Here is a 57,671-nt window from a genome sequence, read left to right as displayed (position 1 = left end):
TAAAAGCATGGAGCTTTTGCATCGTCGGGGAGAGTGGCTTATCAGCCTCACGATGGAATGCAATGGTGTATTAAGAGAACCGACTAGCGGTAAGGCTTGCGGCCTTGACTGGGGAGTAAACAAGCTTCTCAGCGTTGCAACAGAATCCGACGGTTATCAGGTTGATAATCCCCGTTGGTTTCAGCAGGAAAGAGAAAAACTAAAGGCTCTGAAGCAAGCGGTCAGCAGAAAGAAAAAAGGCTCGAACCGATGGAAGAAAGCCTGCAAGAAGCTGTCCACTCATCACCGGAAAGCAGCTAACCGGCGCAACCATGAACATCATCAATTATCGGCTCAAGTAGCCTCGCAATACGCTCTTGTAGCGACTGAGAAATTGCAGGTCAAGAATATGACCGGCAGTGCAAAAGGTACATCAGAGAAGCCCGGGAAAAACGTAAAACAGAAAGCAGGTTTAAACCGTGAGATTTTAGACACTGCGCCAGCGACCTTGCTGGCTATGATCGCCTACAAAGTGAAGGAAACTGGTGGGCTATTCATAGAGACACCGACAAGGAAACTTAAACCCTCGCAGCGTTGCCCTGTATGCTGGTCAGTGAAGAAAAAGACACTGAAAGAACGGGTGCATCAATGCGAAGTCTGTGGTTGCAATGAAGATCGGGATATTGCTGCCGCACGGGTTAATTTAATCTGGGCGCTATATGAGTTGGGGTCGGAAACCGGCCTACACAGGGCTTGCTCTGTAAAACCACCACCAAGTCTTTAGACTTGGTGGTGGTAGTTTATTCCTGATTTGTCGCTGTTGGGTAAAATGAAGCCCGGCCAGTGAAGGTCTGGCGGGCTTTTGTGGGCGGATAAGATCAGCAGAGCCATTAAGTACCGTAGGTCTAAATCACAAAATTCTTTTGGCTCAATAAGAATGCCAGCCTGGCCTGTTTATCTTTCACATATCCAGAATTCTGTTCAGCGGTGTTGGCACTGAGATTTTCATGAAACTTCTCAGCCTGCTTTTCGGCGTTGTAGATTTCCTGATTATCCAGTTGACTGTCTGCGATCCAGTGGGTCTGTTGCGCGGTGGCTGTGTTGGTGGGCTTGATGGCTTCGCTCATGGTAAATCTCCCCAAATCATGTGTTGATAGGGGAAGATTAGGTCTGGATAGGGCAGGCGTCTGTAATACTATGGGCGAAAATAAAATTTAGTTATATAAAAATATATTTTTAATAACTTTTTAAAGACCCAGATATTCGTTTTTCAGCTTCACATAGTTGTTTGCACCGTAAGAGAAGAGCGCCCTCTCTTTATCACTGACTGGCCGGGCTTTCTGGGCTGGATTGCCTTTGTAAACAAATCCGCTTTCCAGTCGTTTGCCCGGAGGCACCAGACAGCCCGCAGCAACAATCACCTCCTCTTCGACCACGGCGCCATCCATCACCACGGAGCCAATGCCAATCAGGCAGCGATTATGGATCGTGCAGCCGTGCAGGGTGACCTTGTGACCGACCGTTACTTCATCACCAATAATCAACGGGTAACCCTCAGGGTTAAAAGTGCTGGCATGGGTGATATGCAATACCGAACCGTCCTGAATGCTGGTGCGCGAACCTATGCGGATACGATGCATATCGCCACGCACCACGGCCATGGGCCAGATGGAGCTGTCTTCACCAACTTCTACGTCACCCAGGACCAGGGCAGTTTCGTCAATAAATACCCGGTCACCCAGTGTTGGAGTATGACCTCGGAAGGTTCTGATGGAATGGCTGTTCATGGGGCTTGGCTTCTTTTGTTGGAAGTATTGCATTGTCCTTGAAAACCGATAATCCTGCACCCATAGACATAACAACAACGACCGGACAATAAATAGCGAGCATCCGAATTATGAGCAACCCACTGCTGGAAACCTGCGAACTGCCTCCCTTTGCCAAGATCAAACCGCAACATATAAAGTCGGCTGTTGAGTCGATCATCGCCGAGAATGAGCAGGCGGTGGACGCACTTCTGTCTGATAACACTCAAGCGTTCACCTGGCAGACGCTACAGGAACCCATGGACAACCTGGGGGACAGGCTCAGTCAGGCCTGGTCTCCGGTGGGTCATATGAATGCTGTGGTGAATACGGATGAGTTAAGAGACGCCTACAACGCCTGTCTTCCTTTGCTTTCTGAATATTCAACCCGGCTGGGACAGAACCAGAACCTCTATCAGGCCTATCTGACGCTGTCTGAATCAGCAGAGTTCGAAAAGCTGGATAAGGCCCAGCAAAAAGTTATTACCGATAACCTGCGTGATTTCAAACTGGCGGGCGTTGCCCTGCCCCAAGAGAAAAAAGCCCGTTACGGTGAGATTCAGAAACGCCTTTCTGAACTGACCAGCCAGTTCTCTGACAATGTTCTGGATGCCACTATGGCCTGGTCGAAACTGATTACCGATGAATCAGAGCTGGCCGGTCTGCCTGAGTCAGCACTGGCAGGCGCCAGACAGTTGGCTGAGTCCAAGGGCCACAGTGAAGGCTGGATGCTGAACCTGGATTTTCCAAGCTATTTCCCGGTGATCACCTACGCCGACAACCGTAAGCTGCGGGAAGAGGTTTATACGGCATTCTGTACGCGGGCATCGGATCAGGGCCCAAATGCCGGTGAATTTGATAATTCAGACAACATTAATGAAATCCTCAAGCTGCGTCAGGAGCTGGCCGAACTGCTGGGTTTCAACAACTATGCAGAATACTCGCTGGCCACCAAAATGGCTGACTCGACCGACAAGGTCGTGGCGTTTCTGGAAGACCTGGCCAGTAAGAGCAAGCCCCAGGCCGAACAAGAACTCAATGAACTGAGAGCCTTCGCCAAAACAGAGCATGGCGCTGAAGATTTACAGGCTTGGGACATTGGCTACTACGGCGAAAAACTCAGGCAGCAACGTTACGCCATCTCTCAGGAAGAATTGCGACCCTGGTTCCCATCAGAGAAAGCGGTGAACGGCATGTTCTCTGTCGTGGAGCGGTTATTTGGTATCACTTTTGAAAAGGTGACCGAGGTTGAAACCTGGCACAAAGATGTTGGCTTTTTCAATGTCATACGTGATGGCGAGGTGATTGGTCGCTTTTATCTCGACCTTTATGCCCGTGAACATAAGCGCGGCGGTGCCTGGATGGATGAGTGCCGGGTACGTCGCAAGATAGGCGACAAAACCCAGCTACCTGTGGCTTACCTGACTTGTAACTTCACGCCCCCCGTGGGTAACCAGCCCGCCCTGCTGACTCATGACGAAGTGGTGACCCTGTTCCATGAGTTTGGTCACGGTCTGCATCACATGCTGACTCAGGTGGATTATTCTGCAGTGTCCGGAATCAATGGCGTTGCCTGGGATGCGGTGGAGCTGCCCAGTCAGTTCTTGGAAAACTGGTGCTGGGAGGAAGAAGGCCTGGCTTTGATCTCCGGTCACTTTGAAACGGGTGAGCCGCTGCCAAAAGACAAGCTCGATAAACTGCTGGCTGCTAAAAACTTCCAGTCCGCCATGATGATGGTGCGTCAGCTGGAGTTCTCACTGTTTGACTTCAAACTGCATAAAGACTTTTTAAAGAGCAAGAGTGAAGGAAAAACGGTTCAGGCAGTATTAGAGGAGGTTCGCAGTCAGGTGTCTGTGGTGGTGCCTCCGGCTTTCAATCGTTTCCAGCATGGCTTCAGCCATATTTTTGCGGGAGGTTATGCAGCGGGCTACTACAGCTACAAATGGGCGGAGGTGTTGTCTGCGGATGCCTTCTCCCGATTTGAAGAAGAGGGTATATTCAACCGCCAGACGGGTGAGTCCTTCCTCCATGAAATTCTGGAAAAAGGCGGTTCCGCTGAGCCCATGGAGCTATTTGTGAATTTCCGGGGCCGTGAGCCGCAGGTGGATGCCCTGTTGCGTCATTCGGGAATCTCTGCCTGATAGGAGAATTATGAGTCAGAGGCTCTGGGATCATGAGGTTCCAGAGCTTTTTTTTCGCTATTGGCCTAAGAGTTATGACAACGAAACGATTTATTGCCGGAGTCGTCTGCCCCTCCTGTGGTCATCAGGATTCGGTGAGAATGTACACCGAGCATGGTGAGAACCATCGCGAGTGCGTGGATTGTGGTTTTTCGGATGTGATGGAAAAAGACCCTTCCCTTGCGGGGAAACCTCCAGTGACGAGGGTCTCCCCGAAAGACGGGAAATTGGATGACGACGCTAAAAAGGACAACGATGTTCAGATCGTACGAATACTCGATCCATAACCTTGAGTGGGTAATCTGAGTCAGCGTTCAGATTCAGGCGGCTGACGTAAACTTCAGCTCAACCCCCATACCATTGGACAGGCCATTCCATTTTGACCAGGTCGATACCCATTGCTCCGGATTGCGGTTATTGACGAAGTCCTTGAACATACGATCGTTATAACGCTCCTGCGAACGGATCATGTGTCGTACTGTCTGCTCAACGATGCTGTCCAGCTCATTGCCGAACTCTTCACCCAGAATGGCATGAATGATCAGGTTGGCCCAGGTCATGTTGATCGGGACCAGGGCGCAGCCGATTCGAGACAGGTAACTGTCGTTGACCTCCTCAATCAGGCGATGAGTAAAGTAGGCTTTATCCAGCAGGTCAAACAGCCCCACATTATTTTGCGATTGCAGAACCGGTGCCAGAAAATTCTCTTCGGCAATGCTCAGGAAAGGGGATATAAAACTCTCAATGTCCAGTTCCTTTGCCGCCTGGTCCAGCGCTTCAAGAAAGTCAGGTACGTGATTAATGTACTCAAGTGAAAACTTCAGCAGTGTTTCACTGGCCATGTCTTCGGGAAGTTCGATCGTGTGGTGTAATTGCTCCACCTGTTGATCAATGAATGATTGAAGATGGTTTGAGCCTTCTTCGTGCTTTCGGGCGCAGTCGATCAAGTTACTTATTGCCTGCACGTCCATGATTGTCTCCGTTGCGGTTGTTATTAGTTTGGCTACTGCAACGTCACCGTGAAGGTGTCTAAAAGACCATAGTACCAATCAGAAGACAAGCTTTTTTAAATACCTCTTTTTCATAAAATAATGATCTTTTATTCTTTAAAGTAGAAGTGGAAAAAGACTGTAAATCCCGATAAAAATGCAAAAGTGCAAGCCCTTGTGCAGTCAAAATAATGACACACTATATATGGTCAACATGTGCTCAACATATGCCCAAACAGATCTGAAAGGAGAGTTCTGAAAGGATCACTTTGGGGCGTCTTGAGGCGTCATTCATTTAAACGACAGTGGGCAAATTAATTCAAGATATTTTTTGACAAGGCTCTTTTCATTTTGTGCAATCCTGTTGTTTAATGAGGTTCTGGGACTATACTCTATGAGCGATTATTGTCAGACTGAACGTCTCACACAACGCCCTCATAGGGTATCGGTATTTGCAGGGTGTTCCTGTGTTTTAGGTTTTGCAGGTTGGGTCCGAAGTAGTATGACGTTGTCGGTTACTTAGCGATCTCTTGCGTTCGGTGACGACAGTCGATCAAGTCAGTCAGTATTGCTCTGGAATGTCCAGACCATTCGGTTACTACCCAACACCTCTGAAAGCAAGACTTGGGTCTGCTCAATAATAATAAGAAGTCTCCGCCTGGTTTGGCGGACAGTCAGGGGATGTAAGGGAATGATGCAGCACGCACTAACTCTCTTTCTTTTGATAGAAACTGCCGCGAGCCGGGCAAAGAGCATGAGCCGGGCAGAAAGCATGGGCGGTCAGCGTCGCCCACCCGGAATGGTACAGATGGCGAGATTCTTGTCTTTCGGAAAACGATTCTCTTTCGTGATGCCCAAAGGCGTTGGTCAGTCTTTCCTGTGGTTCCTGATCAGCCTGTCAGGTGTGTTGGTTCCCAGTCGTTTGCTGGCTGACTGGGAAGTCAATATGACTCAGGGCGTGACCGCCGTCAGCCGTTCGGTTTACGACTTGCACATGACCATATTCATAATCTGTGTGGTCATCGGCATTCTTGTATTCGGTGTCATGTTCTACTCCATTTTCATGCACCGTAAATCAAGAGGCGTAAAGCCTCACCCCTTCCACGAAAGCACGATCGTTGAAATATTATGGACCGCAGTGCCACTTTTAATTCTGGTAGGCATGGCGATTCCAGCCACAAAAACGCTGATTGATATCTACGATACCGATGAAGCTGAAATTGATATCAAAATTACCGGATATCAATGGAAGTGGCAGTATGAGTACCTGGGCGAAGGGGTCTCCTTCTTCAGCAATCTCAAAACGACCCCGGAACAGATCTACAACGTTCGCAATAAAGACCCCAATTATCTTCTGGAGGTCGACGAACCACTGGTACTGCCTACGGGTAAAAAGATCCGGTTTCTGGTGACCGCTGCCGACGTTATCCATTCCTGGTGGGTGCCAGCATTTGCTGTTAAGCGGGATGCTATTCCGGGCTTTATCAACGAAGCCTGGACCAAAATCGAGCGTCCCGGAATTTATCGTGGTCAGTGTGCAGAACTGTGTGGCAAGGATCATGGTTTTATGCCCATTGTCGTCGATGCCAGGTCGCCTGAAGATTACCAAAAGTGGTTGGCAGAGAAGCAAGTCATCGCCGCCAAAGAACGTGAGCTGACCAGCAAGAACTGGACTATGGCCGAGCTGATGGAGCGTGGCAAAAAGACTTACGAAAAAGTCTGCGCCGCCTGTCACCAGGTCAATGGTGAAGGTATGCCGCCGCTGTTCCCTGCCCTCAAAGGTTCAGCGATGGCCATCGAGAAAGATCAGGTCAAAGCACATATCGACATTGTCGTAAATGGCAAGAAGGGCACAGCCATGCAGGCTTTTGCTGCCCAGTTAAGCGAAGTTGATCTGGCGGCAGTGATCACCTACGAACGAAACGCCTGGGGTAATAACACCGGTGATCTGGTCACACCAAAGCAGATTCTGGAATACAAGAACACCGGCGAGTACAAAACGGCAGAGACTGAACCTTCAGGTGAGCCGAATACCAACACACATCAGGCTGGACTGTGAGGAATGCAATCATGACTGCTGTGACAGACACAGGTGCCAATGAACAAGCCGACGAGCATCATGACCATCACGGCCCTGCCAAAGGACTGATGCGCTGGGTGCTGACCACGAACCATAAAGATATAGGCAGTATGTATCTCTGGTTCAGTTTTATTATGTTCCTGACTGGCGGTGCAATGGCGATGGTCATCCGGGCGGAACTGTTCCAGCCCGGGATGCAGATCGTCGATCCCGGCTTCTTTAACCAGATGACCACCATGCACGGTCTCATCATGGTGTTTGGTGCGGTGATGCCGGCCTTTGTCGGTCTGGCTAACTGGATGATTCCAATAATGATTGGTGCGCCGGACATGGCGCTGCCAAGAATGAATAACTGGAGTTTCTGGATTCTGCCTTTTGCGGCACTGATGCTCATCAGCACCCTGTTTATGGAAGGTGGCGGTCCAAACTTTGGCTGGACATTCTACGCGCCCCTGTCAACCACCTATGGGCCACCGTCGACCACGTTCTTTATCTTTGCTATCCACATGCTGGGGATTTCGTCCATCATGGGAGCGATCAATATTATCGCCACCATTCTGAACCTGCGGGCGCCGGGCATGACCATGATGAAAATGCCTCTGTTCGTATGGACCTGGCTGATTACCGCTTACCTGCTGATTGCCGTTATGCCGGTACTGGCCGGTGCGGTGACCATGATGCTGATGGACATTCACTTTGGCACCAGCTTCTTTAATGCGGGCGGGGGTGGCGACCCAGTGCTGTTCCAGCATATTTTCTGGTTCTTCGGGCATCCGGAAGTGTACATCATGATCCTGCCCTCCTTCGGGATTGTCTCAGCCATTCTGCCGACCTTCGCCAGAAAACCCCTGTTTGGTTATACCTCGATGGTTTACGCCACCGCCAGTATTGCTTTCCTGTCGTTTATTGTCTGGGCACACCATATGTTTACCGTAGGTATTCCGCTGGTGGGGGAACTGTTTTTTATGTACGCCACCATGCTGATTGCTGTGCCTACCGGGGTGAAGGTCTTTAACTGGGTCACCACCATGTTCAGGGGCGCCATGACCTTTGAAACGCCTATGTTGTTCAGCATTGCTTTCGTGGTGCTGTTCACCATTGGTGGTTTCTCCGGGCTGATGCTGTCCATTGCCCCGGCTGACTTCCAGTATCACGACACCTATTTTGTTGTGGCTCACTTCCACTACGTGCTGGTACCCGGGGCGATTTTTGCCATCTTTGCTGCCGTTTATTACTGGCTGCCCAAGTGGACAGGTCATATGTACGACGAAACGCTGGGCAAGACCCACTTCTGGCTGTCGTTTATCGGAATGAACCTGACTTTCTTCCCGATGCACTTTATCGGGCTGGCAGGGATGCCTCGTCGTATTCCCGATTACGCTCTGCAGTTTGCCGACTTCAATATGATTGCCAGTATCGGCGGCTTTATGTTCGGAACCACGCAGCTGCTGTTCCTGTTTATTGTGATTAAGTGCATAAGAGGGGGCGAGAAGGCCAAAGCCCAGAGTTGGGAAGGTGCAGAAGGTCTGGAGTGGAGCCTGCCTTCACCGGCACCCTATCACACCTTTACTACTCCGCCGGACGTGAAGTAATGAGTGAGAAGGATGATACTCCGGTCGACCTGTCGAAAAGAACCGTCATCAAGACAGGTCTGGTGGCTGGCGGTATGTTTGGCTTCGGTTTTGCCATGGTTCCCCTGTACGACGTGTTCTGCAAGGTTACCGGACTCAATGGCAAAACCGACCCGAATCCGTACCGCTACAACGCCGAAACGGCTGAGGTGGATACCAGCCGGAAGGTGAAAGTGCAGTTTGTGGCCACCAACAATGCCCAAATGAGCTGGGATTTCAAGCCCAGCGTCACAGAAGTGGTGGTTCATCCCGGAGAAGTTGGAGAGCTGGAGTTCTTTGCCCACAACCCAACCGCCAGGCGGATGACGGGGCAGGCCATTCCCAGTGTTTCACCGTTTCAGGCCACCAACTATTTGCACAAAGTAGAATGCTTCTGCTTCACCACCCAGACGTTGGAAGCAGGCGAAGAAAAAATCATGCCGCTGAGAATTATTGTGGATCAGGCATTACCCCGGCATATCACCAAACTAACTTTGTCGTACACCTTGTTTGATGTGACGACAATGGCCGAGTGAGGAGATTCTGATGGCTCAAGAAGGTGAAGGTACCTATTATGTCCCGGCCCAGAGCAAGTGGCCGATCATTGCTTCGATAGGTCTTTTTACCATGATGTTGGGTGCAGGCATGATGATGAATGACATGTCTGCCGGGGTAAAAGATTCGTTTGCGCACTATGTGTTTTTCGCAGGCTCCCTGATCATGGCCTACATGATGTTTGGCTGGTTCGGCAATGTCATCGAAGAGTCCCGCAAAGGGCTCTATAGCGATCAGATGGATCGCAGCTTCCGCTGGGGTATGGGCTGGTTTATCTTTTCTGAAATCATGTTCTTCGCGGCTTTTTTCGGAACGCTCTTTTACATCCGTTACTTCGCCGTGCCCTGGCTGGCCGGTGAGGGAGACGGTGCCTCTACCCATGAGCACCTTTGGCCAGAGTTTGAAGCGGACTGGCCGCTGATGACCAATCCGGATAATGAAACATTCCCCGGAGCCCAGGGGATTATCGACCCATTCCACCTGCCTTTGCTGAACACCCTGTTACTGGTTGCTTCCAGTATTACCCTGACCATTGCTCACCATGCCCTTAGAAAGGCGGAAAGAACCAAGGTTAAGGTATGGATGATTCTCACCCTGATTCTGGGTTTTACCTTCCTTTACTTTCAGGCGGCAGAATACGCTGAAGCCTACAATGAGCTTGGGTTGACTTTGAGTGCAGGTATTTATGGCTCAACGTTCTTTATTTTGACGGGCTTTCACGGGGCGCACGTCACCTTGGGTGCCATCATGCTGTTGATCATGCTGATTCGTATCTACAAGGGACATTTCGAGCCGGATAACCATTTTGCTTTTGAGTCATCCTGCTGGTACTGGCACTTTGTCGATGTGGTCTGGATTGGGCTGTTTATCTTTGTTTATCTGATATGAGGGGAGCCCGCCACTGTTGGGAGGGAGTGGCGGTTAACGATTATGGTCGTTTAATGGTACAGCCAGGGAGCGTTGCTATGAATATCGCCAAACAGCCAGGCCACGACAATAATCAGCATAATCAGGGCGGTCAGGCTAACCCTTGCGGTGAGCGAATTGACCAGTTTGGCAGAACTGCCATCACCTTTGAGCAGAAAATACATACCTCTGCCCAGACAGAACAGTACGGCAAGAAAGAGAAGAACAATAATCACTTTTAACCACATATAACGCTCCCTGCTGATGCCTTGGTGTATGAAGAGTGTATGAAAAACAGTTTGCCAGGCTGGCTTTTAAATTAACCTGCGACGCAAATATTTTTCTTACGTTATAGGCATTCAGACCAGAATAACAGTGGAGTTTGGTAGAGCACCCGATGTCGAAGTATAGCTATCAAGTTAAGTTGTCGTTGTTGGTGGTGCTGCTTTTGCCCCTGCTGATTAACCTGGGGCTCTGGCAGCTGTCCCGGTACCAGGAGAAGCTTGAGCTTGAGCAGACCCTGGCAGAGCGACAGACCATGCCTGCACTCAGCCTGTCTGATGTCAGTGGTTATGCTGATGTCATGTATCTGCCAATAAGTGTCCATGGTCGTTTTCTTGCCGATCGTGCTTTTCTTCTTGATAACCAGATTCACGAAGGTCGCGTCGGCTACGACCTGATCATGCCTTTGCTAGCCAATGACGGTCAGTATCTGTTGGTCAACAGAGGCTGGATCCCTGCCCAGGCCAGAGACCTGTTGCCAGACATTGAGACACCTGCCGGAGAACTTGAGTTAACAGGCACACTGTATCGATTATTGGGAGAACCGTTCACCCTGGGTGAAGATATCTGGCAGGAAGAGTGGCCCAAACGTATCCAGGCTATCCATTTTCAGCGAATGGGAGAAGCACTGGGACAGCCTCTCCCCCTGTATATTCTCAAACTGGATCAGAATCAGCCCGGCGCTTATCGGGTTCGTTCCCTGACCATGAAAACCACCTCGCAGAAACATCTCGGCTACGCTATTCAATGGTTTTTAATGGCGTTGGTCCTGCTGGGCCTGTATCTCTGGCAGATGCAATCAACAGGCCTGGATCGAAGCCAAAAAAAGCACCATAGACAGGTGCCCGATACTGATAGAAAAGAGGATGGTTCACTGTGAATAGCCGAGTTTTTTATTTGTATGGCCTGCTGATTTTTGTATTTCTTATTCCGGAAAATGGATTTGCCGTGATTCGCCATGCCTGCTTTATCGTTAATTCTGCCAGTAATAATGGGAAAGGCGCCATTGCCTGGAAAAAAATTGAAGGCGCTGTCAGTCAGTACTACACAGCAGTTGGCTCACAAGACCAGGCTGCTGCCCTGCTTGGACAGGCGACATTTGAAGTGTCTTTTACCGAATACGCGGGTCATGCAACGGATCTGGCAGTGCAGGCTTATCAGGACTGGCAGCAGGGGCAACACGCTCAGGACGATCAGCTATTGATTGTTGCCGTGGGTGGTGATGGCACGGTTCATGAAGTGGTTCAGGATCTGGAAAGTCAACCGCAAGTCGTTTTTGGGGTTATACCTGTGGGTACGGGCAACGATATAGCAAGAACACAGGGTTTGGGCAACCCGATGCATGCCCTTCGGACCCTGGTTTATGGTGTCGCTATGCCCTTTGGTGCCTACAAAATTAAAGGCTGTCAAACAGGAACTTGCCATAAGAAAACGGTTTTGGCCGTGGACGAGTTTGACCTGGGTGTGACCACCCGGGCGACAAAAAAGAAAAACGAACACGACAGTGGTGAGCGACCCAGCCGATTGCTGAGATGCTCACCCAGAAGTATGGTCTATTCAATGTCAGCCCTCAGTTCAGCGATGGGATGGCAGACACCCAACGTCATGTGTCGTATTGATGGCGGTGACAGCTTCAATGTCCCTTTGAATATTCTGGCAGCAGGAACAGGGCCGACGATCGGAGGTGGCGTCAGGCTTTTTAATGGTATGCGTCCGGACAGTAATCAGGGGCAGCTGATTTACAGTCAGCAGAGAGCTCACCCGCTTTCGACACTGGTGCAGATGACTATGCAGAGATTACTCAATTGGTCAGGTCTGCAACAGGCTCTGTTCACTCAATTGAGTATTGAGCACGAGCACGAGAACGACACACCTCAGGATATTCAGGTTGACGGTGATATTTTACTGCAAACACCGGCACAAATAACCTGGTTGCCGAGAGTGTTCCAGTTTATGAGACCTCCCGAATATGGCGATGCCGGGTATGAAGCTATGGCTCGCGAAGAAGAGTGGGACGAGCTTGATTTTTTTTAAACGTGAGTATTGCAATAGGACCTATTTCCCAGAAATAGGTCGGCTGCTCGATTCCATAATTGTTGGGATTGACGGAAAAAAAGGTGGCTCAATGTGAATAGCAGAGTTTTTTATTTATATGGCCTGCTGCTTGTTGTGTTTTTTGTTCCACAAAACGGTTCAGCAGTGATTCGCCACGTCTGCTTTATCGTTAATCCTGCCAGTAATAATGGTCAGGGTGTGAGGGTTTGGGAAAGTATTCACAGAGCTGTCAATCGTTACTTCACAGCTGTCGGCTCGCAAGATCAGGCGGCTGCTCAGGTACAGACGACATTTGAAGTATTCTTTACGGAACACGCCGGTCATGCAACGGAGCTGGCAGCTCAGGCAAGTTTTAACTGGCAGCTGGAGCAGGAAAGTCATTTATTGATTGTTGCCGTTGGTGGCGATGGCACTGTCCATGAGGTGGTTCAGGGTCTTGAAAATCAACCACAAGTGGTGTTCGGTGTTATACCGGCGGGTGAGGGAAACGATATAGCAAGAACACTCCGATTGAGGAACCCGATGCATGCTCTTTTGACGCTGGTTTATGGAGTCGTTATGCCTTTTGGTGCCTACAAAATTACAGGTTGTGAAAGAGGCAGTTGCGAGCGGAAAACGGTTCTGGCAGTGAGTGAGTTTGGGCTGGGTGTGACGACCTGGATGACAAAAAAGAAAAACGATCACGACAGTGGTGAGCGGCCGAGCCGACTGCTGAGATACTTACCCCCAAGTGTGGCCCATTCAATGTTAGCTGTAAGCTCAGCAATGATATGGGATACACCCACGGTCAGGTGCAGTATTAATGGTGAGAGGTTCAGTGTCCCCCTGAATCTTCTGGTAGCGGGGACAGGGCCAACGATCGGAGGTGGCGTTGCCCTTTTTAACGGTATGACTCCATACAGTTGCCATGGACAGATGCTTTTTAGTCAGCAGAGGACCAATCCCCTTTGGACACTTATTCAGATGACTATGGAGAAATTTCTCAATTGGTCCGGTCTGCAACGGTTTTGCTTTACTCAATTGGATATTGAACACGGGGATGAGACACCTCTGTCTATTCAGGTCGATGGTGATGTTTTACTGCAAACACCAGCACAAATAACCTGGCTGGCGAGAGTGTTCCAGTTTATGAGACCTCCCGTATATGGAGAGTACGGTCGTACTTTAATGGACCGTGACGAAGCCAGAGATGATCCGGATTGGAAAGAGGGTGATTCACTGTGAATAGAAGAATGTTTTATTCCTATATCCTGCTGCTTTTTGTGTGTCTTGTTCCGGAAAACGGCTCAGCAGTGATTCGCCACGTCTGCTTTATCGTTAATCCTGTTAGCAATAACGGTCAGAGCGTAGCCGTTTGGAACAGTATTCACAGATTTGTCAGTCGTTACTTCACAGCAGTCGGCTCGCAAGATCAGGCTGCTGCTCAGGTACAGCCGACCTTTGAAGTATTTATTACGGAACACGCCGGTCATGGTACAGAACTGGCTCAGCAGGCCTATCAGAACTGGCAGCAGGGACAGCACGCTCAGGAAGATCAGATATTAATGGTTGCCGTGGGTGGGGATGGCACTGTCCATGAGGTGGTTCAGGGTTTAGGTCATCAACAGCAGGTTGTTTTTGGAGTTATACCGGCGGGTGCGAGAAACAATATCGCAAGAGAACTTGGATTAGGTAACAAGATACATGCCCTTCGAACGCTTGTTTATGGAACCCCTGCGCCCTTAGGTGCCTATAAAATTGAAGCCTGTGAAAGAGGAAGTTCTCAGAAGAAAATCGTTCTGGCGGTCAGAGAGTTTGATCTGGGTATGACGACTCAGGCGAAAAAAATGAGAAACGATCAGGATTATATTGAACGACTAAGCCGACGAATTAGGCATATGCCCAGAAGTGCGATCTATGGAATATCAGACATCTGTTCATTAATAGTGTGGAATACACCCACCCTAAGATGCTGTATTGATGGCGGCGACAGGTTCAATATCCCCTTGAATATTCTGGTAGGAGGGAGAACAGGGCTAACGTCTGGATCCGAAAACGGAGTGAGACCGAACCGTCAGCAGGGAGAGCTGCTTTATAGTGGGGAAAGGGCTAATTTTTTTTGGACGCTTGTCCATGTGTTGATGCAGAAATTATTCAATTGGTCAGGTCTGCAACACGTTCAATTTACTCAACTGGATATTGAGCACGAGAGTGAAACACCTCAGGATATTCAGGTTGATGGTGATATTTTGCTGCAAACACCTGCGCATATCACCTGGTTGCCTGAAGCGTTGCCGTTTATGAGACCTCCGTCGTTTGGAGATGACGGTTATTGCCTAATGGCTCTTGAAGATACCGAGTTTTTTTTCGGCAGCCTTTAAATTTTGACAGGACTATCATCGGGTATAAAAAATGAAAAGAGTAAAAAAAGCAAAAGGTCGCTGGCAACTGGCTCTGGTCATCCTTATGCCATCGCTGGCGATGGGGTTGGCCTGGTACTTCTATTTTTTTGGAACACAGTTTGTGCCGGATGGACGTACCAATAAAGGCGAACTCTTGTTACCACCCGCCAGCTTCGAAAGCATGACACTTCAGAAAGACAATGAAATATTTGATCTGCAGGCCTTGGCGGGGCACTGGGGAATTCTGGTGTTTGGTGACGAAAGCTGCTCCGATCAGGCCTGCCAGGAGACGCTCTATCAAACCCGCCAGGCCCATCTGGCGCTGGGCAGGGACAGTGAACGGGTCGTCCGGCTTTTTATTTCTTCCTCATCGAATCCTGAATTAAACCAGCGGGTACTCAGTGAACACCCTGATCTGATCTGGTTAGGCAGTCGTAAAGAATCGGTGTTGAACACCCTGGGTAAGCACCCGGGTGAAAAAACAGAGTGGCCCACCAATGGCTTTTACATCGTCGATCCCCTGGGGAATATCATGATGAAGTACCAGCCGGGGCAGTACGGCGGCGATTTGTTAAAAGACTTAAGGAAGTTGCTAAAAGCTTCAAACATCGGCTGATATTCAAAGGTGTTCTATGACAACAGCATCAATTACAAAAACAATAAGCCAGGAAAAACGACAGAGAACAGGTTTTTATCTCTCTCTGTTTGCAACCTTGCTGGCCGCTGTCGTTGTTGGGTTAGGCGCGTATACACGGCTCGTTCATGCAGGGCTCGGCTGTCCTGACTGGCCAGGCTGCTATGGTTTCCTGACAGTACCTGACACCGCCCGGGAAATTGCCATAGCGGAAACACTGTTTCCCCATGCGCCGGTTGAAATCGACAAGGGCTGGGCTGAAATGGTGCACCGATATGTCGCAGGTTCTTTACTGCTGCTGGTTCTGGTTATCGCTGTCCAGGCCTTTGGCAACCGAAAGGAGCCGGGGCAGCCCGTGAAACTGCCTTTATTTATCCTGGGGCTGATTACTCTGCAAGCGGCATTTGGCATGTGGACAGTGACATTGAAGCTTTGGCCCCAGGTGGTGACGGCTCATCTTCTGGGGGGCTTTGCGACCTTCAGTTTGCTGTTTTTGCTGACGCTTCGTTTATCGGGATTGCGTTGGACAAAACTCCCCGCCTCTGACCAGAAAAATCGATTGCGGGGGTTAGCCGCTGTCGGGTTATTGGTGGTGATTGTGCAGATCACACTGGGAGGCTGGACCAGCGCCAACTACGCTGCCCTGGCCTGTCCCGATTTTCCCATGTGTCACGGGCAATGGCTGCCCGCTGCTGATTTTGCCGAGGGTTTGAATATCAGCCAGTCCATTGGCCCGAATTATCTGGGTGGAAAAATGGATTCTGACGCCCGGACTGCTATACATCTTTTACACCGATTAGGGGCGCTGGTGGCTACGATATTGCTCTTGACTCTGTTTATGCAGGTGCTTCGATATAGCAATTCGCAGTCGTCTAATAACCGAAGCAGCCTGAGAATTCTGGCTACCTTTATGCTGCTGGCTCTGCTGGTACAGGTTACCTTGGGGATCAGTAACATTCTGGGCAGCCTGCCACTTTCAGTGGCGGTGGCCCATAACCTGGGAGGTGCTGTTTTGCTGTTGACACTGGTCGCTCTCAATTTCCGTCTGAACATTTCTGAAGGATTCAGTGGGGTTCAATCATGAGTAAGGTTATTCACAAGAACGGCAGTGCATCTCTACAGGAATCCGTTCACTGGCGTGATTATCTTGAACTGACCAAACCCAGGGTCGTCGCCCTGATGGTGTTGACGGTGGTGATTGGTATGTGTCTGGCAACGCCGGGCATGGTGCCTCTGAAGATTCTGTTCTTTGGTAACCTGGGCATTGCTCTTTCGGCTGCTTCCGCTGCGGTGATTAATCATGTGGTCGACCGACAGATTGATGCGGTGATGGCCCGAACCCACAAAAGACCGGTAGCCACAGGGCGCGTTGAGCCGCTTCAGGCGTTGTTGTTTGCCTTTACCCTGGGGGTGTTGGGCATCGGGATTCTGGTGTTTCTGGTCAACCCTCTGACTGCTTGGCTGACGCTGGCCTCACTGATGGGTTACGCCGTGATTTACACGCTGATTTTAAAGCGTGCCACCCCACAGAATATTGTTATTGGCGGGATTGCCGGTGCCTCCCCTCCCCTGCTGGGATGGACGGCAGTGACCGGACACTTTGAAGGACATGCCCTGCTGTTGGTTCTGATTATTTTTGCCTGGACACCGCCTCACTTCTGGGCTCTGGCCATCCATCGCAAAGCTGAATATGCCAGGGCAGACATTCCCATGTTGCCGGTAACTCACGGTGAGGCTTACACCAAGCTGCATATTTTGCTGTACACAGTGATCATGATCGTCGTCAGTGTATTGCCTTTCCTGACCGGCATGAGTGGCATTATTTATCTGGCGGGTGCATTGATGCTCGGAGGGCGGTTTCTTTACTGGGCGATTGCTCTGCTGCGGGAAAGCAGACCTCATGCAGCCATCAAGACCTTCAAGTATTCCATCACCTATTTGATGTTGCTCTTCGTGGTGCTGCTGGTGGATCATTACGCTTTCTACCTGTGGCTTTAACAGGCATTGGTTTGACAGGAGCTGATGCGCTGAAGGCTTTATGATGCGCTGAAGGTTTTATGATGCGCTAAAGGCTTTATGATGCGCTAAAGGCTTTATGATGCGCTGAAGGCTCCAAAGAATCTTTTTATGGTATCCGGGATGAAAAATAACGTGAATAAAACAGTATTGATTCTGGTGGCCATTGTTGCCGTCATTATGGGTCTGACATTCTACAAATACACCAATAAACCATCGCTGACGCTGGAGCAGTTACAGCAGAAGGGCGCTGTCGTGTTCGACAAACCACGAACCTTTACTATGAATGGAATAGTGGATAACAAAGGACAGTCGTTTACCAAGGCGAATCTCGAAGGGAAATGGTCTCTGGTGTTCTTTGGCTACACTTTCTGCCCGGACATCTGCCCTACTACGCTGGGTCAGTTGAATCAGGCGGATAAGCTGTTGAAACAAGATAACCCTGAAATAGCGAAAAAAATGCACTATGTTATGGTGACGGTCGATCCACGCAGGGACACTGTGGAGAAGCTTAACGGCTATGTCCCTCACTTCAACCCGGATTTTGTCGGCGTGACGGGTAACCAGAAAAATATCCATAACCTGACCGTACAAATGAATGTCCCCTACACACCGGTCATTGATCCGGAGGATGAGTATTACCTGGTGGATCACGGTGCAAACCTGATCATCATCAATCCAAGGGGGGATTATCATGGCTTTATCCGCCCACCCTTCGATTCAGACAAGCTGGCACAGGTGATGGTGGGGGTTGATGAGTTGTATCAGGATTAGTACGTCACTTCAATGAGTTTGATGTGAACAATCTACGTTCATCCTGAGCGGAGTCGAAGGATGTAGACTCCGAACCAACAACGAAGAACGTGCCAGGCACCCTTCGACTCCGCTCAGGGTGAACGGAGTTTGGGTGCCATTGATAGAGGGAGCACGTCAATTGCGTTGAAACCGTGTACTAGAGTTATTGGCAGCGTTCCACGCAGAGTTCTCTGATGAAGATAACAAATGCCCGCCCCAATGCATTAACCCTTGCGGTGGCCGTTGCCATCAGTTATTCCATCATTGCGACACAGGCACTGGCCGATCGCAGGCTGCAGACCAGATCCGTTGATTTCTCGGACCATGGACGTGAGGAGTTTATCCAGGAGGTCATGGTTCGGCCAACGTTAGGTCATGACCAGCAGCCAATCCCCAAATCCTTTACCACCAGCTACCCCGACCCGGCTGAAGTCCGGGCCGGTTATGAGGTTGCTTCTGAAGGCTTCACAGGCATTCTCTCTGGCATCAAGGGTGGCGTTGCCAGTGTTGACCTGTTTGAAACCGACCAGAATGATGTTGCCCAGAAGTACACCAAACTCCTGAAAGTCGGCAACGAAGGGGTCTTCAAGTTCAGCCATAACCTTATAGAAAACAAACTGGTCATTAAGGTCAGGGAGACAATGACCCATCAGGATTCAATTGCGGCGGTTCGTGCACAATTAGGCGACACCGAACCAATAGATGAGTTAACGAAAATTGCCAGCCCCGAATGTCTGGCCGGAGTGCTCAAAGGTGCCCACGAAAGAGCAGGAAACCTTGGCGAAGCTGATCACTATATTGACCTTGTCACCATTACAGTCGATCCGGTTGACGTAAAAGAGCGCACCTTCATGCGCCTTATCGCGGCAGGCGATCAGCCTCCCAAACCGCGGCGCCTGTGGCAATCGCTCTTTGTCAATGATGAGGTGCTTTTAGCAGCAGCCGCCTCGGCCTATGCCCAGGTTCATATTCTGGGGAAAAAATTACACCAGATAGCCCTGGATGATCTGTTGTCCTACCAAAAACCCGTCGGCTACGTTGTGCACATCGAGGATGACAGGCAGGCTCATCTTGTGCCTAAGGGTTATCCAAAGCTGGAAGTGGATCAGGTTTCGGGAGAGAGGATTGTCTTCCGTGGCCAGAAGCAAAATCCGGCTGATGTCGCTTTTGTGGAAACTCTCTATGATCTTTGGAGGCACGAATCAGAAATCGACGACCCCCCTCCTGAAACAAACACACAGGTTAAAAAAGCCAGGGTCAAGGGCTACCAGTACGTCATTCGAAGCAGACAGATGGCACTGCTGGAGGCGTTTGCGGCAGAGCACAATGCCGGATTAAACGAAAACGGACAAACGACGCTTTCATACAATTATAATCTGGAAACCCTTGCATACTATGAATACCTTCAGCAGGCATTGACCTCTACTACCTCAGACGGAGCAGATGAATTTGAATTGACAATACCTCTGGTCAGATTCGTTTCGTCGTTCATCACGCCAACCTGGTTGCATATTCAACTCTTACAACACTTCGGCTTCAAACCCGTCATTAGAAACCTTCTGAGTGACCCACATTTTGTTCAGAATATTCATGCAGTTATGCCCTCTGTCACCAAAATGCTTGACGGTACTTTTCACGATGATGAAAGCTTTGCTTCACAAGCCGTTGCTGACTTTACCGGGAAGCTGCTTGCCGTGGAAAACGTGCGGGAAAAACTGCAGGAAACACAAATCAGGCTGGCCGGGGAAATCGAAGCGTTTCAACGGTCAACGACAAGGGCCTGGTACCTTGTTGAGGAAAAACTAAAAAAAGAACCCATCAGTCAGCACGTTGTCGATCAGCTCAAAAAGACCAATCAAAAGTTAGAAGAAGAACTGGAGGACATCAACACACCAGGTCACCCCAAAGCGAGGCCTGAAGTACTTGCGACCCTGAATGCCATATATAAAGTTTTTAGGATTACGGTATCTAGTAAAGACAATGATCTGTATCTACTTCGCCAATACATTTCTGAAAATATACAGGCATACATCAAAGACGCCAGAGAGTGGGCAGAACAAGAGGCTCTGGAAATGCTGGCAGGGGTGGAAGACGCACTTGATGTACTGGCCATTGAAGAGGAGGACAAAACAGCAAGACTTGCCTGGATTTTAGAAATGCTGAGTTACCCACTCCCAAATTACAAGCTGGTTGATATACAGGATGAGGTAGACTACAGCCTCTGGCTTCATGAAAGCAGAGATCTGCAAAGGAGCGACCTCAAACGCATCAAGCTTCTTGCCTACCTTCACCATAACCTCGAAGAACCTGACCCGGATCAGCCAACCAGAGAACAGATCAAACTGCTGGAAGACGTAGAAGAAATACTCGACATCCCAGATGAAGACCGAGAATACGCAGGAAGAGTTGCCTGGGTTTTTAAAGTCATGGATCACGACGACAATGTTTCACAAGACACGCTGGATCAGATAAACCAATCCGTCTGGGAAGAAGACAGCATCGTCCTCAACGAGAAGCAGCTCGAACTCAAGAAGCTGCGTGTGCTGATTAGCCACAAAGTCGAAGATTCGCATCTGGACAGGCAAGCTAAAGAACAACAGACAAGAATGCTTAGAGCTCTGGAGAACATACTGGGTATTTTCAATAGGGGGCGTGATATTAATCAGCGCATTGCCGCCATTGAGAATAAGCTTGACAGGGAAATAGCTCGTCTGGGACCCAAACCTCGATACGCTTCTGATCGAGAGGTAAGCACTGGCAAACGAGCATTAGCAAAAGCTGAAAGTGAGCTGAAAGGCCTGTATCGCAAACTGAACAGGCTTCGCAAAGACGTCCTGTTTTCGGGTACCCGGGCTGACCTCCAACGTATCACGGATAAAGAAGACTCAATCCTCAATCTGATATTGAAGGATCTTCAGACCGAACTCGACCTGACTGCCGGTGACCAACAAACCACTGAAGAGCGACTGGAGAGTCTCATACCTTTCCTGCGGGGATACGATGCAGAAAAAGATAAAATCCTTGAGCAACTGAAAGCTAAAAATAGTCTGAACATCCAGATAATAGAAGGTGATCGCAGTTCACTAGAAGACAATAATTACTTTGTTTTCATTACTGGTTATAAAGATAATGATGGTCTGGACGAAGACCATAGCCTTGAAGATTCAATGGGTGAGTTGCCTTTAGCCAAACTGGGGTACGCTCAGGTCACAGAATTCCTGCATAGGCATGACAGGAAAACGATGGCCCAGGCACAGCCTGAAGAGGGGAATACACTACAAGACTCGGCGAATCATGAGGCGTTTCTTAAAAACACTGAACAAGCCATGGGTCTTGAACCGGGTGCTGATGACACTTATGAAGACCGGGTTAATGCCCTGAGAAGGGCACAGGTACAGCTGGGAGGTGATGATGGTCATGGCGGCAGGATCTGGCAACTGACTCAGAAATGGAATCGTCTGAACACTAAGATTGAAAGCAAGAAAGCAAACGTCGGGAGAATCAGGAAAGCTCTGAAGGCCGCAGAGACAGCCGTCAAAAATGACGACGGTCCCCACCAACTCACTCCGAAACAGGCAAAAGTTCGGGTCGCTATGGAGGCCTTTTCGCAGCAGCACTCTCTCAAGCAACAAGCTCTGGATGCCGCACTGGGTCTGGCAGAATTAGACGAAATCAACGGTAAGCCAATATTTGTACCAGTCCATCCCCTTAGAGGCTTCGATTTTGACGATGAATTTGCACCGATTCGCCTGCAGGCACTGGCCGTAGATGAGCTGACGTTTAACCAGGCCAGTCGTATGGTAGCTGTCTTCCAGGGCCTGAAGACGACCCCTTTCGAGCCGGTAGAAGGTCAGCCTCCTGATGCTCTGGGCGAAATCCTGTTGCTGGTTTATCAGGCCAGAAGTGAGATCGGAAAAGGGACTGAACACTACGACAACGAAATTCACGGCATGGGCCAAAGAGCCATTAACTTCGTCGAGCATGAACCAAAAAAACCGAAAAGCTTCCCGGAATCTTTCGCTGACCGTTCTGCCAGCGGTAACAAGATCATAACCCTGCTGCGTGAAGGCCTGATCAGCAAGATTGAACTTGAGCACTACATAAAGGCCATCAGAGGTATAAGCGGTTATCAGACAGTGGCTGAATTTGAGTACTTCCTTCACGGCAAACACGGTGTCGATCTGCCTGGCTTCAAGACCGCCGTCAAGATGCTGTCGGACAAAAGTGCCGAGGCATTAATGGAAAGTATCTTTACCTATGCGACCGTGACGGCAACGGGCCCGGCAGGTATGAAAGAGTCGGTTGTCGGCATGAAAGAGTACGCAACGGCGGTCATCGCCAACTACGTGCTTGACGATATTGCCTTTGATAATGGCCGCAGGACGGCAGCCCTCCTGAGCAATGCTCAGGATACCCTGACACCTTACGTCAATGCCGCTGGCCTGTCTGAAACAGCTCTGATTAAGGGTATTCATGTCACATTGATACAGGCCTATGTCGCAGTATATGGACGACAGTTGTTGTATTACTGGGTCAAACCTTCCGCCTTCCTGGTACAGGCTTTCACCTGGTACTACTCCAGCTACAAACCTCTGCTGGCGATCCATACCACCATGCAGGCTTCGGTGCGGTTCCTCGAAAATATGTCGCTCCTCTACCTGTTGGATCTGACCCACCGGGGTGATTACCTGCACCGGATGCTCATACCTTTCCAGCACTGGCTGGAACACTACCGTGTTGATCCTGAGCGAACCGAACAATATGCCTACCACAACAGAATTGAACAAATCGCCGAAGTGGGCGGGCTGGCCATGCCATTGGGCAAGGCCGCTTCCTCGGCGATTTTGCTGCAAACCGGCTCGGCGCTGTTTACCAGACAGTACAACGCCAACCCCCGGATGTATCGCAGCATTTCCCGTCTGGTGCCTGAAATGGTGAAATCCATGGGTTGTGCACAAGGCGTGCAAATACCGCTGCTGCACCGGGTGACACCACAAACAGTAAAAACGCTGGCCTCTGTCACAGCCGGTCTGGTACTGGGCCCGGTTGCCACTGTCGGAGCATACGCCCATGGTCTTATATTCGGGTTGACCTACCCGCAAACTCTGGGATTTGCCCTGGCATCAAGCCTCACTTTCGACTTCTTTATGAACGACAACAAGATGCTGACCCAATGGCTGGGTGGCCCCCTGGGCCGAAGTCTTGACGGAATCAATCGCTGGTGGGGCTTAGGTGAAACAAACTATGACTATGTCAAACGCACGGCTGTTGCCAGTCCTCAAGGCTTCAATGAAACCGATGAAGCCTATGCCGACCGGGTTAAAGTCAGCAACGTAATACCTGGCTGGACACGGCACGAAAATTACCTGCAATTCCGTGAACGCCGTGATCACATGATGAACCTGTTTGAAAATGGCTGGGAGAAATACTTTAAAGAAAATGTGCCTCAATTGTCGTTCTCCCATGCAGAAAGTATTCCTTACTTCTACACTCTTGGCATTTTCGACAAATGGCAATGGGGTGATGATCAAAAAGTTCACAGTGATGATGAGAAGAATGCGCCTCAGTCAAGCTTTTTACTCAGCTCTGAGGCCGTAAAGTGACAAATGTCCGCCGTTATCAGGCTTTTTGTGATTTTGGGGTTAAAAACAGTTTGCAGTAATCCATTATAATCTCAAATTATCTTATAAAATCTCAAGCATAGGTGAGAGATTAGTCAAGATAGGTGAGGCAGCTCGTTTACTTGGTACAGACCCAGTAACACTACGAAAATGGGAAAGCACAGGTGAGCTGCTTCCTGCTAGAAAGACCAAAGGCTGAACGTTACTACGACGTATCTGAATTGATGAGCTACAGTAATGAAGCTGCACCTACGCTTTGCTATTGTAGAGTATCAAGTCATGACCAAAAGCCAGACTTAGACGGGCGGCAAGAGTTACTGGAAGCCTACTGTTCTGCAAAAGGTTGGCGAAATCAGGTTACACGAAAAAATGCTTGAGACTTTACAAGATGTTGTTAGCTCACAAGATTGAACTCAGACCGACAAAACATCAAGCCGATTATCTTGATAGGGCGTGTGGTTCTCGTCGTCATGCGTTCAATCAACTGTTAGCCCATTTCAGTCAAGAAGGCGTTAAATGGTCAAAGAAGGCTGCGAATGAAAAATACAAAGCACTCAGGCTTGAGTTTCCTTGGTATGCCGAAGTCAGCCAACGTGTAACCAGGAACACAATCGACGATCTTGATGATGCCTTTACTCGCTTCTTTCGTGGGGTGGAGAAAGGAGAAAAAGCCGGTTATCCAAGATTCAAGAAGCGAGGACTACACGACAGGTTTTCTCTCAGAGAAAAGCCCAAGTTCGATATTGATGGCAGAACACTTCGCATTGAGAAACTGAAAACCCGCATCAATATGCGCCAAGAGCTGAGATTCACTGGCACACCCTGTCAGGTGACGATCAGTAAGCGAGCCGGAAAGTATTTCGCTTCTATTTTGGTAGACACTCAGGATTACGACCCAAAAGCACAAAGCAATGAGTCTGTAGGCGTTGATTTTGGCATCAAAGATTTAGCTATTTGTTCGAATGGCAAAACCTTTGCTGCTAATCAGAAACTGAAATGTTCTCTGAAACGCCTTAACAGGAAACAGAAGTCGTTAAGCCGCAAAACAAAGGGAAGCAACCGCTATGCGAAAGCCAAGCGAGCGGTTGCCAAACTGCATTACCGGATAAGTAACCAGAGATCAGCCGTACTGCATGAGGTAAGTGATTATCTGACTTCAAGATTCAAAATAATCACCATCGAAAATCTGAATGTAAAAGGCATGGTGAAAAACCACAAACTGGCAAGAGCAATCAGCGACGCAGGTTTTGGCATGCTGAGAGAACTTGTTGAATACAAGGCAGAGCTGAGAGGTTGCCAGGTTGTGATAGCAGACCGGTTCTTTCCCAGCTCGAAGAAGTGTGCGGTTCATACTTGCGACTACATAAACAACAATCTCACTCTGTCTGATCGTGAGTGGCGGTGTCCAAAATGTAAAACTCTGCATGACAGAGATTACAGTGCAAGTTTGAACCTTGATAATTATGGTCGAGACACGTTACAGCTCGACCCTAAACCCTACGCAAGAGTGGAGTTAGACACGATTCGTCGTGCATCCGTGGTGACGGCGTAGATAAGTCTAGATAATCACAGATTATGTTAGATTTTTAGTAGCGGTGATGGTAAAGCCCAAGGCCTTCATGACATTCAAGATGGTCTTCAGTGTTGGGTTTCCATCTTCGCTGAATGAGCGATACAGTTGCTCTCGGGAAAGTCCGGTTTGTCTGGCAATATTGCTCATCCCCTCAGCCCGGGCAACAACTCCCAGCGCCTTAGCAATATAAGAAGCGTCGCCAGTCTCAAAAGCATCAGCAATAAACACCTCCCGGGCTTCCGGGCTGTCCAGTGCCGCAGCGGGGTCATAAGTGTATACGGGTTCAGTCATCACTTTTCCTCCATTCTTGTGCCAGCTGTTTAGCAAGCTCTATATCTTTGCTCTGAGTACTCTTGTCCCCTCCACACAACAAAAGAATGATTTCGTTCCCTTGTTGGCGAAAGTACACCCGGTATCCAGGTCCGTAATGAACCCTAAGTTCGCTGATCCCTTGGCCAACCGGAGCAACATCACCAGGAAGGCCATTAGCCAAGCGAAATACTCGGGCCGCTATTATGGCTTTTGCCCGGGCATTCTTCAGCTTTCGCTCCCACTTACGGTAGGTCTCAGTTTCTTTAATGGTGATCATAAAACAGATTGTAGTCTATATATTACAAGAGTTTGCAGGCAGAGCCGATCTTGTTTGCAAGCAGCTACAGCTACCTGCAATTTCGTGAACGCCGTGATCACATGATGAACCTGTTTGAAAATGGCTGGGAGAAATACTTTAAAGAAAATGTGCCTAAATGGTCGTTCTCCCATGCAGAAAGTATTCCTTACTTCTACACTCTTGGCATTTTCGACAAATGGCAATGGGGCGATGATCAAACAGTTCACAATAAGAACAATACCCCCTCAATCAAGCTTTCTACTGAACTTTAAGGTAGTGGAATGACAAATGCTCGCCCCAAGGCATTAGACCTTGGGGATGTACTTTATTGATAAAGGGCGTTATTTTTTAATCCGTTTCTGAGCGTTGTAATCCCTGAAGCCCTTGCAAGGCGTTAGCCTTGCTGTGACAATCGCTTAGAAGTTTTAACAGACTTTTCTGAAGGCGGTGTTCTCTGGCTTTCAATATATTTTTTCACTGTCTCCATACTGGCACCACCTACTGATACACAGCAATAACTCGGGCTCCAGAAGTGCTTCCCCCATAACATCGGCTTTATGCGCTCCGAGTATTCACGCTTTAAAATATAGGACGACTTTCCCTTTAGCTTGCCTGCCAAGTTAGAGATTGCCAGTTTTGGATGCACCGTAATCATTGCGTGAATATGATCGTGCTCCCCGTCAAATTCCATTAGCTCACAATCCATCTGAAGACAGGTCTCTGAAAATATTTCACGTAGCCGGTCGATCATTTCTTTGGTGAACACGTTTCTACGGTATTTGGTCACAAATACTAGATGTACGTTATTCCTAAATACACATGATCTACCCGATCTCCATTCGTACATAAAAACCTCATATTTGACTGATATTTGTAACCAGACTAGCATGAAACCATTCAGTTCAACAGGTTATGTAATGCTTCAAGGTATCCGACTCAAAGCCAATCCAACAGATCAGCAAAAGTTGGTTCTGTCTCAATGGATGGGTTGCGCCCGGTTGTCATTGTCGGAGCATACGCCCACGGTCTTATATCCGGGTTTACCTATGCTCAAACCTTCGGTCAGGCTCCTAGTATTGAGTCTCACTTTCGACCTCTTTATGAACGACAACAAGATGCTGACCCAATGGCTGGGAGAAATACTTTAAAGAAAATGTGCCTAAATGGTCGTTCTCCCATGCAGAAAGTATTTCTTACTTCTACACTCTTGGCACTTTCTGCAAATGGCAATGGGGCGATAATCAGAAAGCTTGCTGTCACGACGGGAGAAATGCACTTCAATCTGGCTTTCTACCCGCAGGATCAGCAGACTAACTGAGCTAAAAACTGCTCCCTCGCCTGCTGTTGAATCACTTTTCCCGGCAATTTTTCCCGGCAGTAAAAGTACTCAGCTCTGAGGTAGTAGCATGTCAAATACTCGCCCCAATGCATTAAGTCTTGCAGTAGCCGTTGCGATCAGTTCTTCCATCTTTAGTACACAGGCACTGGCCAATCGCTGGCTGCTGACGAGATCGGTTGAGGCTCCGGGCTTGCAACTGGTGGATTTTATCAATGGTAAAGTCTTACTTCAGCCAACGTTAGGTGATGACCAGCAACCCATACCCGAAACTTTTACCACCACCTATCCTTACAGGGAAGGCTTTCGCACTCACTTTGAAGGCTTCACAGAAGCGCTTGTTGACGTCGAGGGTGACGTTTCCAGTGTTGACCGGTTTGAAATTGACGACCGTGGCGTTGCCCGGAAATACACCAAAGTCCTGAAGGTGGGCAAGGAAGGGATTTTCAGGTTCACCCATAACCTTGCAGAAAAGAAACTGGTCATTGAAGTCAGAAGCAGCATGACCGACCAGGATTCCATTGCGGCTGTTCGAATTCAATCAGGCAACAGCCAACCCTTGGAACCGTTAACAAAAGTAGCTAACCCCCAACAACTGACCGCGGTGCTCAAAGGCGCCAGTGGCAGAGCAGGAAACTTTGGCGAAGCGGATAGTTACGTCGACCTTGCCACCATCGAAGTAGAAGAAGTTGACGTGGGCGAGCGCACCTTCATGCGCCTTATCCTCGGGGATGATCAGCCTGTTGACTTGCAGCGACTGGGCCAATCGCTCTTTGTCAATGATGAAGTGCTTTTTGCAGCAGCCACCTCGGCCTATACCCAGGTTTATGTGCTGGAGGAAGGTTTACAACAGGAGGCCCTGAATAACCTGCTGTCATACCAGAAACCCGTCGGCTATGTTGTGCACGTTGAAGATAAGACACAGGTTTATCCTGTGCCTGCCGGTTATCCAAAACTGGAAGTGACTGATACTCCACACAGGGAGGTTCTCCTTTATGGTCAAAAGCAGAATCCGACCGATGTCGCTTTTGTGAAAAATCTCTATAGCCTCTGGGAAAAAGATTTCGCTAATAATCCTGCTACGCCAACAACAGAAATACCGATAAAGAAAGATAAAATCAACAGCTACCTATACGTCATTCGAAGCAGGCAAATGGAACTGCTCGAAGAGATGGCAGCAGAGCAAAATACCGGTCTCAACAAAGACAAACTGGTTACGTTTGCACATTATGATTCTATCGAGCGGGCACTGGAAGGCGCTTTTCCATATCTGGCAGATAATGATGAATTTGGACTCACAACGAGGCACATCAGGCTCGCTTCGAAAGCCGCCGAGCCAACGTTAATACATGATCAATTCTTAAAACGTTTCAGCTCCAAACCCGCACTTAAAAACCTTATGAGCCAGCCGAGTTTTCCTCAGTATATTGAGGAAGTGAAAAATGTTCTCAACGCCATCGAGCTGGCGCAGGACAACATTCGTGAAACCGGGAAAAAGCCTGTTTCCGAAGATGTGGGCGACACACCCAGACAGCTGGTTGATGTGGAATACAATCTGGAAAAGCAGAAGGTAAAAGAAAATGAACTCAACCACCTTAGAAACCTGTTGGCAGAGGTGTTAACGGAGAACGCCGCTATCAGTGAACAGGCCAGGGCACTTCAACTCAGGCAAGACGTTGAGGATGAGCTTGAGCAGACTCGTATACTGCTGGCAGGACTGAAATACCAGTGGCGTACACTTCAGCAGGAAGTCAAACGAATTCCGGGACAGCAACAACAAGTTGATGATGCCAGGGCAGATGTCACAAAAGCTTACAAAGCCCTACTGGCCAAAAAGCTTGGTATTGATAATTGGGATGAAACCCTGCCAGTTGAAGAACGGGTCAGCCTCATCGAAAAAAGATTTCATGAAAGCAAACAAGTGCAGCCCGAAAATGAAGCCGTAAAAGTCAATCTGGCAGCCCTTGAAAGCCAGCACGGTATTATCGACGATGAAAAGGATCTGAATGCCCGCTATCAGGCCAATGAGGAGAACGAGCAAAGAATGGCCGTTCTGGAAAGTCAGCTCGGCCTGAAACCGCACAAAAATGATGACCTTGACGCCCGTCACCAGGCCATTGTTAGGATCCTTGATCGCCAGAGAGCTCAGTTCGATGAACAATCTTCTCAGAATCAACAATATAAAGACAAGATAAAGAAACTTGAGCCCAAAATAGAGGAACTTGCTGCTGTCAGGAAGATTGCCAGACAATATCGCTACGCTTATATGGCAGAAAAGCTTGGTATTGATAACTGGAACCTGAAATTGCCATCGGAAGAACAAAGGGAACTCGTAGAAAAAAAAATCGATGAAATCTACAAATGGATGGGGATGGCCGCAACAGGACAACCTGATGAAGAAGCTGCAACTGCAAAACCGGCGGCCATAGGTGGACAGCGCGATGTTGCTTTGCTCAATAAAAACAAGCCCAATAAAAACAAGCTCAATAAAAAAAATCTGGGCCCTGTTCAGTTCGTTCAACATCTGCTGCAAGGAGAAAAGCCTAATGAGGAAGTCCGGAAAAAGCTGACTATCTTTGAAGGCTTTCTCGGTCTGGTTCCGCAGGACCAAGAGGATTTTGAAGCCCGTCACCAGGCTATTCAGCAGCAACTTGAGCAGCAGGCCACTGAGGTCTTTCAACGACCTGTTGACAATCAACAAGAGCTGGAACAACCACTTCGCGATGTCCGGATGGTTCCCGCAACAGAGCAGCCTGATGGAGAAGCGGCAAAATCAAAACCGGCAGTCATTGGTAGCAAACGCCGCTTTACTTCGGTCGAAAAAGACGACCTGGATACCCTTCGGCTTGTTCGAGAGCGACGACGGCTGGAACAAAAGGCAGGGCTGCCCGAGGATGAAGTCGAGAATAAACTGGCTTTCCTTGAAGGTGTGCTTGGCCTGGTTCCGGAACCGGAAGATGATGTTGAAATCCGCCGCGTGGGCATTCTGGACAAGATTCGGCAGCAGTCACAGGAGGCTTATCAACAACAGGTTGACATTCAACAATCGGTGGCAAAACAGAGAGACCGGCTACAGTATTTACAGGAGGAAGTCAATCAAATTCCACTGCTGCAAAAAGTGGCTCAAGAATCAGCAATGAGAAAAGAATACAACACTGAATTTGCAGAAGTACTGGGTATTAGTGACTGGGATGATAGCCAGCCACTGGGAAAACAAGCCAGAAGGATCGTAGAAGCAATTCGTGATATCAAGGAATCGGTTGCCCCGACATCCATTGCCCCGACATCCATTGCCCCAACATCCATTGCCCCGAGATCTATTGCCCCGACACCGGTTGCCACAAGGCCGGTTGCCACAATATCCATGGCCCCGACACCGGTTTCCAAAATAGATGATGCGCTAGCACAATCCAGGAAAGAGTCTTTAAAGAAAGCAATGGAAGCTATTGAAAGTAAGCATGGCATTACTCCAGACAGCGAAAGCGATCTGGGTGCCCGCTATGAGTTTATTCAACAGCACCTGGAACAAAAGGAAAAAGAAGCTGATCAGGTGCGCAGGAATACTCTGGTTATAAGAGAAACTCTGATGAAACTGGCACAGGATAATGATAAAAACCCCGGAGTTCGTCATCAGGCCTTTCAGCAACAGGACATCAGAACAGATGATCAAAAAGAAGCTGAAATAGTAACCCGCTTTAAAGCCTTTGCCAAAGCTTTAGAAATTGAAGATTTTAATAGCGATGAAGGTTTTGAAGCTCAACGAAAATGGCTGATCCAAGAGCTTGAGGCAATGCAAACAAAGCTGGTTCGGCTGACCTCTGAAAATTACGCACATGACGATCGACGCGCTCAGGAGTATCGTTACACCATCGCCAGGAGAACGGCTCTGGCAAAGGCTCTTGGTATTGACCTGACAGACCCCAGACTGGACGACCGCCAAGCCCTGGAGACAACAGTAAATGACAAGCTCTTCAGGCTTGCCGAGCTGGAACAAGAACTGGAAGACATCAGAACACCAGGCCACCCCAAAGCCAAGCCGGAAGTACTTGAGACAATTCGTGCCGTGGGGAGCGTTCTGAAAGGGAGACCCCTCAACGAGGAGCACGATGTGTATCTCCATCGTATGTCCATTTCTCGAGATCTGAGGGAGCGCATCAAAGAAGCCAGACAGAGGTCAGAGAGAGATGCCCTGCTCACACTGAAATACTTAGAAATGCTATTCAAAATCAAAGCCGATGAGGGTGATGACATAGCGGTAAGACTGGCAAGGCTTGATACAAGGATTGATCCCTACATCACAGATAAGCAGTTCGATCAATTGCGCATGATTCTCTGGGATGACGACCTCCCTCTAGCTTTAGAGGGCAAGCTAAATAGCGTTGATACTTCAGATTACGAGCCGGATCCAATGGACATGATCCTCTGGAGGGACATCGGTCAGGTTCGGGATGAGAAGGCGATGGAACCGAAACTCAAATTAATTCGTGAGCGCCTTGTCTTTAAAATCGAAGAATGGGATCAGCGAGCCAGAGAAAAACAGGCAGAATACCTTATAGCCATAGAAGACATACTCAACCTCTACCCTTGGGAAAACCCCGCTGTTATAGAAAAAGGTAAGGCTTTCACCGCTAAACTGGCCAGTGATCTGCAGTTACCGCTTGAACAGGATCAGAGCCTCTATAAGCAGAAGTATGCTCTAAGAGACAAAATTCAGGCATTAAGGGAAGAAGTAAATGAACCCTATGACGATCAAGCGGTTAAAAGAATCAGAAACAATGAAATGGCTCAACAACTCAACATTGAGGACTATCAGGATCATGCCCCGTTAGACGACCAGAAAAGTCTGATTGAGGCAAAACTGCAACAGTTGGATGAAGACGTTTTCAATGCCGGTCAACCTGATGTTAATGAACGTGTCGAAACCATTGAAAATAAACTTGACAGGGAAGTGGGTCGCCTGGGACCTAAACCCCGATACGCTCTTGAACGCGAGGCAGCCAGGGCCAGAAAGGCAATAAAAGTCGCTGAAATTGAGCAGGAAGGTAATTATCGCGAACTGAATAGTCTGCCGGGCAAAGACGACACACACCTGAGCGGTTCTGATGGTACTGACGACAAGACCCGGGCGCTGATTCAGAAACGGCGGGCTCATCTGGAACGCAAGGTTGAAGCCAGGAAAGCAGACATTGAGGAAAGGAAGGAAGTTCTGAGGGCGGCAGAGAAAGCCCTCGAAGATGATGGCGGCCCCTCCCAGTACACGCCGGAACAGGAAAAAATTCTGGAAGATATCGACGCATTCACACAGCATCCTCTCAAAAGACAAACTCTGGAAGCCGCCATGGGTCTGATAAAACCCGGAATGGAGAACGATGAGTTAATATTCTTTACGATTTTCGATGTTGACGATGAATTTGCCTCCATTCACTTGCGAGCAACGGCCGGAGACAAACTGACGTTTACACGGGCCAGCCAGATTGTAGAAGAGTTCAAAGATCTGAAGACGACCTACCCGGAATTATCTTCGGATTCTGCAAAAGGTCGACCCCTGAACGTACTGAAAGAACTCGAGAGTCTGGCGTTCTGGGCCAGATGGCAGATGGGACAAGGAGCAAAACAATACGACAAGAGAATTCTCAAGATGGGCTCAGCGGGCATTGACTACGTCGAGCATAAACCAAAAGACCTGAAAGACTTCTCGGAATACTTCGCTGCCCATTCTGCCAGTGGTAACAAGATCATAACATTGCTGCGTGAAGGCCTGATCAGTAAAGCTGAACTGGCAAACTACATGAAGGCCGTCAAAGGTGTCGACGGTGATCAGGCAGTCGCTGAATTTGAACACTTCCTTGGTTCTAAACACGGTGTCGAGGTGCGCAGGTTCAAGAGAGCAGTCAGGAGACTATCCGACAAAGACACTGAGGCATTCATGCAAAGTGCCTTTGAACCCGTGACCGTAACAGCCACTGGCCCGGCAGGTATGAAAGAGTCGGTTGCCGGCATGAAAGAGTACGCAGCGGCGGTCATCGCTAACTATGTTCTTGACGATATTGCCTTTGACAATGGCCGCAGGACGGCAGCCTTCCTGGGCAATGCTCAGGATACCCTGACACCTTATGCCAATGCTGCTGGCATCTCTGAATCGGAAATGATCATGGCGATCCATGACACATTGATGCAGGCCCATGCCACAGCCGTTGAGCACCAGCTGAATAATTACTGGCTCAAGCCATCAGCCTTCCTGGTACAGGCTGTCACCTGGTACTTCACCAGCTACAAACCTCTGCTGGCGACCCGAACCGCCCCGGCGGCTGCCGAGCAGTCCCTGGTTAATATGTCGTTCCTCTACCTTCTGGATCTGACCAACCGGGGTGATTACCTGCACCGGATGCTCATACCTTTCCAGCACTGGCTGGAACACTACGGTGTTGATCTTGACCGAACCAAACAATATGCCTACCACAGGGGAATTGAACAAATCGCCGAAGTGGGCGGGCTGGCCATGCCACTGGGCAAGGCCGCTTCTTCGGCGATTCTTCTGAAAACCGGTTCCGAGCTGTTTGCCAGACAGTACCAAGCCAACCCTCAGATGTATCGCAGCATTTCCCGCCTGGTGCCTGAAATGGTGAAATCCATGGGTTCCGCCCAAGGTGTTCAAGTACCGCTGTTGCACCGGGTGACACCGCAAACAGTAAAAACGCTGGCCTCTGCCACAGCCGGTCTCGTACTGGGCCCGATTACCACTGTCGGAGCATACGCCCACGGTCTTATATCAGGGTTTACCTATGCTCAAACCTTCGGACTGGCCCTGGCGTCGAGTCTCACTTTCGACTTCTTTATGAACGACAACAAGATGCTGACCCAGTGGTTGGGTGGCCCCCTGGGTCGTAGTCTTGACAGGATTAATCGCTGGCGAGGCCTGGGCGAAACCGACGATGACTATGTGAAACGCACCGCGGTTCTCGGTCCTCAACGCTTCAATGAAACCGATGAAGCCTATGCCAACTGTGTAAAAGCCAGCAACAGAATGTACGGCTGGACACGGCATGAAAATTACCTGCAGTTCCGTGAACGCCGTGATCGCACCATGAAACTGTTTGACAACGGCTGGGAGAAATACTTTAAAGAAAATGTGCCTAAATGGTCGTTCTCCCATGCAGAAAGTATTTCTTACTTCTACACTCTTGGCATTTTCGACAAATGGCAATGGGGCGATAATCAGAAAGCTTGCTGTCACGACGGGAGAAATGCCACTCAACCTGGCTTTCTACCCGCAGACTCAGCAGACTGACTGAACTAAAAACTGCTCCCCCGCCTGCTGTTGAATCACTTTTCCCGGCAATTTTTCTCGGCAATAAAAGTACTCAGCTCTGAGGTAGTAGCATGTCAAATACTCGCCCCAATGCATTAAGTCTTGCAGTGGCCGTTGCGATCAGTTCTTCCATCTTTAGTACACAGGCACTGGCCAATCGCTGGCTGCAGACGAGATCGAACGAGATGCCGGGCAATGAACTGACGGAGTTTATCAATACTAAAGTCTTGGTTCAGCCAACGTTAGGTGATGACCAGCAACCCGTCCCCCAATCCTTTACCACCACCTATGCTTTCAGGACAGGCTATCGCACTCCCTTTGAAGGTTTCACAGACGTTTTTGTTAACGCCCAGGGTGACGTTTCCAGTGTTGACCAGTTTGAAATCGACGAGCGTGGTGTTGCCCGGAAATACACCAAAGTCCTGAAGGTGGGCAAGGAAGGGATTTTCAAGTTCACCCATAACCTTGCAGAAAAGAAACTGGTCATTGAAGTCAGAAGCGGCATGACCGACCAGGATTCCATTGCGGCTGTTCAAACTCAATCAGGCAACAGCCAACCCTTGGAACCGTTAACAAAAGTCGCTAACCCCGAACAACTGACCGCGGTGTTGAAAGGCGCCAGTGGCAGAGCAGGAAACCTTGGCGAAGCGGATCATTACGTCGACCTTGCCACCATCGAAGTAGAAGAAGTTGACGTGGGCGGACGCACCTTCATGCGCCTTATCCTCGGAGCTGATGAGCCTGTTGACTTGCAGCGACTGGGTCAATCGCTCTTTGTCAATGATGAAGTGCTTTTAGCAGCAGCTACCTCGGCCTATACCCAGGTTCATGTGCTGGAGGAAGGTTTACAACAGGAGGCCCTGAATAACCTGCTGTCATACCAGAAACCCGTCGGCTATGTTGTGCACGTTGAAGATGACACACAGGTTTATCCTGTGCCTGCCGGTTATCCAAAGCTGGAAGTGACTGACACTCCACACAGGGAGGTTCTCCTCTATGGTCAAAAGCAGAATCCGACCGATGTCGCTTTTGTGAAAAATCTCTATAACCTCTGGGAAAAAGATTTCGCTAATAATCCTGCTACGCCAATAACAACACAAGTACAGATAAAGATAGATAAAGTCAAAAACTACCTATACGTCGTTCGAAACAGGCAAATGGAACTGCTGGAAGAGATGGCTGCAGAGCAAGATACCGGTCTCAACAAAGACAAACTGGTTACGTTTGTACATTATGATTCTATCGAGCGGGCACTGAGCGAAGCTTTTTTATCTCAGGTAGGTAAAGATGAATTTGAGCTCACAACGGGGCACATCAGGCTCGTTTCGAAAGCCGCCGAGCCAACGTTAATACATGATCAATTCTTAAAACGCTTCAGCTCCAAACCCGCACTTAAAAACCTTCTGAGCCACCCGAATTTTCCTCAGTACATTGGGGAAGTAAAAAATGTTCTCAACGTCGTCGAGCTGGCGCAGGACAACATTCGTGAAACCGGGAAAAAGCCTGTTTCCGAAGATGTGGGCGACACATCCGACGCACCCAACACCCCCGACACACCCAGACAGCTGGTTGATGTGGAATACAATCTGGAAAAGCAGCAGATAAAAGGAAGCGAACTCACCCAGCTTAGAGGCCTGTTGACAGAGGTGCTAACAGAGAAAGTCGCTATCAGTGAACAGAATAAACTCAAAGTACTTCAGCTCAGGCAAGACGTTGAGGATGAGCTTGCACGGACTCGTACACGAGTGGCGGGACTGAAATACCAGTGGCATACACTTGACCAGAAAGTCAAACGAGTTCCGGGACTGGAACAACAAGTTAATGATGCCAGGGCAGATGCCACAAAAGCTTACAAAGCCCTATTGGCCAAGAAGCTTGGTATTGATAAGTGGGATGAAACTCTGCCAGTTGAAGAACAGGTCAGGCTCATCGAAGAAAGATTTTATGAAAACAAACAAGTGCAGCCCGAAAATGAAGTCGCAAAAGCCAATCTGGTAGCCCTTGAAAGCCTGCACGGAATTATCCCGGACGATGAAAAGGATCTGAATGCCCGCTATCAGGCCAATAAGGAGAACGGGCAAAGACTGGCCATTCTGGAAAGTCGACTTGGCCTGAAACCGCACAAAAATGATGACCTTGACGCCCGTCAGCAGGCCATTGTGAGGGCCCTTGATCGCCAGAGAGCTCAGTTCAATGAACAATCTTCTCAGGATCAACAAAATAGAGACCAGATAAAGACACTTGAGTCCAAAATAGGGAAGCTTGAGTACGAAATAGAGATGCTTGAGGATAAGGTCGCCATTGAGGCTGTAGAGCATGGAAAGCAACTTATTCATGTCAGGGGGGTTGGCAGACAATATCGCTACGCTTTTATGGCAGAAAAGCTTGGTATTGATAACTGGAACAACAGATTGTCATCGGAAGTACAAGAGGAACTCATAGAAAAAAAAATCGATGAAATCTACAAATGGATGGAGATGGCCGCAACAGCAAAACCGGCGGCCATAGGTGGACAGCGCGTCAATAAAAACAATCTGCGCCCTGTTCAGTACGTTCAACAGCTGCTGCAAGAAAGAGAAAGGTTGGAAAAGCTATCCAACGAAGAAGTCCGGAAAAAGCTGACTATCTTTGAAGGTTTTCTCGGTCTGGTTCCACAGGACAATGATGATTTTGAAGCCCGTCACCAGGCTATTCAGCAGCAACTTGAGCAGCAGGCCGCTGAGATCGTTCAACGACCTGTTGAGAATCAACAAGAGCTGGAACAACCACTTCGCGATGTCCGGACGGTTCCCGCAACAGAGCAGCCTGATGGGGAAGCGGCAAAATCAGAACCGGCAGGCATTGGTAGCAAGCGCCGCTTTGCTTTGGTCGAAAAAGGCGACCTGGATACCCTTCGGCTCGTTCGAGAGCGACGACGGCTGGAACAAAAGGCAGGGCTGCCCGAGGATGATGAAGTCGAGAATAAACTGGCTCTCCTTGAAGGTAAGCTTGGTCTGATTCCGGAACCGGGAGATGATTTTGAAACCCGCCGCTGTGGCATTTTGGATAAGATTCGGCAGCACTCAAAGGAGGCTTATCAACAACAGGCTAAAAGTCAACAAGAGCTGGCAAAACAGAGAGACCTGTTACAGTCTTTACAGGAGGACGTCAATCGAATTCCAGTGCTGCAAAAAGTGGCTCAACAAGCAGCAGCAATGAGAAAAGAATACAACACTGAATTTGCAGCAGTACTGGGTATTAGTGACTGGGATAATACCCAGCCACTGGAAAAACAAGCCAGAATGATCGTAGAAGCAATTCGTGATATCAAGAAATCGGTTGCCCCGACATCCATTGCCCCGACATCCATTGCCCCGACATCCATTTCCCCGACACCGGTTGCCACAAGGCCGGTTGCCACAATATCCGTTGCCACAACACCGGTTGACGAAACAGATGCCACAACAGCACAACTTAGGAAAGAGTCTTTCAAGAAAGCACTGGAAGCCTTTGAAAGTGAGCAGGGTATTACTCCAGACAATGAAAGCGATCTGGATGCTCGCTATCGGTTCATTGAACAGCACCTGCGACAAAAGGCAATAGAAGCCGTTCAGTTGCACAAGAAGACTATGACTATGATGGGAGGTCTGATCAATCTGGCATCGGATAATGACCAAAACCCGGAAGTGAGTGGTCAGTCTGTTCAGCGACAGGGCACCCAAACAGATGATCAAAAAGAAGCTGAACTCAAAACGCACCTTAAAACCCTTGCCACCGCTTTAAAAATTAAGGGTTTTAATAACTATGAAAGTTTAGAAACTCAACAAAAACGCCTGACTAAAATAACTGAAAGTCTTGAGGCACTGGAAACTCGGCAGCAGCATGACGCACTGCACACTGCACTTCGGGATCAACTCGATCTGGAGTTTTTTTACACCTTGGTCAGGAAAGAGACTCTGGCAAAGATTCTTGGTATTGACCCGAATGAAGACATCACCCTGGAAGACCGCCAGTTCCTGGAGTCAACCGTACAAGACAAGCTCTTCAGGCTTGCCGAGCTGGAACAAGAACTGGAAGACATCAGAACACCAGGCCACCCCAAAGCCATGCCGGAAGTACTTAAGACACTTCGTGCCGTGGGGAGCGTTCTGAAAGGGAGACCCCTCAACGAGGAGGACGATGTGTATCTCCAACGTATATTAATTTCTGAAGGCCTGCGGGCGCACATCAAAGAAGCCAGACAGCAGTCAGAGCAAGATGCCCTGATGACACTGCATTACTTAGAATTAGTATTCAACATCAGAGCCGATGAGGGTGATGACACAGCAGTAAGACTGGCAAGGCTTGATACAAGGATTGATCCCTACATCACAGATAACCAGTTCGATCAATTGCGCATGATTCTCTGGGATGACGACCTCCCTTTAGCTTTAAAGGGCAAGCTAAATAGCGTTGATACTGCAGATTACGAGCCGGATCCAATGGACATGATCCTCTGGAGGGACACCGGTCAGGTTCGGGATAAGGAGGAGATGGAACCGAAACTCACATTAATTCGTGAGCGCCTGGTCTTTAAAATCGAACAATGGGACCAGCGAGCCAGAGAAAAACAGGCAGAATACCTTTTAGCCATAGAAGACATACTCAACCTCTACCCTTGGGAAAACCCCGCTGCTATAGAAAAAGGTAAGGCTTTCACCGCTAAACTGGCCAGTGATCTGCAGTTACCGCTTGAACAGGATCAGAGCCTCTATAAGCAGAAGTATGCTCTAAGAGACAAAATTCAGGCATTAAGGGAAGAAGTAAATGAACCCTATGACGATCAAGCGATTAAAAGAATCAGAAACAATGAAATGGCTCAACAACTCAACATTGAGGACTATCAGGATCATGCCCCTTTAGACGACCAGAAAAGTCTGATTGAGGCAAAACTGCAACAGTTGGATGAAGACGTTTTCAATGCCGGTCAACCCGATGTTAATGAACGTGTCGAAACCATTGAAAATAAACTTGACAGGGAAGTGGGTCGCCTGGGACCTAAACCCCGATACGCTCTTGAACGCGAGGCAGCCAGGGCCAGGCAGGAAATAAAAAGAGTTGAAATTAAGCTGGAAGGTACTCATCGCGAACTGGGTAGTCTGCCAGACAAACAAGACGACACACAACTGGGCGATTCTGATGGTGCTGACGACAAGACCGGGGCGCTGACTCAGAAACGAGCCCGTCTGGAACGCCAGATTGAAGCCAAAAAAGCAGAGATTGAGGAAAGGAAGGAAGTCCTGAGGGTGTCAGAGAAAGCCCTCGAAGATGATGGCGGCCCCTCCCAGTACACGCCGGAACAGGAAAAAATTCTGGAAGATATCGACGCATTCACCCAGCACCCTCTCAAAAGACAGGCTCTGGAAGCCGCCATTGGCATGAAACTAGCCGCATTGGAGAGCGGTAAGGTAGTGCCCCTCTTTACGAATTTCGATTTTGACCATGAATTTGCTCCCATTCACTTGCGGGCAATAGTCGGAGACAAACTGACGTTTACACAGGCCAGCCGGATTGTAGAAGAGTTCAAAGATCTGAAGACGACCTACCCGGAATTCTCTTCCGATCCGGTAACAGGCCGACCCCGGAACGCAATGAAAGAACTGGAGGGTCTGGCGTTCGGGGCCAGATGGGAGATGGGACAAGGAGCAAAACAATACGACAAGAGAATCCTCAAGATGGGCGAAGCGGGCATTCACTACGTCGAGCATGAACCAAAGGATCTGAAAGACTTCTCGGAATACTTCGCTGCCCATTCTGCCAGTGGTAACAAGATCATAACATTGCTGCGTGAAGGCCTGATCAGTAAAGCTGAACTGGCAAACTACATGGAGGCCGTCAAAGGTGTCGACGGTGATCAGGCAGTCGCTGAATTTGAACACTTCCTTGGTTCTAAACACGGTGTCGAGGTGCGCAGGTTCAAGAGAGCAGTCAGGAGACTATCCGACAAAGACACTGAGGCATTCATGCAAAGTGCCTTTGAACCCGTGACCGTAACAGCCACTGGCCCGGCAGGTATGAAAGAGTCGGTTGCCGGCATGAAAGAGTACGCAGCGGCGGTCATCGCTAACTATGTTCTTGACGATATTGCCTTTGACAATGGCCGCAGGACGGCAGCCTTCCTGACCAATGCTCAGGATACCCTGACACCTTATGCCAATGCTGCTGGCATCTCTGAATCAGAAATGATCATGGCGATCCATGACACATTGATGCAGGCCCATGCCACAGCCGTTGAGCACCAGCTGAATAATTACTGGCTCAAGCCATCAGCCTTCCTGGTACAGGCTGTCACCTGGTACTTCACCAGCTACAAACCTCTGCTGGCGACCCGAACCGCCCTGGCGGCTGCCGAGCAGTCCCTGATTAATATGTCGTTCCTCTACCTTCTGGATCTGACCAACCGGGGTGATTACCTGCACCGGATGCTCATACCTTTCCAGCACTGGCTGGAACACTACGGTGTTGATCTTGACCGAACCAAACAATATGCCTACCACAGGGGAATTGAACAAATCGCCGAAGTGGGCGGGCTGGCCATGCCACTGGGCAAGGCCGCTTCTTCGGCGATTCTTCTGAAAACCGGTTCCGAGCTGTTTGCCAGACAGTACCAAGCCAACCCTCAGATGTATCGCAGCATTTCCCGCCTGGTGCCTGAAATGGTGAAATCCATGGGTTCCGCCCAAGGTGTTCAAGTACCGCTGTTGCACCGGGTGACACCGCAAACAGTAAAAACGCTGGCCTCTGCCACAGCCGGTCTCGTACTGGGCCCGATTACCACTGTCGGAGCATACGCCCACGGTCTTATATCCGGGTTGACCTACCCGCAAACTCTGGGATTTGCCCTGGCATCAAGTCTCACTTTCGATTTCTTTATGAACGACAACAAGATGCTTACCCAGTGGCTTGGCGGCCCTCTGGGCCGCAGTCTTGACAGGATAGACCGCTGGTGGGACGAGGGTGAAACGAACGATGACTATGTGAAACGCACCGCGGTTCTCGGTCCTCAACGCTTCAATGAAACCGATGAAGCCTACGCCAGCTGTGTAAAAGCCAGCAACAGAATGTACGGCTGGACACGGCATGAAAATTACCTGCAGTTCCGTGAACGCCGTGATCGCACCATGAAACTGTTTGACAACGGCTGGGAGAAATACTTTAAAGAAAATGTGCCTAAATGGTCATTCTCCCACCCAGACAGTGTTCCTTACTCCTACACTCTGGGTGTCTTCTTCGGCACCTCCTCCACCGAAAGAAAGACCGCAGCGCCTGAGGAGATTCCACCAGCCGTAGAAGCATCACTGCCCGAGGTTAAGAGCTTCAATCCTGATAAAAATGAGGATACCCACGACGAATTTTGATACTGGTTTCTTGTCACGGCAAGTATTCATTCAGTTGAGGTAAAACGATGACAAATGCCCGTCTCTGTGCATTAACCCTTGCCGTAAGTGTTGCCATCAGCTCTTCCGTGATGGCTACACAGGCACAGGCCGATCGCAGGCTGCAAATAAAGTCTGTCGGTATTTTGGGCAATGAACCGGTGGAATTTATTCATAGTGAGGCCGCGGTTAAGCCAACGTTAGATCATGATCAGCAACCCATCCCCGGATCCTTTACCACCACCTACCCTGCCCAGACTCAAGCCGGATTGGGCTACGACGCTCCTTCTAAAGGCTTCACAGAGATTCTTTCTGGCATCGAGGGTGGCGTTTCCAGTGTTGATACTTTTCAAACAGGCGAAAATGGCGTCGCTCAAAAATACACCAGGGTTTTGAAAGTGGCTGATGAGCAAGTCTTCAGGTTCATCCATGACCTTGCTAAAAGCGAGCTGGTGATTGAAGTCAGAGATGGAATGACCGATCAGGCTTCAGTTGAGGCGGTTCGTGCTCAATCAGATGATATCCAACCATTAGATCCACTAACAAAAATCGCCAGTCCCGAACAACTGGCCGGAGTGCTCAAAGGTGCCAATGAAAGGGCGGGAAATCTTGGCGCAAGTCATCACTATGTCAGCCTTGCCACCATTAGAGTAAATAGAGTTGAAGTGAACGGACGCACCTTTATGCGTCTTATTGCTACAGGTGATCAACCCCCTGAGCTGCAACGCCTGGGTCAGTCGCTCTTTATCAATGATGAGGTGCTTTTAGCCGCAGCCACCTCGGCCTATACCCAGGTTTATGTTCTGGAGGAAGCATTACAACATGAGGCACTGTGTGATCTCTTGTCACACCATAAACCTGTCGGCTATGTTGTCCACGTTGAGGATGAGACTCAGGCTCACTCTGTGCCTGCTAACTATCCAAAGCTTGAGGTGGAACAGGCTTTGGATGAGGTTATTGTTTTCCGTGGTCAGAAGCAGAATCCGACCGATGTCGCTTTTGTCGAAAGTCACTATCACTTCTGGAGAAAATTTAAGTTTCAAGAACTCATTGCCGGGGTTAAAAAAGACAAAATCAAAAGCTATCAGTACGTTATCAGAAGCAGACAGATGGCACTGCTGGAGAAGTTTGCTGCCGCAGTACAGCACGAGGCCAAACTTGATGAAAATGAACTATCGAAGCTTGTTTACTATGAATCTCTTCAGCAGGCATTAGCCAGTGCCACCCCGGATGGAACCGATGAATTTGAGTTCAGAACAGGATACATCAGAGTCGCTTCATCCATCATCACGCCACTCTGGATACAGTTTCAACTCTTCAAAAACTTCAGTTTCAAACCTGCACTTAAAAGTCTTCTGACTAACCATCACTTTGTTCAGAATATTTATACGCTTGTTCCTATCATCACAGAAGTGATGGAGGACCCTGCCAATAGGGAAAACAGAAAATTTTCCGCCAAAGTCACAGACGATATTAGCGAACAGATGCTTGAGATCGTCAGCACGCTGGCAAGGCTTCGGGCAAAGCTGCGGGCAAGAGAAGCCGAACTCAAAGCGATAGCCACCTCCTCGGAAGATCTCGAAAAAGCAGCCTATTTTGAGCGACTCAAGCTTGCAGAACTGGATAAAGTAATTCACCGCTCCAGAACATTAAACCGCCCCGAAGGCAGACCTCTGGTACTTTCGAAACTGGCTGATCTGGAACAAATCCTGAAGATAGATAACTTCAATAGTGGCGACGATGTGTATCAGCGTCGTGACGCCATTTCTCAGGAAATTAAGGCATATATCACCAAAACCAGGCAGAAAGCAGAGCAAAAGGCGCTGAATATACTGGAAACCGCAGAAGAAGTACTCGGGATCAACCTCAATGAAGGTGATGACAACTTAGCAAGGCTTGACAGGGCTCGTACAAAACTTGAAGGCGACGATGTCTCAGAATCCATGCTGGATACTTTAGTACGCGGCTTGGGGATAGAAAGCTTCACACCTGCGGGTGAAAAAAGGGAAACAAAACTCGAGAAACTGCATTGGCACCTTACCTTGTATGTTGGAGGCAGGGATGGGGAGGTCATAAGAGAACAGGAAAGACTGCTTAAAGCTATAGAAGACAAACTGCGCATCCGCCCCATATTAGAAGATGCGGTTACAGAAAGAGGCAAGGCTTTCATGACTAAGCTGGCCAATGATCTGAGGGTAATATTTGAAAAAGATGCCCCATTCCATCAGAACAAGTACGCCCTTGAAAAAAAAATCTGGGAATTAATAGCAGAGGTAGATACAACTTATAGCAATGAAAATGTCAGAAGAGCCAGAAACAATGAAATAGCCCATCAACTCAACATTGAGGCTTATGAGAATGACGCCACCATAAACGACCAGAACATAATAATAAAAGAAAAACTACAACATCTGGAACAAGAAGTTTCGAATGCAGGCATTGCTACCATTGATGATCATATCACAGCCATCGATGCTGAACTTGACGAGGAAATGACTCTCCTGGGGCCCAAACCCCGATACGTTCTCGAACGTGAGGCAGCCCGAGCCAGGCGGGCAGTAAAAGAAGCTGATACCTCGCAGGCAGACATTGAGAGAATGAAGGACGTTCTCAAGGCAGCAGAAAAAGCCATCGAAGATGACGGCGGTCCCTCCCAGTACACACCGGAACAGGAAGAAACTCTGGATGCTATCCAGACATTCACGGGCCAGCACTCGCTCAAGAGACAAGCCCTGGAAGCCGCAATAGGTCTGGCAGAATTAGCCGTCGCAAATGGTAGGGTAATGCCCGACTTAACGGCGTTTGATTTTGACGGTGAACAGGCACCGGTATACCTGCGGGCATTGGTCGGAGATGGTCTGGCGTTTGCTCAGGCCTATCGGATGGTGAAAGTCTTCAAGGGCCTGCAGGCCACCTTCCCTATCCGCCTTTTAGAGTCTAAGAATGTCCTGAAAGACGTCCAGCAGCTGATGCATAGGGCCAGGGGTGAGCTGGGTAAAGGAGCCGAACACTACGACAAAGACATTCGCGCCATGGGCGAAACCGCCGTTCACTTCGTCGATTATGAACCCGATCGCATGAAAAGTGTCTCTGAATACTTAGCGACCCGTTGTGTCAGTGCTAAAAAGATCATCGCTCTGCTACGTCAAGGTCTGATCAGTAAAGTTGAACTTGAGAACCACATAAAGGCCGTCAGACGAGTCGGTGGTTATCAGACAGTGGCTGAATTTGAACACTTCATTTTCCACAGACAGCGCATCAATTTGCCTCACTTCGACAGCATTATCGAGATGCTGCCCGACAAGGACGCTGAGGAATTTATGCAAAGCATCTTTACTCCTGTAATCGCGGCCGAACCGACAGCTATGAAAGAGTCGGTTGCCGGTATGAAAGAGTACGCAGCGGCGGTCATCGCTAACTATGTCCTTGACGATATTGCCTTTGAAAACGGCCGCAGGACGGCCGCCTTTCTAACCAATATTCAGGATACCCTGACGCCTTACGCCAATGCCGCTGGCCTGTCTGAATCAGATCTTATCAAGGTTATCCATGACACATTAATGCAGGCTCATGCCACAGCAGTTGAACGACAACTGTTTGATTACTGGGTCAGGCCTTCCGCTTTCCTGGTACAGGCTAAGACCTGGTACTACACCAGCTACAAACCTCTGCTGGTGACCCGTACCGCTCTGGAGGCTACCGAAGTGTCCCTCGTTAATATGTCGTTGCTCTACCTTCTGGATCTGACCAACCGGGGTGATTACCTACACCGGATGCTCATACCTTTCCAGCACTGGCTGGAACACTCTGGTGTTGATCCTGACCGAACCGGGCAATATGCCTACCACAACGGCATTGAACAAATCACTGAATTGGGCGGGCTGGCCATGCCACTGGGCAAGGCCGCTTCCTCAGCAATTCTTCTACAAACCGGTTCCGAGCTGTTTGCCAGACAGTACAGTGCTAACCCTCAGATGTATCGCAGCATTTTCCGCCTGGTGCCTGAAATGGTGAAATCCATGGGTTCCGGACAGGGGGTTCAGATACCACTGCTGCATCGGATGACACCCCAAACAGTAAAAACCCTGGCCTCTGCCACAGCCGGTCTTGCGCTGGGCCCGATTGCCACCGTTGGAGCATACGCCCACGGTCTTATATCCGGCTTTACTTATGCCCAAACACTGGGATTTGCCCTGGCCTCAAGTCTCACTTTTGACTTCTTTATGAACGACAACAAGATGCTTACCCAGTGGCTTGGTGGCCCTCTGGGCCGCAGTCTTGACAGGATGAACCGCTGGTGGGGCGAGGGTGAAACGGACGATAACTATATGAAGCGCACGGCGATTGCCAGCCCTCAAGGCTTCAATGAAACCGATGAAGCCTATGCCAACCGTGTGCAAGCCAGCAACAGGATGTACGGCTGGACACGGCACGAAAATTATCTGCAATTTCGTGAACGCCGTGATCGTACTATGAAGCTGTTTGAGAATGGCTGGGAGCAATACTTCAAAGAAAATGTACCTAAATGGTCGTTTTCCCATGCAGAAAGTGTTCCTTACTTTTACATGTATGGGGTTTTCCACCAATGGCAATGGGTTGATGATCAAAAAGCTCACAGTGATGATGAGAGGAATGCGCCTCAGTCAAGCCTTGTGCATCCTGAGTAATCAAACCCCGTTCAGGGTGAACGTGGATTATTCACATCAAACTCATTGAAGTGACGTACTCAGTTATATCGAGTACAAAAAACGACACCTGAAGGGTATAAAAATAAGTGGTTACTGATGAAAATGAAACGAGATGGGCCAGACCAGAATAACCGGCCCAACCCAATCAACTGCGCTTAAAGCTCAAACTCAAAACAAAAATCAGGAAGCTACAGACGACAACGGAAGGCCCTGACGGTGTATCCAGGTACCAGGATGCAGCTAACCCTCCTGCAACACTCAGCAAGCCAATGATGCCAGCCATGATAGCCATCTGTTCCGGGGTTCGGGAAAACCTCTGGGCTGTTGCCGCTGGAATGATCATCAATGATGTGATCAACAGGACACCGACAATTTTCATGGCCACCGCAATCACCAGCGCCATCAGTAAGGTCAGGACCAGTTTGGTTCTTCGAACCGGAAAACCTTCAACCTGTGCCAGCTCGGCATGGATGGTCATGGCCAGCAGAGGTCGCCACAGCCAGGCCAGTGTGGTGAGAACCAGTGCACCACCGCCGTATATCCAGAACAGGTCTTTGGGTGAAGTGGCAAGAATGTCTCCAAACAGGTAAGACATCATGTCGATCCGGACGTTCTCGGAAAAACTGACCGCAACAAGGCCCAGGGAAAGGCTGCTATGGGCAAGAATCCCCAATAAGGTGTCGGATGCCATTTTTCGTTGTTCCTGAAGTGACACCAGCAGAACCGCAAGAAACAGCGAACACACGACGATGGACAGGTTAAGATCAATGTTGAGCAGTAGCCCCAGGGCCACTCCCAGAAGTGCCGAATGAGAGAGGGTATCGCCAAAGTAGGCCATCTTCCTCCAGACCACAAAACAACCCAGTGGGCCTGCCACTATGGCAACCCCTGACCCTGCCAGCAGGGCAGTGAGGAGCAATTCAGGCATGAGAGCTCCCCTTGTCATTTTTGTGGATGATATGACCATCAACGGTGTGTTCATGGTCATGATGGTGGGTGTAAACCGCGAGCTCTTCGGACTCTCCACCAAACAGCTTCAGGTAAGCGGGGTGCTGACGAACCTGATGGGGATGACCTGAGCAACAGAGATGCTGGTTCAGGCAAACGACCCGATCTGTTGAAGCCATCACCAGATGAAGGTCATGGGAGACCATTAATACCGAACAGCCGTCGCTCAGCTCAAGGCTGTTACCTTTGTTCAGCTCAAGGCTGTTACCATTTCTCAGTTCGGTAATCAGGTGATAAAGCTCTTTCTGGCCGTTGACATCTACGCCCTGAACCGGCTCATCCAGCACCAGCAGATGAGGTTTGTTCAGCAATGCCCTGGCCAGCAATGTTCGTTGCAGTTCTCCGCCTGAAAGCGAATGAACCGGTGCGTTTATGACGTGGGCGACACCGGTTTTGTCCAGTGCTGAACGAATCTGTTTGGTCGATTGTCCGGTCAGGGAAAGAAAGCGTTTAACGCTCAGGGGCATGGTTTCGTCAACGTGCAGTTTTTGCGGCATGTAGCCGATACGCAGACCTTCCTTCATAGTCCGGCTGCCGGAATCGGGAGCCTGAAGACCCAGAACAACCCTGACCAGTGTCGTTTTACCGGCCCCGTTCGGGCCTATCAGGGTGACAATTTCGCCCGCTTTCACATCCAGTGAAACATCGGAAACCACTTCTCGTTTCCGAAAGGCAACACGAATGTTGTTCAGCCTGACTAGCGTCTCTTCAGACATAGGTGGATGCTGATCCTTTGTGGTTGCTGTTCTATGGCCTGTGTCTGAACTCATAGTGACTCCTTGACCTGCTGGCAGTTTGAGCATAAACCGGTGAGTTCAATAGCCGCATCAGTGATTTTGAATCCCTGCTCAGAAGCACAGGAGGCAATGGACTGGTTAATAGCCTGATGATCGATTTCCTCTGTCACGCGGCAGTTCTGGCAGATCAGAAAACAGCTGTTATGTTTTGTACCGGGGTGTGGGCACCCAATAAAAGCATTAAGGGAGGACAAACGGTGAATCAGGCCCTGCTCCATTAAGAAATCAAGGGCGCGATAAACCGTGGGGGGTTGGGCTACCCGTTCTTCCTGCTTCGCCAGCTCGGCAAGAATGTCGTAGGCTCCCACGGGCTGGTGACTTTGCCAGACCAGTTCCAGTACTTTCTCTCGGAGATGGGTCAGCCTGACTCCCCTCTGTTGGCAAAGAGTACGCGCTTCCTGCAAGGCTTCCAGGATACAGTGGTGATGGTCGTGAGGCTGGTGGACACTGGTCATAACAACGAAAAGTAGCGAGCGAACGGTGTTACATTATAACCAAACTTTCAGGTATAACTGAAAGAAAACTCCCGTCAGGCTCGGCGGGAGTTTAATGGCGGCTCTAATCTTGAATAATTCTATTTATCCTCGGTCATCTGCCAAATATTGTAATTGTGTTCTTCACAAACTTTTTTGTCACAGTAAGGGCAAGGAAGCCACACAGGGGCATACTCCTCATGTTTAAACCTTGCTTTTTCGTTACTTGCAGTCTCATTTCCCTTCTCTTCAGGTTCATTCCACGAGGTGGTTCGATCCTCATCAGGGTATGATAGAGCTTGCCTGGGAAGAGTTGAGGGGGTCATTGGTGGGAGTGCTACGTTGTATTTCAGTTGTGAAATACTCTGGGAAGATAGTCCGAATTTGATGCTTTTAGAGGGCTTGAGCCAGATCCGGGTAGGACCGTCGTTCCCGAAACACACCTGTTGTCCTTCGATTTCTGTATACAGGCATTGTGTGCCAGAGTCTGGCATGGCGTTGCCTTTATTGAGATAGATAGCTTTCGTGGATATGAGCTCGACAGAGTGTGGTAGGGGGCTCATGAGCTTTTTACCGAGCGCCATAAATAGTGAAGTAAAACTTTCGTCCGTTGAGTAACAGTTTGAGCTGTTTATGCTCAAAAGTGCGATCCAGGCGAGTGATGATTTTTTCATTGCTTTCAAGGTTTGAGTTCCTTTGAACGTAAATTGAAAGCTCAGGTTAGACTATGGCTGGTGATAGCGAGGAGATTTTAATGGGAAATCGTCAGAAAGTTGCTGTTCGACGAGAATGCCCCGCCCTCAATGTGTGGGAGGGGCAGCTATTCTCGGTCAGGCTCCTGGTTACTTCCACTTAAAAATAGTCCAGGACGGAATCAGCGTTTCGGGTTTGGTGGGATCTATAAAGTTACCCATATTATCGGCTGCGACCAGGTAATAAGGTTCACCCACCTTGGGGATAACCTGAATTCCATAAAGAAACCCATTAATTCGGTATTCCTTGATGGTTTCATTTTCACCAGGACGAATGACTACCGTGGTGTCATTCCTTTGCTCCAGGTCTTCCGGACGCAGGTTTTTAGGAATTTTTTCAAACTCTTCTTTGCTGATCGCTGCCGATTCAGGTTGAGCGACTTTGGGAGGCTTTTCCAGAGCCGCTTCCGTTGGGTTAGACGACGGTGGAGGGCTGGCACAGCCGACCAGAAATAAAGGTATGATTGCCGCAAAAGCCAGAGAGCCTGTTATTGATTTCATGAGAAGCCTCAAGTAATAACCATGTGTCCAGCGAGAAAAGAGATTAGAATACCAGTCTACTCCAACATTTGGGAGGCCGTAGCTGTCAGTGCCCTACTGCTGCCCATTAACCTGAGATCGATTCAGCAATGTCAGATCAAGCCAATACGCCCCTTGTGCTCGTAGATGGGTCTTCTTACCTCTATCGGGCTTTTCATGCTTCAGAGCGCGCGAACCTGAGAACATCAGACGGTCGTCCAACAGGGGCTATCCGTGTGATGACAAACATGCTGAAGAGCCTGCTTAAAGAGTATCCGGGCAGTTCTGTGGTGGTTGTCTTTGATGCCAAAGGGAAAAACTTCCGGCACGATCTGTACCAAGAGTACAAGGCCACCCGTAAGCCCATGCCCGACGATCTGCGCTCACAGGTTCAGCCCATTCACGAAATGGTTCGGGCCCTGGGAATGCCATTGTTGATGATTGAAGGTGTAGAAGCGGACGATGTCATTGGCACTCTGGCCAGACAAGCCACTGAGAAAAAAATTGCCACCGTCATCTCAACCGGTGACAAGGACATCGCTCAGTTGGTGTCTGAGCATGTCACTTTGATCGATACCATGAACGATACCCGGACTGACCTGGACGGTGTTGTGGATAAGTTTGGTATTCCTGCCCACCTGATTATTGATTACCTGGCCCTGATGGGCGACACCAGTGACAATATTCCCGGTATGCCCGGAGTGGGTCAGAAAACCGCTCTGGCGCTGTTGCAGGGGATCGGCAGTATTGATGAGATTGCCAAACGTCTGGATGAAGTGCCTGCCCTGGGCTTCAGAGGCAGCAAGAACTTTGCCCCCAAGTTTGAAGAGCACAAGGATATCGTGCTGCTTTCCAGAGATCTGGCCACCATCAAAACCGATGTGGCGCTGCCCGTTGCCATCGAAGACCTGAAAGCGGAACCGGTTGATCAGGAAGCGCTGTTGGACCTGTATAGAGAGTATGAATTCCGTTCCATGATCGCTGAGCTGGAAAAAGGTCTGGACGGAGGGGCAGAACCTGAGCCTGCCGAGCCTGCTATTGATACAGAATATGAGACGGTTCTCGATAAAGAGACGTTTAGCCGCTGGCTGAAGGTATTGAATGACTCGGAGCTGTTTGCTTTTGATACCGAAACCACCAGCCTGAATTACATGGAAGCGGAACTGGTCGGACTCTCTTTTGCTGTAGAAGCCGGTAAGGCCGCCTATGTGCCAGTGGCTCATGACTACGTGGGGGCACCGGATCAGCTGGATCGAAGCTGGGTGCTGGAGCAGATGAAAGCGCTGCTGGAGAACCCTGAAAAGAAAAAAGTAGGCCAGAACCTGAAATACGATAAAAGCGTACTGGCTAACTATGATGTCTGTCTGGAAGGTATCCACTGGGATACCATGCTTGAGTCGTATGTGTTGAACTCAACCGCTACCCGTCATGATATGGACAGTCTGGCCCAGAAGTACCTCGACCATCAGTGTATTGCTTTTGAAGAGATCGCTGGCAAAGGTAAAAAACAGCTCACTTTCAACCAGATTGATCTGGAAACAGCAGCGCCCTACGCCGCTGAAGATGCCGATATTACTTTAAGGCTCCATGAAACGATTGCCCCGCAACTGGAGCATGAACCGTCTTTGTACTCGGTATTCCGTGAAATAGAAATGCCACTGGTAGGCGTGATGTCACGGATGGAAAGGCAGGGAGCCAGGGTGGATGGTCACCTGCTGGCACAGCAGAGCATGGAGATTGGCAAGCGTCTGCATGAGCTTGAAAAGCAGGCTCATGATGAAGCGGGCGAGCCTTTCAACCTGGCCTCTCCCAAGCAGTTGCAGGCCATTCTGTTTGAGAAGTTGGGTCTGCCTGTCATCAAGAAAACGCCTAAAGGGCAACCTTCCACTGCGGAAGAAGTGCTTCAGGAACTGGCGCTGGATTATCCTCTGCCAAAACTTCTGATTGAGCACCGTGGCCTGAGCAAGTTGAAGTCGACTTACACCGATAAGTTGCCCCAGATGATCAATCCGGCCACTGGACGCATTCATACCTCTTACCATCAGGCGGTGACAGCAACCGGTCGTTTGTCTTCCTCTGACCCTAACCTTCAGAACATTCCTATTCGTACTGAGGAAGGTCGTAAGGTTCGTCAGGCCTTTGTTGCCTCTGAAGGGTATCAATTGATTGCGGCTGACTACTCTCAGATCGAGCTGAGAATCATGGCGCACCTTTCTGATGATGCCGGTTTGCTGGACGCCTTTGCCCGGGGGCTGGATATTCACAAAGCTACGGCTGCGGAAGTCTTCGGTGTTGCCCTGGAAGAGGTGACTTCTGATCAGCGAAGAAGTGCCAAGGCGATTAACTTTGGCCTGATCTATGGGATGTCTTCTTTCGGACTGGCTAAACAGTTGGGTATTTCCAGAAAGTCCGCACAGGAGTACATCGATCTTTATTTCAACCGTTACCCCGGCGTTCTCCATTACATGGATCGAACCAAGGAGTCTGCCAAAGAGAAAGGGTATGTTGAGACTTTGTTTGGACGAAGGCTCTACCTTCCGGAAATCAATGCCCGCAATGGTATGCGTCGTCAGGCGGCTGAACGAACAGCCATCAACGCTCCAATGCAGGGCACCGCGGCCGATATCATAAAAAGAGCGATGGCCCATGTGGATCAATGGCTTTCAAACAGCGACCTGGATGCCAGAATGATCATGCAGGTGCACGATGAGCTGGTGCTGGAAGTGGCAGAAGATCAACTGGAGACCGTAAAAACGGGTGTCGTGGAAAAGATGTCCAGGGCAGCAGAGCTCAAGGTGCCTTTGCTGGTAGAGGCAGGTACTGGATACAACTGGGATGAAGCGCACTGATGCTTGACCGATGGTTTGAAATTTTTTTTATTTTTTTTCATCTTGTCGGGAACTTTTTTCAGATTTGCCTGTCTCAGTTTATGTAGCAAGGCAAAAAAGCCTTTCTCCAAACTCCTTGTGTGTTGAGTGTTGGTAAAGTGGCAGAGCTGTGTTCCCCGACACAACCTGCAAATAACCGGTAACCGCCCTTTTTGGTTGCCGGTTTTTTTTGTCTGAATGCCTGCCAGAAAAAAATCAAAAAAATTTTCATCTGCCGGGAACTTTCTCCAGATTCCGTTGTCTCAGTTTATGTAGCGAGGCAAAAACCTTTCTACAAACTCCTTGTGTGTTTAGTGTTGGCGATAAAAGCAGAACTGTGTTCCCCGACACAGTCTGCGATAGACCAGTTATCATCACCCCTTTGGTAACTGGTTTTTTTTTGCCTCAAAGAAAGTGAAACATTAGACGGTAGTCTTTTATTCCTGCTCTTCCGGTTCGTCATCATCCACCAGCAACCAGCTATCCAGGCGCTGCGCCAGTTGATCGACACCGGTTTTCTTCAGGGCAGAAAAGAGTTGGATGGAGATTTGCGGATACTCCGAAAGTTCTTTTTTCAGAGCATTCAGGGCCTGTTTGGCGACACCGGACTTCAACTTGTCACTTTTGGTTAACAGAATATGAAGGGGCATGTCCGATTGCATGCTCCACTGGACCATCATCCGGTCAAACTCCTTCAGGGGGTGACGGATATCAACCAGCAGCACCAGTCCCACCAGAGATTCCCGGTTGTTTAAATAATCATCAAGATGTTTTTGCCATTCGATTTTCATGGCTTCTGGTACTTTGGCGTAGCCGTAACCAGGAAGGTCAACCAGGTGGATGCTCTCTTCAATATTGAAATAGTTGATCAGCTGGGTGCGTCCGGGGGTTTTACTGGTGCGGGCAATCTTTGAGCCGGTCAGAGTATTCAGGGCACTGGACTTACCGGCGTTGGAGCGACCCGCAAAAGCGACTTCCCTGCCATTATCGGGCGGGCACAGTTTCAGCCTGGGGGCGCTGGTCAGAAATTGGGCCTTGCGATAATTCAGACCGCTTCTGGGTTCACTCATGAGTCAGACCTGCTGGGGAAGCTCCCTGTTCCGGCAGCTTCATAGAAATGAAAAGTGGCGCAATTTTGCTTGACTTGTGAGCCAAATGGAATAGCTGAGTGGCATTTGCCGACAATCGGCAATGGGTTGTCATAATGGGTTGTCATAATTTGACTGTTCGTAGCGAATTTAGCGGGCTTGACGATCTACCGGAAAATAGCATTAAGGTATATAATGGCTGTCGTTTTGAGGCATATGCAGCCATTTCAAGCCATCTTTTCAGAAAAAGGCCGAACACAGGCCGAATGAGCAGCTGAACAGCTGACTGGAAAGGTTGAGATAATAACAGTCACTCATGGCAAGTGCCGTAGCTGGGTCAGGTTAATGAAAAAAGTTATTTTCGGTCTGGTAGTATCTTTAGGGGTATCAGGTGTGGCATTTGCGAAGGGGGATGCAAATGCCGGAGAAGCCAAAGTGGCCACCTGTGCCGCCTGCCACGGAGCAACAGGTGTAAGCCCGGTGCCCAATTACCCCAATCTGGCAGGACAAGGCGAACGCTACCTGGTTAAACAGATTTCAGAGATTAAGGCGGGTATCCGCAGTGTGCCGGAGATGGCGCCTTTTGTCGGGAATCTGACAGCACAGGATATCGAAGATATCTCTGCTTTTTATGCCAGTCAGCCTGCGCCACAAGGGGTTGCTGACCCTAAACTGGTGGGGCTGGGTGAACAGCTGTACCGTTTTGGTGATCAGAAAAAAGGCATTCCTGCCTGCGCTGCCTGTCACTCTCCAACCGGTCAGGGAAATGCTCTGGCGGGCTTTCCAAAAATCAGTGGTCAGCACGCTCAGTACACAGCCAAGCAGTTGCGTGATTTCCGCGAAGGGGATCGTGTCAACGATGGCGATACCAAGGTGATGAGAACCATCGCTGAAAAGCTGAGCAATAAAGAAGTGGATGCTCTGTCCAGTTACATCAGTGGCCTGCGTTGACATCCGTTTAAGCAGGGCCAGTCTGTGGCGATTCAGCCACAAGTGCAAAAACGGTTTGCAATGATGAGTTGTAAGCCGTTTTTTTATCTTTATTGTTCGTTAAGATAGATGACAGGGAAGGTTGCCCACGCCTATTCTGTTAACTTGTCGCTAAGATAGATCATTATAAAAGCCTTGGAGTGTATTTAGAGATGCCAAAACAACTGAAATTTTTATGGTTGGCGCTGGTTCTGCCGTTAGTGGCACAAGCTGCGGTACAGGATCCATATAAGGAAGGTAAGGATTACCGGGTTCTGCCAGAGCAGGTTCAGACTTCAGTGAAGAAGAGTCAGATCGAAGTGGCTGAAGTCTTCTGGTATGGCTGCCCCCATTGTTACACTCTGGAACCCATTGTTGAACGCTGGAAGCCTTCTCTGGAAAAGGACACCCGTGTCGTTCGTACGCCGGGTTTCTTCGGCCCTAATATCTGGAAAACCCATGCCCAGCTTTACTACACCCTGGAAACCATGATTCCTGATGCGAAAAAGCTGCACGACGTACACACCAGTATTTTTGCTGAAGTTCAACACCGAAATAACCGTCTTGGCGACGTAAAAGCCATGGGGGATTTTCTTCAGGAACGCCACGGTATTGATCCCAAGCAGTTTGCCAGCTTCTACAATTCTTTCGGAGTTCTGAACCTTATGAATCAGGGGGGGACAAAAATCAGCGGTTATCAGCTGAACGGTGTTCCAGCTCTGGTAGTCGATGGCCGATATGTTATTGAACCCACTGTCGGGTTGGAAAATATGCCTGTTATTGCTGATTTCCTGATCAAGAAAGTGCGTGCTGAACGTGCAGCCAAGGCAAAAGGCTGAACGTCATCACCCCTGCAACACGATGGATGTCGAGTTGATCGGCATCCAGAATTCAGGTTTCACTGATGCCGATTAGAACTTTGAAGGGGGCCTTGTCTTCTCGCCTGAAGAGAGACAGAGCCCCGCGAGCCGTCCACTGCAGTGAACTGGTCTACAAACCCCGGTCACGAAAGCCCGGACACATTCGTCTGCTGAGCTTTAATATCCAGGTAGGCATCAATACCCAGCAGTATCGTCACTACCTGACCCGCAGCTGGCAACATCTGTTGCCTCATTCCAGACGTGCAGGGACACTGGATCAGATTGCTGCCGCCCTTCCCGATTTTGACCTGGTGGCGCTGCAGGAAGCCGATGGTGGCAGTCTCAGAAGTGGCTTCATCAACCAGACCGAATACCTTGCCCTGAAATGCCAGTTTCCCTACTGGTATCACCAGCTGAATCGAAACCTTGGCAAACTGGCGCAGCACAGCAATGGTCTCCTGAGTCGATACAAGCCCACTATTCTTGAAGACCATAAACTGCCCGGATTGATTCCCGGTCGGGGAGCCATTATTGCCCGGTTTGGTGATCCCCGAGATCCCTTGGTCGTGGTGATGATGCATCTGGCTCTTAGCCAGAAGGCCAGAAATGTCCAGCTTTCCTATATCAGGGATCAGGTCAAAACTTACAACCATGTGGTGCTGATGGGCGATATGAATACCCACGCTGAACAACTGCTAAACAGCTCACCACTGAAAGACACTGATTTGCAGGCTGTTCACTCTGAACTGCACACGTTTCCCAGCTGGCGTCCCAGCCGTTCACTGGATCATATCCTGGTCAGCCCTTCTCTGATCGTGCATCAGGTCGGTGTTTTGAATCTGCCTATTTCCGATCATCTGCCCATTGCCGTAGAAGTAGAAGTGCCGAAGGGTGTCATTTTGGAATGAATAAAAAAGGTCTGGCACCGCGCCCCATCGAAACCGACAATATTATGACCGACAAGAAAATAGGTATATTGGGCTCTGCCTTTAACCCGCCGACATTAGGGCATCTGGATGTACTGGAACAGGCCCGGCAACAGTTTGACCTGATATTACTGGTACCCAGTGCGGCCCATGCTTTCTCCAAGCCCATGTTACCCTTTCATCATCGGCTGGCTATGTGCCAACAGCTGGTGAACTCGGTACAACTGCCTCAATGCCAGCTAGAAGTCTCTGAAATTGAACAGGAAATGCTGGCAGATAATCCCGGAAAGCCCGTGTATACCTTTGATTTGCTGGCATTGTTAGAACAAAAATACCCAGGGGCTCAGCTGGGATTTATCAGAGGTCCCGATAATGCCGATCCCCAGACCTGGAAGCGCTTCTACCGGTCTGAAGACATTGAGCAACGCTGGCAGGTCTTTACTGCCCGGGAACGTCAGAAGATTCGAAGTACTCAGGTAAGGGAGCTGTTAGTTTCCGGCAGCCCTGACGATAACAACAAAGAAGCCGTAGCTGCTTTGTTGCTGCCTTCGGTTCACGATTACATTCTTCAGCATCATTTATACCAGTAAGGTGAGCTATGAAACTATCCGGTT

General features: G+C 49.3%; 41 protein-coding genes (2 of these 41 cut by a window edge). 29 read left to right on the top strand and 12 right to left on the bottom strand.

Annotated features, from left to right (window positions below; translation table 11 throughout):
• Positions 1–763 carry the 3' portion of a transposase gene (locus tag K7B67_RS20565; protein WP_252177724.1) on the top strand. It extends 470 nt beyond the left edge of the window, so 763 of the gene's 1,233 nt are visible here — the last part of the coding sequence; its start codon lies beyond the left edge, outside the window; it ends in the stop codon at positions 761–763.
• 121 nt (positions 764–884) lie between these two features.
• Here the strand turns inward: K7B67_RS20565 and K7B67_RS20560 are convergent, their stop codons facing one another.
• Together K7B67_RS20560 and K7B67_RS20555 are read right to left on the bottom strand one after the other, a co-directional pair.
• On the bottom strand, positions 885–1,106 hold the full coding sequence (locus K7B67_RS20560; protein WP_252177723.1) for a hypothetical protein: 222 nt from the start codon (positions 1,104–1,106) through the stop codon (positions 885–887).
• Positions 1,107–1,226: 120 nt separating this feature from the next.
• A complete protein-coding gene (locus tag K7B67_RS20555; RefSeq protein ID WP_252177722.1) occupies positions 1,227–1,766 on the bottom strand; it encodes a gamma carbonic anhydrase family protein in 540 nt (179 codons plus the stop codon).
• Positions 1,767–1,876: 110 nt separating this feature from the next.
• On the opposite strand from K7B67_RS20555, the gene prlC reads away from it, so the two are divergent.
• Positions 1,877–3,925: an oligopeptidase A gene (gene prlC / locus K7B67_RS20550; protein ID WP_252177721.1), complete on the top strand. Its 2,049-nt coding sequence runs from the start codon at positions 1,877–1,879 to the stop codon at positions 3,923–3,925.
• A 74-nt stretch (positions 3,926–3,999) separates the two neighbouring features.
• The gene (locus K7B67_RS20545; RefSeq protein ID WP_252177720.1) at positions 4,000–4,251 is read left to right on the top strand and encodes a YheV family putative zinc ribbon protein; all 252 of its coding nucleotides are present in this window, start codon (positions 4,000–4,002) and stop codon (positions 4,249–4,251) included.
• 33 nt (positions 4,252–4,284) lie between these two features.
• Here the strand turns inward: K7B67_RS20545 and K7B67_RS20540 are convergent, their stop codons facing one another.
• Positions 4,285–4,935, bottom strand: coding sequence for a hypothetical protein (locus tag K7B67_RS20540; RefSeq protein WP_252177719.1), 651 nt, complete (start codon positions 4,933–4,935; stop codon positions 4,285–4,287).
• A 709-nt stretch (positions 4,936–5,644) separates the two neighbouring features.
• Between K7B67_RS20540 and coxB the strand changes: the two genes are divergently transcribed.
• From coxB to K7B67_RS20465, 15 genes are all read left to right on the top strand, one after another.
• Complete coding sequence (gene coxB, locus K7B67_RS20535) at positions 5,645–7,012, top strand: cytochrome c oxidase subunit II (RefSeq protein WP_252177718.1); 1,368 nt, start codon at positions 5,645–5,647, stop codon at positions 7,010–7,012.
• A gap of 11 nt (positions 7,013–7,023) precedes the next feature.
• Positions 7,024–8,625 (top strand): cytochrome c oxidase subunit I, encoded by a 1,602-nt coding sequence (gene ctaD / locus K7B67_RS20530; protein WP_252177717.1) that lies wholly within the window; start codon positions 7,024–7,026, stop codon positions 8,623–8,625.
• Positions 8,625–9,179, top strand: coding sequence for a cytochrome c oxidase assembly protein (locus tag K7B67_RS20525; protein ID WP_252177716.1), 555 nt, complete (start codon positions 8,625–8,627; stop codon positions 9,177–9,179). The genes ctaD and K7B67_RS20525 overlap by 1 nt, the downstream gene beginning before the upstream one ends.
• Positions 9,180–9,189: 10 nt before the next feature.
• Entirely contained in the window at positions 9,190–10,086 is an 897-nt protein-coding gene (locus K7B67_RS20520) for a cytochrome c oxidase subunit 3 (protein WP_252177715.1), read from the top strand.
• Between the two features lie 77 nt (positions 10,087–10,163).
• Positions 10,164–10,346 carry a hypothetical protein gene (locus tag K7B67_RS20515; protein ID WP_252177714.1) on the top strand — a complete coding sequence of 61 codons (183 nt, stop codon included), beginning with the start codon at positions 10,164–10,166 and terminating at the stop codon, positions 10,344–10,346.
• A 155-nt stretch (positions 10,347–10,501) separates the two neighbouring features.
• On the top strand, positions 10,502–11,266 hold the full coding sequence (locus K7B67_RS20510; RefSeq protein ID WP_252177713.1) for an SURF1 family protein: 765 nt from the start codon (positions 10,502–10,504) through the stop codon (positions 11,264–11,266).
• The gene (locus K7B67_RS20505) at positions 11,263–12,420 is read left to right on the top strand and encodes a diacylglycerol kinase family protein (protein ID WP_252177712.1); all 1,158 of its coding nucleotides are present in this window, start codon (positions 11,263–11,265) and stop codon (positions 12,418–12,420) included. Before K7B67_RS20510 ends, K7B67_RS20505 begins: the two co-directional genes overlap by 4 nt.
• A gap of 93 nt (positions 12,421–12,513) precedes the next feature.
• Positions 12,514–13,665 carry a diacylglycerol kinase family protein gene (locus tag K7B67_RS20500; protein ID WP_252177711.1) on the top strand — a complete coding sequence of 384 codons (1,152 nt, stop codon included), beginning with the start codon at positions 12,514–12,516 and terminating at the stop codon, positions 13,663–13,665.
• An 8-nt stretch (positions 13,666–13,673) separates the two neighbouring features.
• Positions 13,674–14,801, top strand: a complete 1,128-nt coding sequence (locus K7B67_RS20495; protein ID WP_252177710.1) for a diacylglycerol kinase family protein — start codon at positions 13,674–13,676, stop codon at positions 14,799–14,801.
• Positions 14,802–14,832: 31 nt separating this feature from the next.
• Positions 14,833–15,438, top strand: coding sequence for a hypothetical protein (locus K7B67_RS20490; protein ID WP_252177709.1), 606 nt, complete (start codon positions 14,833–14,835; stop codon positions 15,436–15,438).
• Positions 15,439–15,454: 16 nt separating this feature from the next.
• Positions 15,455–16,540, top strand: coding sequence for a COX15/CtaA family protein (locus K7B67_RS20485; RefSeq protein WP_252177708.1), 1,086 nt, complete (start codon positions 15,455–15,457; stop codon positions 16,538–16,540).
• Entirely contained in the window at positions 16,537–17,454 is a 918-nt protein-coding gene (gene cyoE, locus K7B67_RS20480; RefSeq protein ID WP_252177707.1) for a heme o synthase, read from the top strand. The genes K7B67_RS20485 and cyoE overlap by 4 nt, the downstream gene beginning before the upstream one ends.
• A 153-nt stretch (positions 17,455–17,607) precedes the next feature.
• A complete protein-coding gene (locus K7B67_RS20475; protein ID WP_252177706.1) occupies positions 17,608–18,246 on the top strand; it encodes an SCO family protein in 639 nt (212 codons plus the stop codon).
• Between the two features lie 215 nt (positions 18,247–18,461).
• A complete protein-coding gene (locus K7B67_RS20470) occupies positions 18,462–23,870 on the top strand; it encodes a hypothetical protein (RefSeq protein WP_252177705.1) in 5,409 nt (1,802 codons plus the stop codon).
• A gap of 406 nt (positions 23,871–24,276) precedes the next feature.
• Positions 24,277–25,440 carry a transposase gene (locus tag K7B67_RS20465; protein ID WP_252177704.1) on the top strand — a complete coding sequence of 388 codons (1,164 nt, stop codon included), beginning with the start codon at positions 24,277–24,279 and terminating at the stop codon, positions 25,438–25,440.
• A gap of 21 nt (positions 25,441–25,461) precedes the next feature.
• Here the strand turns inward: K7B67_RS20465 and K7B67_RS20460 are convergent, their stop codons facing one another.
• The gene (locus K7B67_RS20460) at positions 25,462–25,752 is read right to left on the bottom strand and encodes an addiction module antidote protein (RefSeq protein WP_252177703.1); all 291 of its coding nucleotides are present in this window, start codon (positions 25,750–25,752) and stop codon (positions 25,462–25,464) included.
• Positions 25,745–26,050 (bottom strand): type II toxin-antitoxin system RelE/ParE family toxin, encoded by a 306-nt coding sequence (locus tag K7B67_RS20455; protein ID WP_252177702.1) that lies wholly within the window; start codon positions 26,048–26,050, stop codon positions 25,745–25,747. The genes K7B67_RS20460 and K7B67_RS20455 overlap by 8 nt, the downstream gene beginning before the upstream one ends.
• A 50-nt stretch (positions 26,051–26,100) precedes the next feature.
• Here K7B67_RS20455 and K7B67_RS20450 point away from each other — a divergent pair, with 50 nt between their 5' ends.
• Positions 26,101–26,343, top strand: a complete 243-nt coding sequence (locus K7B67_RS20450) for a hypothetical protein (RefSeq protein ID WP_252177701.1) — start codon at positions 26,101–26,103, stop codon at positions 26,341–26,343.
• Positions 26,344–26,465: 122 nt separating this feature from the next.
• On the opposite strand, the gene tnpA is transcribed toward K7B67_RS20450, so the two are convergent.
• Complete coding sequence (gene tnpA / locus K7B67_RS20445) at positions 26,466–26,918, bottom strand: IS200/IS605 family transposase (protein WP_252177700.1); 453 nt, start codon at positions 26,916–26,918, stop codon at positions 26,466–26,468.
• Positions 26,919–26,988: 70 nt separating this feature from the next.
• Between tnpA and K7B67_RS20440 the strand changes: the two genes are divergently transcribed.
• The 4 genes from K7B67_RS20440 to K7B67_RS20425 all read left to right on the top strand — a co-directional run bounded on the left by K7B67_RS20440 (position 26,989) and on the right by K7B67_RS20425 (position 46,777).
• Complete coding sequence (locus K7B67_RS20440) at positions 26,989–27,219, top strand: helix-turn-helix domain-containing protein (protein WP_252177699.1); 231 nt, start codon at positions 26,989–26,991, stop codon at positions 27,217–27,219.
• 258 nt (positions 27,220–27,477) lie between these two features.
• On the top strand, positions 27,478–34,695 hold the full coding sequence (locus K7B67_RS20435) for a hypothetical protein (RefSeq protein ID WP_252177698.1): 7,218 nt from the start codon (positions 27,478–27,480) through the stop codon (positions 34,693–34,695).
• 92 nt (positions 34,696–34,787) lie between these two features.
• Positions 34,788–42,092 carry a hypothetical protein gene (locus tag K7B67_RS20430; RefSeq protein WP_252177697.1) on the top strand — a complete coding sequence of 2,435 codons (7,305 nt, stop codon included), beginning with the start codon at positions 34,788–34,790 and terminating at the stop codon, positions 42,090–42,092.
• A gap of 47 nt (positions 42,093–42,139) precedes the next feature.
• The gene (locus K7B67_RS20425) at positions 42,140–46,777 is read left to right on the top strand and encodes a hypothetical protein (protein ID WP_252177696.1); all 4,638 of its coding nucleotides are present in this window, start codon (positions 42,140–42,142) and stop codon (positions 46,775–46,777) included.
• A 166-nt stretch (positions 46,778–46,943) separates the two neighbouring features.
• Here K7B67_RS20425 and znuB read toward each other — a convergent pair whose 3' ends face one another.
• The 5 genes from znuB to K7B67_RS20400 form a co-directional block, all read right to left on the bottom strand.
• Positions 46,944–47,726: a zinc ABC transporter permease subunit ZnuB gene (gene znuB / locus K7B67_RS20420; RefSeq protein WP_252177695.1), complete on the bottom strand. Its 783-nt coding sequence runs from the start codon at positions 47,724–47,726 to the stop codon at positions 46,944–46,946.
• The gene (gene znuC / locus K7B67_RS20415; protein ID WP_252180618.1) at positions 47,719–48,522 is read right to left on the bottom strand and encodes a zinc ABC transporter ATP-binding protein ZnuC; all 804 of its coding nucleotides are present in this window, start codon (positions 48,520–48,522) and stop codon (positions 47,719–47,721) included. The genes znuB and znuC overlap by 8 nt, the downstream gene beginning before the upstream one ends.
• 50 nt (positions 48,523–48,572) lie before the next feature.
• Positions 48,573–49,058, bottom strand: a complete 486-nt coding sequence (locus K7B67_RS20410) for a Fur family transcriptional regulator (protein ID WP_252177694.1) — start codon at positions 49,056–49,058, stop codon at positions 48,573–48,575.
• 119 nt (positions 49,059–49,177) lie between these two features.
• A complete protein-coding gene (locus tag K7B67_RS20405; RefSeq protein ID WP_252177693.1) occupies positions 49,178–49,759 on the bottom strand; it encodes a hypothetical protein in 582 nt (193 codons plus the stop codon).
• A 159-nt stretch (positions 49,760–49,918) separates the two neighbouring features.
• Positions 49,919–50,329, bottom strand: a complete 411-nt coding sequence (locus K7B67_RS20400; RefSeq protein ID WP_252177692.1) for a DUF2782 domain-containing protein — start codon at positions 50,327–50,329, stop codon at positions 49,919–49,921.
• A gap of 128 nt (positions 50,330–50,457) precedes the next feature.
• Between K7B67_RS20400 and polA the strand changes: the two genes are divergently transcribed.
• Positions 50,458–53,196, top strand: a complete 2,739-nt coding sequence (gene polA / locus K7B67_RS20395) for a DNA polymerase I (RefSeq protein ID WP_252177691.1) — start codon at positions 50,458–50,460, stop codon at positions 53,194–53,196.
• A gap of 455 nt (positions 53,197–53,651) precedes the next feature.
• On the opposite strand, the gene yihA is transcribed toward polA, so the two are convergent.
• Positions 53,652–54,284: a ribosome biogenesis GTP-binding protein YihA/YsxC gene (gene yihA, locus K7B67_RS20390; RefSeq protein WP_252177690.1), complete on the bottom strand. Its 633-nt coding sequence runs from the start codon at positions 54,282–54,284 to the stop codon at positions 53,652–53,654.
• Between the two features lie 363 nt (positions 54,285–54,647).
• Here yihA and K7B67_RS20385 point away from each other — a divergent pair, with 363 nt between their 5' ends.
• The 5 genes from K7B67_RS20385 to K7B67_RS20365 form a co-directional block, all read left to right on the top strand.
• A complete protein-coding gene (locus K7B67_RS20385) occupies positions 54,648–55,253 on the top strand; it encodes a c-type cytochrome (RefSeq protein WP_252177689.1) in 606 nt (201 codons plus the stop codon).
• Between the two features lie 191 nt (positions 55,254–55,444).
• On the top strand, positions 55,445–56,110 hold the full coding sequence (locus K7B67_RS20380; RefSeq protein ID WP_252177688.1) for a thiol:disulfide interchange protein DsbA/DsbL: 666 nt from the start codon (positions 55,445–55,447) through the stop codon (positions 56,108–56,110).
• A 65-nt stretch (positions 56,111–56,175) separates the two neighbouring features.
• On the top strand, positions 56,176–57,039 hold the full coding sequence (locus K7B67_RS20375) for an endonuclease/exonuclease/phosphatase family protein (RefSeq protein ID WP_252177687.1): 864 nt from the start codon (positions 56,176–56,178) through the stop codon (positions 57,037–57,039).
• Complete coding sequence (locus K7B67_RS20370) at positions 57,036–57,647, top strand: adenylyltransferase/cytidyltransferase family protein (RefSeq protein ID WP_252177686.1); 612 nt, start codon at positions 57,036–57,038, stop codon at positions 57,645–57,647. The genes K7B67_RS20375 and K7B67_RS20370 overlap by 4 nt, the downstream gene beginning before the upstream one ends.
• Before the next feature lie 8 nt (positions 57,648–57,655).
• Positions 57,656–57,671: the beginning of an NUDIX domain-containing protein gene (locus K7B67_RS20365; RefSeq protein WP_252177685.1), read on the top strand. Its footprint extends 599 nt past the window's final position; only the first 16 of its 615 coding nucleotides appear in the window; the start codon lies at positions 57,656–57,658; its stop codon lies beyond the right edge, outside the window.

This window comes from Endozoicomonas sp. 4G (assembly GCF_023822025.1).
GTDB lineage: Bacteria > Pseudomonadota > Gammaproteobacteria > Pseudomonadales > Endozoicomonadaceae > Endozoicomonas_A.
This window is presented reverse-complemented; position numbering and strand designations above follow the sequence as displayed.

Coding starts and splice junctions, on each gene's coding strand:
- K7B67_RS20560 (WP_252177723.1), bottom strand. CDS start 1,106: ATGAGCGAAGCCATCAAGCCCACCAACACAGCCACCGCGCAACAGACC.
- K7B67_RS20555 (WP_252177722.1), bottom strand. CDS start 1,766: ATGAACAGCCATTCCATCAGAACCTTCCGAGGTCATACTCCAACACTG.
- prlC (WP_252177721.1), top strand. CDS start 1,877: ATGAGCAACCCACTGCTGGAAACCTGCGAACTGCCTCCCTTTGCCAAG.
- K7B67_RS20545 (WP_252177720.1), top strand. CDS start 4,000: ATGACAACGAAACGATTTATTGCCGGAGTCGTCTGCCCCTCCTGTGGT.
- K7B67_RS20540 (WP_252177719.1), bottom strand. CDS start 4,935: ATGGACGTGCAGGCAATAAGTAACTTGATCGACTGCGCCCGAAAGCAC.
- coxB (WP_252177718.1), top strand. CDS start 5,645: ATGATGCAGCACGCACTAACTCTCTTTCTTTTGATAGAAACTGCCGCG.
- ctaD (WP_252177717.1), top strand. CDS start 7,024: ATGACTGCTGTGACAGACACAGGTGCCAATGAACAAGCCGACGAGCAT.
- K7B67_RS20525 (WP_252177716.1), top strand. CDS start 8,625: ATGAGTGAGAAGGATGATACTCCGGTCGACCTGTCGAAAAGAACCGTC.
- K7B67_RS20520 (WP_252177715.1), top strand. CDS start 9,190: ATGGCTCAAGAAGGTGAAGGTACCTATTATGTCCCGGCCCAGAGCAAG.
- K7B67_RS20515 (WP_252177714.1), top strand. CDS start 10,164: ATGAATATCGCCAAACAGCCAGGCCACGACAATAATCAGCATAATCAG.
- K7B67_RS20510 (WP_252177713.1), top strand. CDS start 10,502: ATGTCGAAGTATAGCTATCAAGTTAAGTTGTCGTTGTTGGTGGTGCTG.
- K7B67_RS20495 (WP_252177710.1), top strand. CDS start 13,674: ATGTTTTATTCCTATATCCTGCTGCTTTTTGTGTGTCTTGTTCCGGAA.
- K7B67_RS20490 (WP_252177709.1), top strand. CDS start 14,833: ATGAAAAGAGTAAAAAAAGCAAAAGGTCGCTGGCAACTGGCTCTGGTC.
- K7B67_RS20485 (WP_252177708.1), top strand. CDS start 15,455: ATGACAACAGCATCAATTACAAAAACAATAAGCCAGGAAAAACGACAG.
- cyoE (WP_252177707.1), top strand. CDS start 16,537: ATGAGTAAGGTTATTCACAAGAACGGCAGTGCATCTCTACAGGAATCC.
- K7B67_RS20470 (WP_252177705.1), top strand. CDS start 18,462: ATGAAGATAACAAATGCCCGCCCCAATGCATTAACCCTTGCGGTGGCC.
- K7B67_RS20465 (WP_252177704.1), top strand. CDS start 24,277: ATGTTGTTAGCTCACAAGATTGAACTCAGACCGACAAAACATCAAGCC.
- K7B67_RS20460 (WP_252177703.1), bottom strand. CDS start 25,752: ATGACTGAACCCGTATACACTTATGACCCCGCTGCGGCACTGGACAGC.
- K7B67_RS20455 (WP_252177702.1), bottom strand. CDS start 26,050: ATGATCACCATTAAAGAAACTGAGACCTACCGTAAGTGGGAGCGAAAG.
- tnpA (WP_252177700.1), bottom strand. CDS start 26,918: ATGTACGAATGGAGATCGGGTAGATCATGTGTATTTAGGAATAACGTA.
- K7B67_RS20440 (WP_252177699.1), top strand. CDS start 26,989: ATGCTTCAAGGTATCCGACTCAAAGCCAATCCAACAGATCAGCAAAAG.
- K7B67_RS20435 (WP_252177698.1), top strand. CDS start 27,478: ATGTCAAATACTCGCCCCAATGCATTAAGTCTTGCAGTAGCCGTTGCG.
- K7B67_RS20430 (WP_252177697.1), top strand. CDS start 34,788: ATGTCAAATACTCGCCCCAATGCATTAAGTCTTGCAGTGGCCGTTGCG.
- K7B67_RS20425 (WP_252177696.1), top strand. CDS start 42,140: ATGACAAATGCCCGTCTCTGTGCATTAACCCTTGCCGTAAGTGTTGCC.
- znuB (WP_252177695.1), bottom strand. CDS start 47,726: ATGCCTGAATTGCTCCTCACTGCCCTGCTGGCAGGGTCAGGGGTTGCC.
- znuC (WP_252180618.1), bottom strand. CDS start 48,522: ATGTCTGAAGAGACGCTAGTCAGGCTGAACAACATTCGTGTTGCCTTT.
- K7B67_RS20410 (WP_252177694.1), bottom strand. CDS start 49,058: ATGACCAGTGTCCACCAGCCTCACGACCATCACCACTGTATCCTGGAA.
- K7B67_RS20400 (WP_252177692.1), bottom strand. CDS start 50,329: ATGAAATCAATAACAGGCTCTCTGGCTTTTGCGGCAATCATACCTTTA.
- polA (WP_252177691.1), top strand. CDS start 50,458: ATGTCAGATCAAGCCAATACGCCCCTTGTGCTCGTAGATGGGTCTTCT.
- yihA (WP_252177690.1), bottom strand. CDS start 54,284: ATGAGTGAACCCAGAAGCGGTCTGAATTATCGCAAGGCCCAATTTCTG.
- K7B67_RS20385 (WP_252177689.1), top strand. CDS start 54,648: ATGAAAAAAGTTATTTTCGGTCTGGTAGTATCTTTAGGGGTATCAGGT.
- K7B67_RS20380 (WP_252177688.1), top strand. CDS start 55,445: ATGCCAAAACAACTGAAATTTTTATGGTTGGCGCTGGTTCTGCCGTTA.
- K7B67_RS20375 (WP_252177687.1), top strand. CDS start 56,176: ATGCCGATTAGAACTTTGAAGGGGGCCTTGTCTTCTCGCCTGAAGAGA.
- K7B67_RS20370 (WP_252177686.1), top strand. CDS start 57,036: ATGAATAAAAAAGGTCTGGCACCGCGCCCCATCGAAACCGACAATATT.